Source organism: Pantoea sp. V106_11, assembly GCF_029967885.1.
Lineage (GTDB): Bacteria > Pseudomonadota > Gammaproteobacteria > Enterobacterales > Enterobacteriaceae > Pantoea > Pantoea ananatis.
Genome location: NZ_JASCAK010000028.1, coordinates 286770 through 337922, shown reverse-complemented (window position 1 = coordinate 337922; position 51153 = coordinate 286770). Strand labels below are relative to the sequence as shown.

Annotated in this window: 49 protein-coding genes, 9 tRNA genes and 1 other RNA gene (1 of these 59 cut by a window edge); 19 read left to right on the top strand and 40 right to left on the bottom strand. The window is 53.9% G+C overall.

The window, feature by feature from the left end; all coding sequences use genetic code 11:
• Positions 1-27: 27 nt before the first annotated feature.
• From QLG08_RS12300 to sdhC, 22 genes are all read right to left on the bottom strand, one after another.
• Positions 28-159, bottom strand: a non-coding RNA gene (locus tag QLG08_RS12300) — RtT sRNA.
• A gap of 44 nt (positions 160-203) precedes the next feature.
• Positions 204-279: transfer RNA gene (locus QLG08_RS12295), tRNA-Lys, on the bottom strand.
• Between the two features lie 54 nt (positions 280-333).
• A tRNA-Lys gene (locus QLG08_RS12290) sits at positions 334-409 on the bottom strand.
• A 166-nt stretch (positions 410-575) separates the two neighbouring features.
• Positions 576-1382, bottom strand: coding sequence for a cell division protein CpoB (gene cpoB, locus QLG08_RS12285; RefSeq protein ID WP_013025077.1), 807 nt, complete (start codon positions 1380-1382; stop codon positions 576-578).
• A 9-nt stretch (positions 1383-1391) separates the two neighbouring features.
• Complete coding sequence (pal, locus tag QLG08_RS12280) at positions 1392-1916, bottom strand: peptidoglycan-associated lipoprotein Pal (protein ID WP_014593199.1); 525 nt, start codon at positions 1914-1916, stop codon at positions 1392-1394.
• A 52-nt stretch (positions 1917-1968) separates the two neighbouring features.
• Positions 1969-3264: a Tol-Pal system beta propeller repeat protein TolB gene (gene tolB, locus QLG08_RS12275; protein WP_014593198.1), complete on the bottom strand. Its 1296-nt coding sequence runs from the start codon at positions 3262-3264 to the stop codon at positions 1969-1971.
• Positions 3265-3379: 115 nt separating this feature from the next.
• Complete coding sequence (gene tolA, locus QLG08_RS12270; RefSeq protein ID WP_013025074.1) at positions 3380-4675, bottom strand: cell envelope integrity protein TolA; 1296 nt, start codon at positions 4673-4675, stop codon at positions 3380-3382.
• 26 nt (positions 4676-4701) lie between these two features.
• Positions 4702-5130: a colicin uptake protein TolR gene (tolR, locus tag QLG08_RS12265; protein ID WP_014606291.1), complete on the bottom strand. Its 429-nt coding sequence runs from the start codon at positions 5128-5130 to the stop codon at positions 4702-4704.
• A gap of 13 nt (positions 5131-5143) precedes the next feature.
• Complete coding sequence (tolQ, locus tag QLG08_RS12260; protein WP_013025072.1) at positions 5144-5830, bottom strand: Tol-Pal system protein TolQ; 687 nt, start codon at positions 5828-5830, stop codon at positions 5144-5146.
• On the bottom strand, positions 5827-6231 hold the full coding sequence (gene ybgC / locus QLG08_RS12255; protein WP_013025071.1) for a tol-pal system-associated acyl-CoA thioesterase: 405 nt from the start codon (positions 6229-6231) through the stop codon (positions 5827-5829). The genes tolQ and ybgC overlap by 4 nt, the downstream gene beginning before the upstream one ends.
• A gap of 181 nt (positions 6232-6412) precedes the next feature.
• Positions 6413-6706 carry a cyd operon protein YbgE gene (ybgE, locus tag QLG08_RS12250; RefSeq protein WP_105078735.1) on the bottom strand — a complete coding sequence of 98 codons (294 nt, stop codon included), beginning with the start codon at positions 6704-6706 and terminating at the stop codon, positions 6413-6415.
• Entirely contained in the window at positions 6706-6819 is a 114-nt protein-coding gene (gene cydX / locus QLG08_RS12245; RefSeq protein ID WP_013025070.1) for a cytochrome bd-I oxidase subunit CydX, read from the bottom strand. The genes ybgE and cydX overlap by 1 nt, the downstream gene beginning before the upstream one ends.
• Before the next feature lie 14 nt (positions 6820-6833).
• Positions 6834-7973: a cytochrome d ubiquinol oxidase subunit II gene (gene cydB, locus QLG08_RS12240; RefSeq protein ID WP_013025069.1), complete on the bottom strand. Its 1140-nt coding sequence runs from the start codon at positions 7971-7973 to the stop codon at positions 6834-6836.
• An 11-nt stretch (positions 7974-7984) separates the two neighbouring features.
• The gene (cydA, locus tag QLG08_RS12235; protein WP_019104975.1) at positions 7985-9556 is read right to left on the bottom strand and encodes a cytochrome ubiquinol oxidase subunit I; all 1572 of its coding nucleotides are present in this window, start codon (positions 9554-9556) and stop codon (positions 7985-7987) included.
• Between the two features lie 632 nt (positions 9557-10188).
• Positions 10189-11064: a succinate--CoA ligase subunit alpha gene (gene sucD, locus QLG08_RS12230; RefSeq protein WP_013025067.1), complete on the bottom strand. Its 876-nt coding sequence runs from the start codon at positions 11062-11064 to the stop codon at positions 10189-10191.
• Positions 11064-12230 carry an ADP-forming succinate--CoA ligase subunit beta gene (gene sucC, locus QLG08_RS12225; RefSeq protein ID WP_013025065.1) on the bottom strand — a complete coding sequence of 389 codons (1167 nt, stop codon included), beginning with the start codon at positions 12228-12230 and terminating at the stop codon, positions 11064-11066. The genes sucD and sucC overlap by 1 nt, the downstream gene beginning before the upstream one ends.
• Positions 12231-12298: 68 nt before the next feature.
• Complete coding sequence (odhB, locus tag QLG08_RS12220) at positions 12299-13522, bottom strand: 2-oxoglutarate dehydrogenase complex dihydrolipoyllysine-residue succinyltransferase (RefSeq protein WP_282472951.1); 1224 nt, start codon at positions 13520-13522, stop codon at positions 12299-12301.
• A gap of 15 nt (positions 13523-13537) precedes the next feature.
• A complete protein-coding gene (sucA, locus tag QLG08_RS12215; protein WP_013025063.1) occupies positions 13538-16345 on the bottom strand; it encodes a 2-oxoglutarate dehydrogenase E1 component in 2808 nt (935 codons plus the stop codon).
• A gap of 200 nt (positions 16346-16545) precedes the next feature.
• Positions 16546-17262, bottom strand: a complete 717-nt coding sequence (locus QLG08_RS12210; RefSeq protein ID WP_013025062.1) for a succinate dehydrogenase iron-sulfur subunit — start codon at positions 17260-17262, stop codon at positions 16546-16548.
• A 14-nt stretch (positions 17263-17276) separates the two neighbouring features.
• Complete coding sequence (gene sdhA / locus QLG08_RS12205; RefSeq protein ID WP_013025061.1) at positions 17277-19043, bottom strand: succinate dehydrogenase flavoprotein subunit; 1767 nt, start codon at positions 19041-19043, stop codon at positions 17277-17279.
• Entirely contained in the window at positions 19044-19391 is a 348-nt protein-coding gene (sdhD, locus tag QLG08_RS12200; RefSeq protein ID WP_013025060.1) for a succinate dehydrogenase membrane anchor subunit, read from the bottom strand.
• Entirely contained in the window at positions 19385-19807 is a 423-nt protein-coding gene (gene sdhC / locus QLG08_RS12195) for a succinate dehydrogenase cytochrome b556 subunit (RefSeq protein WP_013025059.1), read from the bottom strand. Before sdhC ends, sdhD begins: the two co-directional genes overlap by 7 nt.
• Before the next feature lie 590 nt (positions 19808-20397).
• Between sdhC and QLG08_RS12190 the strand changes: the two genes are divergently transcribed.
• A complete protein-coding gene (locus QLG08_RS12190) occupies positions 20398-21681 on the top strand; it encodes a citrate synthase (RefSeq protein WP_014606294.1) in 1284 nt (427 codons plus the stop codon).
• A 157-nt stretch (positions 21682-21838) separates the two neighbouring features.
• Here the strand turns inward: QLG08_RS12190 and QLG08_RS12185 are convergent, their stop codons facing one another.
• From QLG08_RS12185 to QLG08_RS12130, 12 genes are all read right to left on the bottom strand, one after another.
• Positions 21839-22411 carry a GNAT family N-acetyltransferase gene (locus tag QLG08_RS12185; protein ID WP_014593193.1) on the bottom strand — a complete coding sequence of 191 codons (573 nt, stop codon included), beginning with the start codon at positions 22409-22411 and terminating at the stop codon, positions 21839-21841.
• Positions 22412-22476: 65 nt separating this feature from the next.
• Entirely contained in the window at positions 22477-23265 is a 789-nt protein-coding gene (gene nei, locus QLG08_RS12180; RefSeq protein ID WP_282472950.1) for an endonuclease VIII, read from the bottom strand.
• 11 nt (positions 23266-23276) lie between these two features.
• Positions 23277-23924, bottom strand: a complete 648-nt coding sequence (gene pcp, locus QLG08_RS12175) for a pyroglutamyl-peptidase I (protein ID WP_014593191.1) — start codon at positions 23922-23924, stop codon at positions 23277-23279.
• A gap of 6 nt (positions 23925-23930) precedes the next feature.
• The gene (locus QLG08_RS12170; RefSeq protein ID WP_014593190.1) at positions 23931-24947 is read right to left on the bottom strand and encodes a DUF979 domain-containing protein; all 1017 of its coding nucleotides are present in this window, start codon (positions 24945-24947) and stop codon (positions 23931-23933) included.
• Positions 24947-25675 carry a DUF969 domain-containing protein gene (locus QLG08_RS12165; RefSeq protein ID WP_013025053.1) on the bottom strand — a complete coding sequence of 243 codons (729 nt, stop codon included), beginning with the start codon at positions 25673-25675 and terminating at the stop codon, positions 24947-24949. The genes QLG08_RS12170 and QLG08_RS12165 overlap by 1 nt, the downstream gene beginning before the upstream one ends.
• Positions 25676-25733: 58 nt before the next feature.
• The gene (pxpA, locus tag QLG08_RS12160) at positions 25734-26471 is read right to left on the bottom strand and encodes a 5-oxoprolinase subunit PxpA (RefSeq protein ID WP_013025052.1); all 738 of its coding nucleotides are present in this window, start codon (positions 26469-26471) and stop codon (positions 25734-25736) included.
• Positions 26461-27393 carry a 5-oxoprolinase subunit PxpC gene (pxpC, locus tag QLG08_RS12155; protein WP_013025051.1) on the bottom strand — a complete coding sequence of 311 codons (933 nt, stop codon included), beginning with the start codon at positions 27391-27393 and terminating at the stop codon, positions 26461-26463. The genes pxpA and pxpC overlap by 11 nt, the downstream gene beginning before the upstream one ends.
• Positions 27387-28043: a 5-oxoprolinase subunit PxpB gene (gene pxpB / locus QLG08_RS12150; protein ID WP_013025050.1), complete on the bottom strand. Its 657-nt coding sequence runs from the start codon at positions 28041-28043 to the stop codon at positions 27387-27389. Before pxpB ends, pxpC begins: the two co-directional genes overlap by 7 nt.
• 157 nt (positions 28044-28200) lie before the next feature.
• Complete coding sequence (locus QLG08_RS12145) at positions 28201-28944, bottom strand: type 2 GTP cyclohydrolase I (RefSeq protein WP_014606299.1); 744 nt, start codon at positions 28942-28944, stop codon at positions 28201-28203.
• 17 nt (positions 28945-28961) lie between these two features.
• Positions 28962-30389, bottom strand: coding sequence for a deoxyribodipyrimidine photo-lyase (phrB, locus tag QLG08_RS12140; RefSeq protein WP_028714942.1), 1428 nt, complete (start codon positions 30387-30389; stop codon positions 28962-28964).
• A gap of 12 nt (positions 30390-30401) precedes the next feature.
• A complete protein-coding gene (locus QLG08_RS12135; protein ID WP_013025047.1) occupies positions 30402-31361 on the bottom strand; it encodes a 2-thiouracil desulfurase family protein in 960 nt (319 codons plus the stop codon).
• A gap of 174 nt (positions 31362-31535) precedes the next feature.
• The gene (locus tag QLG08_RS12130; RefSeq protein ID WP_013025046.1) at positions 31536-31736 is read right to left on the bottom strand and encodes a DUF2517 family protein; all 201 of its coding nucleotides are present in this window, start codon (positions 31734-31736) and stop codon (positions 31536-31538) included.
• 254 nt (positions 31737-31990) lie between these two features.
• Between QLG08_RS12130 and kdpE the strand changes: the two genes are divergently transcribed.
• Positions 31991-32665 carry a two-component system response regulator KdpE gene (gene kdpE, locus QLG08_RS12125; protein WP_014606301.1) on the top strand — a complete coding sequence of 225 codons (675 nt, stop codon included), beginning with the start codon at positions 31991-31993 and terminating at the stop codon, positions 32663-32665.
• Between the two features lie 41 nt (positions 32666-32706).
• On the opposite strand, the gene pgm is transcribed toward kdpE, so the two are convergent.
• Together pgm and seqA are read right to left on the bottom strand one after the other, a co-directional pair.
• Positions 32707-34347, bottom strand: coding sequence for a phosphoglucomutase (alpha-D-glucose-1,6-bisphosphate-dependent) (pgm, locus tag QLG08_RS12120; RefSeq protein WP_013025044.1), 1641 nt, complete (start codon positions 34345-34347; stop codon positions 32707-32709).
• 25 nt (positions 34348-34372) lie between these two features.
• The gene (gene seqA / locus QLG08_RS12115; protein WP_105077358.1) at positions 34373-34924 is read right to left on the bottom strand and encodes a replication initiation negative regulator SeqA; all 552 of its coding nucleotides are present in this window, start codon (positions 34922-34924) and stop codon (positions 34373-34375) included.
• A gap of 252 nt (positions 34925-35176) precedes the next feature.
• Between seqA and ybfF the strand changes: the two genes are divergently transcribed.
• The 4 genes from ybfF to fur all read left to right on the top strand — a co-directional run bounded on the left by ybfF (position 35177) and on the right by fur (position 37824).
• Positions 35177-35941, top strand: a complete 765-nt coding sequence (ybfF, locus tag QLG08_RS12110) for an esterase (RefSeq protein WP_047715432.1) — start codon at positions 35177-35179, stop codon at positions 35939-35941.
• A gap of 166 nt (positions 35942-36107) precedes the next feature.
• Positions 36108-36392: a LexA regulated protein gene (gene ybfE, locus QLG08_RS12105; RefSeq protein ID WP_013025041.1), complete on the top strand. Its 285-nt coding sequence runs from the start codon at positions 36108-36110 to the stop codon at positions 36390-36392.
• 122 nt (positions 36393-36514) lie between these two features.
• Positions 36515-37045, top strand: a complete 531-nt coding sequence (gene fldA, locus QLG08_RS12100) for a flavodoxin FldA (RefSeq protein WP_006118431.1) — start codon at positions 36515-36517, stop codon at positions 37043-37045.
• A gap of 335 nt (positions 37046-37380) precedes the next feature.
• The gene (fur, locus tag QLG08_RS12095; protein WP_013025040.1) at positions 37381-37824 is read left to right on the top strand and encodes a ferric iron uptake transcriptional regulator; all 444 of its coding nucleotides are present in this window, start codon (positions 37381-37383) and stop codon (positions 37822-37824) included.
• 60 nt (positions 37825-37884) lie between these two features.
• Here fur and QLG08_RS12090 read toward each other — a convergent pair whose 3' ends face one another.
• From QLG08_RS12090 to nagE, 3 genes are all read right to left on the bottom strand, one after another.
• A complete protein-coding gene (locus QLG08_RS12090) occupies positions 37885-38280 on the bottom strand; it encodes a hypothetical protein (RefSeq protein WP_014606304.1) in 396 nt (131 codons plus the stop codon).
• Positions 38281-38511: 231 nt separating this feature from the next.
• On the bottom strand, positions 38512-40179 hold the full coding sequence (gene glnS / locus QLG08_RS12085; RefSeq protein WP_282472949.1) for a glutamine--tRNA ligase: 1668 nt from the start codon (positions 40177-40179) through the stop codon (positions 38512-38514).
• Positions 40180-40330: 151 nt separating this feature from the next.
• On the bottom strand, positions 40331-42367 hold the full coding sequence (nagE, locus tag QLG08_RS12080) for an N-acetylglucosamine-specific PTS transporter subunit IIBC (protein WP_014593180.1): 2037 nt from the start codon (positions 42365-42367) through the stop codon (positions 40331-40333).
• Positions 42368-42692: 325 nt separating this feature from the next.
• Between nagE and nagB the strand changes: the two genes are divergently transcribed.
• From nagB to QLG08_RS12020, 12 genes are all read left to right on the top strand, one after another.
• Positions 42693-43493 (top strand): glucosamine-6-phosphate deaminase, encoded by an 801-nt coding sequence (gene nagB / locus QLG08_RS12075; protein WP_014593179.1) that lies wholly within the window; start codon positions 42693-42695, stop codon positions 43491-43493.
• Positions 43494-43553: 60 nt separating this feature from the next.
• Positions 43554-44702, top strand: coding sequence for an N-acetylglucosamine-6-phosphate deacetylase (nagA, locus tag QLG08_RS12070; RefSeq protein WP_282472948.1), 1149 nt, complete (start codon positions 43554-43556; stop codon positions 44700-44702).
• 7 nt (positions 44703-44709) lie between these two features.
• Positions 44710-45930 (top strand): N-acetylglucosamine repressor, encoded by a 1221-nt coding sequence (locus QLG08_RS12065; RefSeq protein WP_029569793.1) that lies wholly within the window; start codon positions 44710-44712, stop codon positions 45928-45930.
• Positions 45931-45970: 40 nt separating this feature from the next.
• A complete protein-coding gene (locus QLG08_RS12060; protein ID WP_013025033.1) occupies positions 45971-46723 on the top strand; it encodes an HAD-IIA family hydrolase in 753 nt (250 codons plus the stop codon).
• 304 nt (positions 46724-47027) lie between these two features.
• Positions 47028-48695: an asparagine synthase B gene (asnB, locus tag QLG08_RS12055; protein WP_013025032.1), complete on the top strand. Its 1668-nt coding sequence runs from the start codon at positions 47028-47030 to the stop codon at positions 48693-48695.
• Positions 48696-48913: 218 nt separating this feature from the next.
• Positions 48914-48990: transfer RNA gene (locus QLG08_RS12050), tRNA-Met, on the top strand.
• Positions 48991-49000: 10 nt separating this feature from the next.
• Positions 49001-49085: transfer RNA gene (locus QLG08_RS12045), tRNA-Leu, on the top strand.
• Positions 49086-49107: 22 nt separating this feature from the next.
• Positions 49108-49182: transfer RNA gene (locus QLG08_RS12040), tRNA-Gln, on the top strand.
• Between the two features lie 34 nt (positions 49183-49216).
• A tRNA-Gln gene (locus QLG08_RS12035) sits at positions 49217-49291 on the top strand.
• Between the two features lie 22 nt (positions 49292-49313).
• A tRNA-Met gene (locus tag QLG08_RS12030) sits at positions 49314-49390 on the top strand.
• A 6-nt stretch (positions 49391-49396) separates the two neighbouring features.
• Positions 49397-49471, top strand: a tRNA-Gln gene (locus tag QLG08_RS12025).
• Between the two features lie 27 nt (positions 49472-49498).
• Positions 49499-49573 (top strand) — tRNA-Gln (locus QLG08_RS12020).
• 95 nt (positions 49574-49668) lie between these two features.
• On the opposite strand, the gene ubiF is transcribed toward QLG08_RS12020, so the two are convergent.
• Positions 49669-50841, bottom strand: coding sequence for a 3-demethoxyubiquinol 3-hydroxylase (gene ubiF / locus QLG08_RS12015; protein WP_022623693.1), 1173 nt, complete (start codon positions 50839-50841; stop codon positions 49669-49671).
• A gap of 168 nt (positions 50842-51009) precedes the next feature.
• On the opposite strand from ubiF, the gene miaB reads away from it, so the two are divergent.
• On the top strand, positions 51010-51153 hold the 5' portion of the coding sequence (gene miaB, locus QLG08_RS12010) for a tRNA (N6-isopentenyl adenosine(37)-C2)-methylthiotransferase MiaB (RefSeq protein WP_022623694.1). Its footprint extends 1281 nt past the window's final position; only the first 144 of its 1425 coding nucleotides appear in the window; it begins with the start codon at positions 51010-51012; its stop codon lies beyond the right edge, outside the window.

The following is a 51153-nucleotide window of genomic DNA, read 5'->3' as shown; positions in this document are numbered from 1 at the left end:
AGGCGCCTTTAGGGCGCCTTTCAACATTGGTGGGTCGTGCAGGATTGCCTCGGCCCGGCGGGCCTCGCCCTCCGGGTGATGCTGACGCATCAGCCTGAATCGCTCTGCGATTCAGTCGAACCTGCTGCAGGTTCTCATCCCGCACGCTTAACTACGCGACGCGACAAACGAAAAGAGCGCCCACTGGGCGCTCTTTTCTGAATTGGTGGGTCGTGCAGGATTCGAACCTGCGACCAATTGATTAAAAGTCAACTGCTCTACCAACTGAGCTAACGACCCGCTCGGGGCTGACAACCGCTCAAACACATTCACCAATAATGCCTGAGGTTAAGATGGTGGGTCGTGCAGGATTCGAACCTGCGACCAATTGATTAAAAGTCAACTGCTCTACCAACTGAGCTAACGACCCATCTTCAGGCTTGCCAGACACATCTGCAATGTGTCCCGGCAACGGCGGCATATATTACTGATTTACCGAGGTAGCGCAACCCTTATTTTCTGTTAAAGGGTTCAATTGCCTACCTTTCATGCGGCAAGACCAGAAATCACTCGATATCCGGTCAAACCTGCACAAATTACATACCAGACAACCGTTTTTGCGCCTGCTTAGCAGATTCGGTATCAGGATAAAGTTTGATCACCTGTTGATAAACGGCTTTGGCTTTCGCCGTGTCGTTTTTCTCCTGCATGATCACGCCAACCTTTAACAACGCTTCAGCAGCCTTGGGGGATTTTGGATACTGCTTTACCACCGTGGCGTAATAATACGCGGCGTCGTCTTTCTTGCCTTTGTTATAAAACAGCTGCCCCAGCCAGTAATTGGCATTCGGCTGATACGTCGAATCCGGATAGCGTTTCACCCACGCCTGTAGCGCAGCGATCGCCTGGTCATACTGTTTTTTCTCCAGAATGAGCGCGACAGCAGCATTGTAATCGCTGTTGGCATCACCACTCTGTACCGGCGCACTGCCGCCGGCTGCTGCGGCACCGGAATCCGTGCCAGAGGCTGCTGCCGCGCCCGCACCGGCGCTATCACCGGCACCTGCCGCTGGCTGGCTGGCGTTGCTGTTATTGCTGCTCAGACTGTCGATCTGCTGATAGATCTGCTTCTGGCGCTCAACAACCTGGTTCAGCTGATAGGTATTTTGCTGGATTTCCCCACGCAACGAGTCGATATCCCGCTGGTTATCACTCATCTGCTGCTGCAGTTGCTGCATCAGCTGTGCCTGGGCGTTTGAGATTCTTTCTAGACTGGTGACGCGGTCTTCGACCGAGCCGGAGCCAACGCTACTGATTGACGCTTGGGCATTAGCGGCCCAGGGGGCCGCTACGCCAATCAGTAACGACAGACTCAACAGGTGATGTCTGAAGTTACTAACCATATGATTCTCTTAGTATACCAGTACGGCACGACGGTTTTTAGCGTAAGCCGCTTCGTCGTGGCCCAGAACGGCCGGCTTCTCTTTACCGTAAGAAACGATAGACATCTGGTCAGCTGACACGCCTTTACCTTGCAGATACATCTTAACGGCGTTAGCACGACGCTCGCCCAGGGCGATGTTGTATTCTGGCGTACCGCGCTCATCCGCATGACCTTCGATGGTCACTTTGTATGATGGATTGCTACGCAGGAAGTTAGCGTGCTGATCCAGCATCTGAGCGTAGTCAGACTGAACGTCATATTTGTCCAGACCGAAGTAAACGATGTTGTTCTGTTGCAGCTGTTGCATCTGCAGACGCGCCTGCTCATCAGAAGACATGTTACCGTTGCCGTTCATGCCAGAGTTAGCACCGTAAGCGCCATCAGCACCTGCGCCAGACTGGTCATTGTTGTTATTTTTGTGTGAGCTACACGCCGCAACTGCCATGATTGGCAGAGCCAGCATTAAACCCTTCAGTACTTTGTTCAGTTGCATTTGAAAATTCCCATTATTGTTTATTTTTTTGTAATGTCAGAAAGCTCAAACATTACAGGTACGGCGACCAGGCAGGAAATTTGACCTGTCCATCAGTTGCCGGAAGACGCGCTTTGAAACGACCGTCAGTCGAGACCAACTGCAACACGGAACCCATGCCCTGAGTAGAGCTGTAGATCACCATAGTGCCGTTTGGTGCCAGGCTCGGCGTTTCATCCAGGAACGTGTCCGTTAACGTTTGAACGGCTCCCGTTACCAGATCCTGTTTGGCGACGTGTTGAGCACCGCCACTGGTGCTAATCATCACCATTGATTTACCATCGCTGGCCACATCAGCATCCTGGTTCTGAGCCCCTTCCCAGGTAATACGCTGTGGTGAACCACCATTGATACCAATCTTATAAATTTGTGGTGCGCCAGCCTGGTCAGAGGTGTAAGCCAGCGTCTGGCTGTCCGGGAACCAGGTCGGTTCAGTACTGTTATAACGGCCGTCGGTGATCTGACGAATCTGACCAGAAGCCAGGTCCATTACGTACAGATTCAGGCTACCGGTTTTCGATAAGGCGAACGCCAGTTTGGTGCCGTCAGGCGAGAACGCCGGTGCACCGTTATGACGTGGGAATGAAGCCACCTGACGCACCGCGCCGTTCGAGAGCGTCTGAATAACCAGCGCCGACTTGCCGCTTTCAAAGGTTACGTAGGCCACTTTGCTGCCGTCTGGCGACCAGGCCGGCGACATCAGTGGCTGTGGTGAACGATGCACGACGAACTGATTATAGCCGTCGTAGTCCGCCACGCGCAGTTCGTAAGGGAACTGACCGCCGTTGGTCTGCACCACATAGGCGATACGAGTACGGAATGCCCCTTTGATGCCCGTCAGTTTCTGGAACGCTTCATCACTCACGGTATGCGCCGCGTAACGCAGCCACTGTTTCGTGATTTTGTAAGAGTTCTGCGCCAGCACGGTACCCGGAGCACCTGCCGTATCGACCAGCTGGTAAGATACCTGATAGCTGCCGTCGGCGTTAGGCTGAATCTGTCCTACGACGACAGCATCAATGCCCAATGCACTCCATGCAGCAGGCTGAACTTCCTGCGCGCTGGTCGGCTGCTGTGGCAGGCGAGAACGATCGAGCGGATTAAACTTACCGCTGTTACGCAGGTCAGCCGCGACGATGCCACCGATATCTTCCGGTGCCGCGCCAGGGCCTGCCCACTTGAACGGAACCACACCAATGGGACGCGCGCTGTTGACGCCCTGGGTGATTTCAATGCGAACCTCTGCGTGCAGCACTGCTGCCCACAACAGGATAAAAAAGCCTAACGTTACGCGAAGAGCTTGCTTCATTTTATCTCCCTTATCTGAACCTGAGTCCGCGATAATTGGCACTGTTCCTGAAAACCACGAGTACAACTAGAGTACGGCAAGCTAACCATAGATCAACCTGCCGCCGGTTACTGCATTATTGCGGTCTGAAACGCATCGGCGCGTTTTTAAACACTTCGTACACCGCTTGTGAAGGCGGCTTCGGAATACGTGCCTGCTTCGCTGCCGCGATGGCAGCCTGACAGAGCGCCGGATCGCCCCCTTCTGATTTCACATCAATCAGCATACCGTCAGGAGCAAGTTTAATACGTAAGTCACAGCTTTTGCCGCTATACAGGTCCGCATCGTAAAAACGGCTCTGGATAGCACTGGTAATCTGGCCAAGGTACGCGTTCACATCTGCGCCAGAGGCACCCGCTTTCTTCTGGTTGCCCTGCCCTGCAGCACCGCCAGAGGCGCCGCTTTTCGGTGCATTCTTACCGGACGCTAAGCCGCCCAGCAGATCGTCGACGTCGCTGTCGTTCGCTGCCTCAGCCGCCGCTTTCGCTTTTGCTTCCGCTTTTGCCTTCGCGTCTGCTTTGGCTTTTGCGGCAGCATCGGCCTTGGCTTTTGCTGCGGCTTCGGCTTTTTCTTTTGCGGCTTTCTCTTTGGCTTCAGCCGCCGCTTTCTCTTTAGCTTCCTGCGCGGCCGCGGCTTTAGCTTCGGCGGCGGCTTTCGCTTCTGCCGCTTTGGCTTCTTTAGCGGCTTCCGCTTTAGCCTGCTTCGCAGCTTCAGCCTTGGCCTGTTTCGCGGCCTCGGCAGCCTCGGCTTTCGCCTGTTGTTCAGCCTGTTTCTTTGCTTCGGCCGCGGCGGCTTTCGCCTGTTGCTCAGCCTGCTTCTTCGCCTCGGCCGCAGCCTGCTTAGCGTCTTCCTGAGCCTTTATTTTCGCGTCAGCGGCGGCTTTGGCCTGGGCATCGGCTTCCGCTTTAGCATCCGCTTTGGCTTTCGCGGCGGCCGCCTCGGCCGCTTTCTGCTGAGATTCAGCCTGTTTCGCCGCCGCTTCGGCTGCTTTCTGCTGTTCAGCCTGGGCTTTCGCCTGCTGCTTCGCGTCTTCCTGGGCCTGCAGGCGTTCTTTTTCCAGCTCTTTCAGCCGCTGTTGTTCAGCCGCCTGCTTCTGCTGGAGCTCTTCGGCCTGCTGTTGTGACTGTTTCTGGCGCTGCTGCTCGGCACGCTGACTGTCGCTTTGCTGATTCTGCTGACGATTATATTGCTCAACCACCGCACCGGGATCGACCATAACTGCCTCGATATCGCTCCCGCCGCCGCCGCCACTGGCTTCAATGTGCTCATTAAATGAGCTCCATATCAGCAGCGCAATCAGCACGATATGCAGAATCACCGAAATGATTATCGCGCGCTTTAATTTTTCGTTTTGCTCGGTTGCCTTCGACACACTCGGTTCCCAAAAACGGTTCGACTTTAAATCGGCTGCGTCATCAAACCGACAGATTTAACTCCAGCCTGATGCAGCAGGTTCAGCGCCTTAATGATTTCATCATAAGGGACCTCTTTGGCACCGCCGATCAGAAAGACAGTTTTCGGATTGGCTTCCAGACGACGTTGCGCTTCGCTAATCACCTGTTCAGGGGGTAGCTGCGATAAACGATCGTGATCCACCACCATGCTGTATTGGCCCACACCGGACACTTCTACAATTACAGGCGGATTATCATCACTGGAAACCGTCTTCGAATCCGTCGCATCCGGCAAATCCACTTCCACGCTTTGGGTAATGATCGGGGCCGTCGCCATAAAAATCAGCAACAGCACCAGCAAGACGTCCAGCAGTGGAACAATGTTGATTTCCGACTTTAGCTCGCGGCGACCGCGACCACGCACTCGGGCCATCATTTACCTCTGTTTACTTAGCGCTGTCGCTGGAAAAAGCCTGACGATGCAGGATAGCCGTGAACTCTTCCATGAAGTTGTCATAGCCCTGTTCCAGTTTATTGACGCGCTGGTTCAGTCGGTTATAAGCCATTACCGCAGGAATTGCCGCGAATAAACCGATAGCGGTCGCGATCAACGCTTCTGCGATACCCGGCGCAACCATCTGTAGCGTGGCCTGCTTTACGGCGCCCAAGGCAATAAAGGCATGCATAATCCCCCACACCGTACCAAACAGACCAATATACGGGCTGATGGACCCTACGGTGCCAAGGAAGGGAATGTGATTTTCCAACGCTTCCAGCTCACGATTCATGGAAATGCGCATCGCCCTGCTCGCCCCTTCCACTGCCGCCTCAGGCGCATGGTTGTTGACCCGATGCAGACGTGCGAACTCTTTAAAGCCGGCGTAAAAGATTTGCTCCGAGCCTGCCAGCTCTTCGCGACGCGCCTGACTTTCCTGATACAGGCGAGAAAGCTCAACGCCGGACCAGAATTTGTCTTCAAAGGCATCAGCTTCCCTTCCCGCCGCATTCAGAATACGCGTGCGCTGGATAATGATTGCCCATGAAGCAATCGAAAAGCCGATCAAAATCAACATGATAAGTTTGACCAGAAGGCTCGCCTTCAGGAACAAATCAAGAACGTTCATGTCAGTCACTGCTTGAACTCCGCGACAATAGACTTGGGAAGCGCAATCGGCTTCATTAGGTGTGGGTTGATGCAGGCAATCAGGACTTCTGCCTCATTGAGCACTTTGCCTTCTGCATTCACGATACGCTGGGTAAATGTCATCGTCGCCCGGGTCATTGAAGTCACTTCACTCTGAATTTCCAGAAGATCGTCAAGACGCGCCGCCGAAAGATAGTCCACCGTCATGCGCCGCACCACAAAAGCAATCTGCTGTTCTAACAGCGTCTGCTGATTGAAATGATGCTGACGCAACATTTCGGTACGTGCTCGTTCATAAAAAGCGATATAGCTGGCGTGATAAACCACACCACCGGCATCGGTATCTTCATAGTAGACCCGAACCGGCCAGCGAAACAGCGTTGTACTCACTCTACATCCCGGCCTCGTTTTAAACGTTGCTACTATACGCAAGACAATTGGGGTTGGGAATGGGCTGCCAGGGCCAGGAGAAAATAATTATCAGTTGGTTACAACCGGAAGGCTTTAGTGGAGGTTTCTTGACCAGACGCTGAAGTAAACTCACGCTTCAGCGTAAAATGCTGATGGGCTGTCAGAGATAAAACCGGCTTACGCCCCACAAGAGTATCACTAATGCGGGTAAAGGGGTAAACAGAGCACGCCAGCGTAATCGTCGCGGACGAAACCCAACACCGTAAATCACGCCGGTGCATACCGCCCAGATGAGCAACACGGCCTGCCACAGCAGAATGCCGCCAGCACCGCTGGCATAACGTGCGGGATTCCACAGCAGACATCCCGCCAGCCAGAGTGCCAGCACCAGTGAAAGGGCCCGGAACGGGCCCTTATCCATCAGACGACAGATCGTCTGTAGCCATCCGCTCATCAGGATTGTCGATCCGATGCGGCGCTGTCTTCGATATGCTCTATGGCCAGCGCCGTGATGATACCAAAGGCGCAGGCCAGCAAGGTGCCAAGAATCCAGGCAAAATACCACATGTGTTGACTCCTTATCAGTACAGTGAGTTGCTGTTGCTCTCAACATGCTCTTTGGTAATACGGCCAAACATCTTCCAGTAACACCAGCTGGTGTAAAGCAGGATGATGGGCACAAAAATAATCGCGGCAAAGGTCATGGTTTTCAGCGTCAGCAGACTGGAGGTTGCATCCCACATGGTCAGACTGGTGCCCGGTACCGTGCTGGAAGGCATAATAAACGGAAACATGGCAATACCGGCCGTCATAATGACGCAGGCAAGCGTCAGTGAAGAGAACACAAACGCCCATGCGCTTTTGTGCATACGTGAGCACAGCACCGTCAGCAGAGGCAGCACAACGCCCAGCAGTGGGAACAACCACAGCACGGGATGCTGCTGGAAATTCACCATCCAGGCACCGGCTTCGCGCACCACGGTTTTACCCAGCGGATTCGAGGCCGCATAGTGATCAAGCGTACTGGTCACCACATAACCGTCAATGCCGTACTTCACCCACACGCCCGCCAGTGCGAAGCACACCATCATCACCAGCGTGGAAATCTGGGTCGTGGCGCGTGCGCGCAGGTACAGTTCGCCGTTCGTGCGCATCTGCAGGTAGGTTGCGCCCTGCGCCAGTATCATGGCGACGCTCACCACCCCTGCCAGCAGGCCAAAGGGATTAAGTAACTGGAAGAAGTTACCGGTGTAATACAGGCGCATATACTCATCAGCATGAAACGGCACACCCTGGAGCAGGTTGCCAAAGGCCACGCCAATCACCAAAGGAGGGACGAAGCTGCCGATAAAAATGCCCCAGTCCCAGGCGCCGCGCCAGCGCTTGTCTTCAATCTTAGAGCGGTAATCAAAGCCCACCGGACGAAAGAACAGCGACGCCAGCACCAGAATCATTGCCACATAAAATCCTGAAAACGCTGCCGCATAAACCATCGGCCAGGCGGCAAACAGCGCACCACCCGCAGTAATTAACCAGACCTGGTTACCGTCCCAGTGCGGCGCAATGGTGTTAATCATTACCCGACGCTCGGTATCGGTGCGTCCCAGCAGGCGCGTCAGCATGCCCACGCCCATATCAAAGCCATCAGTGACGGCAAAGCCCACCAGCAAAATGCCGATCAGCAGCCACCAGACAAAGCGCAGAACTTCGTAATCAAACATGGCGGTTCTCCTTATCCACGTACCGGCTGAACGGTTTTCGCCATCTGCTCATGGTGATAACGACCCGTTTTCAGGCTACTTGGACCCAACCGGGCAAATTTAAACATCAGGTACATCTCGGCGACCAGGAACAGGGTATACAGACCGCAGATCAGCCCCATGGAGAACAGGATATCCCCAACGGTGAGCGACGAGTTCGCCACGGCCGTTGGCAGCACTTCGCCTATCGCCCAGGGTTGACGGCCGTACTCCGCCACAAACCAGCCTGCTTCAACCGCAATCCACGGCAGCGGAATGCCATACAGCGCGGCCTTGAGTAACCAGCGATGTTTGCCGATACGATTACGAATGACGCTCCAGAACGACAGCGTGATAACGCCGAGTAACAGCACGCCGCAGAGCACCATGATGCGGAAGGCAAAATACAGCGGCGCCACGCGTGGAATGGAATCCTGTGTTGCCTGCTTGATTTGCGCCTCGCTGGCATCTGAGACGTTTGGCGTATAGCGCTTCAACAACAGACCATAACCCAGATCTTTTTTGCTGTGATTAAAGGCATCACGCACGGCCGGATCGGTATTCCCGCTGCGCAGTTCATTTAACAGTGCGTAGGCTTTCATCCCGTTACGAATGCGAACTTCATGTTGGGTCATAAGCTCTTTCAGGCCCGTTACCGGCGTATCCGTAGAACGGGTGGCGATGAGTCCCAGCAGATAAGGAATTTGAATGGCGTAGTGGTTCTCTTGTGATGCCTGATCGGGTAGACCGAACAGCGTAAAGGCAGCCGGAGCAGGCTGGGTTTCCCATTCGGCTTCAATGGCCGCCAGCTTGGTTTTCTGCACATCGCCCATTTCGTAACCGGACTCGTCGCCCAACACGATGACTGACAATACGGCTGCCATACCGAAACTTGCCGCGATAGCAAAAGAGCGTTTGGCAAACGCCGTGTCGCGGCCTTTCAGTAAATACCAGGCGCTGATGCCTAAAATAAACATGGCACCGGTGGTGTACCCTGCCGCGACGGTGTGAACAAATTTCACCTGGGCGACTGGATTTAAGACCAGCTCAGAGAAGCTCAGCATCTCCATGCGCATGGTTTCAAAGTTAAACTCAGAGGCAATTGGGTTTTGCATCCAGCCGTTTGCCACCAGAATCCACAGCGCCGACATATTGGATCCCAGCGCCACCAGCCAGGTCACGGCCAGGTGCTGAACTTTGCCCAGCCGATCCCAGCCGAAAAAGAACAGGCCAACAAAGGTGGACTCAAGAAAGAAAGCCATTAATCCTTCAATAGCTAACGGCGCGCCAAAAATATCGCCGACATAATGAGAATAGTAAGACCAGTTGGTGCCGAACTGAAACTCCATGGTCAGTCCGGTCGCCACGCCCAGCGCAAAGTTAATACCAAATAACTTGCCCCAGAATTTTGTCATATCCTTATAAACTTGTTTGCCGCTCAGCACATAGACCGTTTCCATTATCGCCAGCAAAAACGCCATACCGAGCGTTAAAGGTACGAAAAGAAAATGGTACATGGCTGTTAAGGCAAACTGTAAACGCGACAGCTCGACAATATCTAGCATAATGACTCCTTGCTCCTCACCTTAACTCTGTATCCGTACAGACTGAATAAGAGTCAGGAACGACTGATTATTGATTCCAGTTTTGTCATCGACAGGACAGTTCTGTGTGCGGCCTGGGATGAGGGCGTAACCGTTAGCGGTAACCTGTGAAACACCAATGCAGCCGCGTGGTTCAGACGTTTAACAGGGCATAATTTAAAAATTGATGCTTTCCCGTATTTGAACAAACGTTTGATTATTTTTTTAAAAGGCTGGATTGATGCAGCGCAATTTAAGCGCTTAACCGCGCCCTTTGCTAGCAGTAAAGTTTGTTATATATGGCAGGAAATTGATTTGGAATAAGGAAATAATGTGGGGAATATGTTTAAACGGAAGCTTTGTTAAAAATGTGTCACCGGGCAATTTAATTTTATATAAATATTTAACTTTATAGCGTGTTTAATAACGCCCATTCTTTTTGCGCCCCAAAAGCCAGGTCAGATAAAGCATAGCAAACACCACGGAAATACTTAAGATTATTTTATGTTATTTAAGGCACGACGCCAATCAGTTATGCGGCAAAAAGGCGTGCTCAGGTTTAAGCAATAAAAAAAGCCACCCGAAGGTGGCTTAATGCATTCCGCTCAGACCGCTTATTTGGCTGGCAGAACCGCTTTCACGGCATCGCCGATGTCAGCCAGGCTGCGTACGGTTTTCACACCTGCGGCTTCCAGCGCAGCAAACTTCTCGTCTGCCGTTCCTTTACCACCGGCAATGATGGCGCCAGCGTGGCCCATACGTTTGCCCTTCGGTGCCGTTACGCCCGCAATGTAGCCGACAACCGGCTTGGTCACGTGCTCTTTGATGAACGCAGCAGCTTCTTCTTCCGCACTACCACCGATTTCACCGATCATGACGATCGCTTCAGTCTGTGGATCGTCCTGGAACATTTTCAGGATGTCGATGAAGTTTGAACCCGGGATCGGGTCGCCGCCGATGCCGACACAGGTAGACTGACCGTAACCGATATCGGTGGTTTGCTTAACGGCTTCATAGGTCAGGGTACCGGAACGCGAGACGATACCGACACGGCCAGGCTGGTGAATGTGGCCCGGCATGATGCCGATCTTACATTCGCCAGGGGTGATCACACCCGGGCAGTTTGGCCCGATCATGCGCACGCCTGCTTCATCCAGCTTCATCTTCACGGTCAGCATATCCAGCGTTGGGATGCCTTCGGTGATGGTGATGATCAGCTTGATACCGGCATCGATAGCTTCCAGGATACCGTCTTTGCAGAACGGAGCTGGCACATAGATAACGGTTGCGGTCGCGCCTGTGGCTTCAACGGCTTCACGCACGGTGTTGAACACCGGCAGGCCCAGATGGGTCGTGCCGCCTTTGCCCGGGGTTACGCCGCCAACCAGCTGCGTGCCGTATGCCAGCGCCTGCTCAGAGTGGAAAGTTCCCTGTCCGCCGGTGAATCCCTGGCAAATGACTTTGGTGTTTTTGTCGATCAAAATGGACATTATTTACCCTCCGCAGCAGCAACAACACGCTGTGCCGCGTCTGTCAGACTGGTTGCTGCAATGATGTTCAGACCACTGTCCGCCAGTTTCTTAGCGCCCAGTTCAGCGTTGTTACCTTCCAGACGTACCACGACCGGTACGTTAACACCGACTTCTGCTACTGCACCGATGATGCCGTCTGCGATCAGGTCGCAACGCACGATGCCGCCGAAGATGTTAACGAATACCGCTTTCACCGCGTCGTCAGACAGGATGATTTTAAAGGCTTCGGTTACGCGCTCTTTGGTCGCGCCGCCGCCGACATCCAGGAAGTTCGCTGGCTGGCCACCGTGGTGCTTAACGATGTCCATCGTACCCATCGCGAGGCCTGCGCCGTTAACCATACAACCGATGTTGCCTTCCAGCGCAACATAGTTCAGTTCCCACTGTGTCGCGTGCGCTTCACGAGGATCTTCCTGGCTTGGATCGCGCATTTCACGCAGCTCTGGCTGACGGAACAGGGCATTGCCATCGGCACCCAGTTTGCCATCCAGACAGATCAGGTCGCCCTGCTTGGTGATCACCAGCGGGTTGATCTCAACCATCGCCAGATCGCGCTCCAGGAACATGGTGGCCAGACCCATGAAAATTTTGGTGAACTGGCTGACTTGCTTACCGGTCAGGCCCAGTTTAAAGGCTAACTCACGGCCCTGATAAGGCTGTGGACCGGCCAGTGGATCAAGCGCCATTTTGTGGATCAGGTGTGGCGTTTCTTCTGCCACTTTCTCGATTTCCACGCCGCCTTCGGTCGATGCCATAAAGATGACGCGACGGGTTGCACGGTCAACCACGGCACCCAGGTACAGCTCCTGATCGATATCGGTTGCCGCTTCAACCAGAATCTGGTTTACCGGCTGACCATTGGCGTCAGTTTGGTAGGTCACCAGACGTTTGCCCAGCCAGTTTTCAGCGAAAGCACGGATGTCTTCTTTGCTGTTAACCACTTTCACACCGCCCGCTTTACCGCGGCCACCGGCATGAACCTGACATTTAACTACCCACGGGCCTGCACCGATTTTCGATGCCGCTTCTTCTGCTTCACGTGGTGTAGTACAGGCGTAGCCGGTCGGTGCTGGCATGCCATACCGTGCAAACAGCTGTTTAGCCTGGTATTCGTGTAAGTTCATGATGTTCTATCCATTCAGATCTGAAAAGAGTATTGAGATTGGGCACGCAACGCGTGCCCAGTGATGAATCAGACATCCAGCAGCAGACGCGCCGGATCTTCCAGCATCTCTTTCACTGCGACCATATAGCCGACAGATTCACGACCATCGATTAAACGGTGATCGTAGGAGAGAGCCAGGTACATCATTGGCAGGATCACAACCTGACCATTGACCGCCATAGGACGATCTTTAATGGCGTGCATACCCAGAATCGCGCTCTGTGGCGGGTTGATGATTGGCGTAGACATCAGCGAACCGAACACACCACCGTTGGTGATGGTAAAGTTACCGCCCGTCAGATCGTCAACCGTCAGCTTGCCGTCACGGCCTTTCACTGCCAGTTCTTTAATTTTCTTCTCGATGTCAGCCATGCTCAGCGCATCAACGTCACGCAGGACAGGCGTCACCAGTCCGCGTGGCGTAGATACGGCAATACTCACATCGAAATAGTTGTGGTACACCACGTCTTCGCCATCGATAGAGGCGTTGACTTCTGGATAACGCTTCAGCGCTTCGACCACGGCCTTGATGTAGAAAGACATAAAGCCCAGACGCACACCATGACGCTTCTCGAACGCATCGCCGTACTGCTTACGCAGATCCATAATCGGCTTCATGTTGATTTCGTTGAAGGTAGTCAACATGGCGGTGCTGTTCTTGGCTTCCAGCAGACGCTCCGCGACGCGCTTACGTAAACGCGTCATCGGAACACGTTTTTCGCTGCGGTTGGCAACAGGCTGCTGAGCCGTTGCTGCACCCGCCGCTGGCGCGGCGGCTTTCTCAGCCTGCGGTTTGTTCGCCAGATGTTTTTCAACGTCTTCACGCGTTAAACGTCCGCCCACGCCGGTGCCTTTGATCTGCGCAGCGTCAAGATTATGCTCCGCAATCAGGCGACGGATCGCCGGGCTGAGCGCATCGCTGCTCTCTTCTTCAAGCGACGCTGTCTGACGCTGGGCTGGCGTGGTGTCATTGCTTTCCGCTTTGGCACTGCTTTCTTTACCCGCACTGTTGCCTTCTTTCAGGCGACCCAGGATCTGGCGGGACGTAACGGTTGCCCCTTCGTCTTCCAGCACGGCTTCCAGCACGCCATCGGCAGATGCCGGCACTTCCAGCACGACTTTGTCAGTTTCAATTTCGACGATGACTTCATCGCGGCTGACTGCATCGCCTGGTTTCTTGTGCCAGGTTGCTACTGTGGCATCTGCAACCGATTCAGGCAGGTCGGGAACGAGAATATCTACGCTACTCATTATCTTTCCTTTTAATTAATTGACGTTCAGTGCGTCATTAACCAGGTCTTGCTGCTGTTGTTGGTGTACGGACATATAACCCACGGCCGGAGAAGCCGATGCCGGGCGACCTGCATAACGCAGGGTGGCACCAAACGGCACGACATCACGGAAATGATGCTGGCTACAGTACCAGGCGCCCTGGTTCAGAGGCTCTTCCTGGCACCAGACAAAGTCCTGTACGTGAGAATAGGCTTTCAATGCTTCCTGTACCGCCTGATGCGGGAACGGGTAAAGCTGTTCGATGCGCACGATGGCAACATCGGTTTTCTCGTCTTTACGACGCTGTTCCAGCAGATCGTAGTAAACCTTACCGGAGCACAGCACGACGCGTTTCACGCCCTGCGGATCCAGATCGTCGATCTCACCAATGGCTGGCTGGAAACTGCCGTTTGCCAGTTCATCCAGCGACGAGATCGCCAGCGGATGGCGTAACAGCGACTTCGGCGACATCACCACCAGCGGACGGCGCATCCCGCGCAGCGCCTGACGGCGCAGCATGTGATACACCTGAGCCGGCGTCGACGGGACGCAAACCTGCATGTTCTGCTCGGCGCAAAGTTGCAGATAGCGTTCCAGACGGGCAGAGGAGTGTTCCGGGCCCTGACCTTCGTAGCCATGCGGCAGCAACATCACCAGGCCACACATACGGCCCCACTTCTGTTCGCCAGAGCTGATGAACTGGTCAATCACCACCTGAGCACCGTTGGCAAAGTCACCAAACTGCGCTTCCCAGATGGTCAGCACGCGCGGCTCAGCCGTGGCGTAACCGTATTCAAACGCCAGCACGGCTTCTTCAGACAGCACAGAATCCCAGACTTTGAACTCGCCCTGGCTGTTATGAATATGGTGCAGCGGCGTATAGGTTGAACCGTTAGCCTGGTTGTGCACGACCGCATGGCGATGGAAGAAGGTTCCACGACCGGAGTCTTCACCCGAGAGGCGAACCGGAATACCTTCATCCACCAGCGTGGCGTACGCCAGATTCTCGGCACCGCCCCAGTCGAACGCTTTCTCGCCTTCGGCCATCAGCTTGCGATCGTTATAGATCTTGGCCACGCGCGATTGCACTTCAATCTGCTCAGGGACCTGGCTGATACGCAATGCCAGTTCCTTCAGGCGTTTCATGTCAACCTGTGCCGGATAAGGCTCATCCCATTCGTGGTTCAGATAAGGCGACCACGTGAAGGAGTGCAGGCTCATCGGACGCCATTCCGGCACCACGCATTCGCCCGCATCGAGCGCATCGCGGTACAGGTTCACCATCTCGGTGGCATCTTCCTGCGACGCGACACCTTCGCCTTCCAGACGATCGGCGTAAATTTTACGCGGCGTCGGATGCTTTTTGATTTTCTGGTACATCAACGGCTGGGTAGCACTTGGCTCATCCGCCTCGTTGTGACCATGACGGCGATAGCACACCAGATCGATAAACACATCGCGTTTGAAGGTATTGCGATAGTCCAGCGCCAGGCGGGTAACAAAGGCTACCGCTTCCGGATCGTCAGCATTGACGTGGAAAATCGGTGCCAGCACCATCTTGCCGATGTCAGTACAGTACGGGGTTGAACGCGCATCTTTCGGGTTGGAGGTGGTAAAACCAACCTGGTTGTTAATGACGATACGTACCGTGCCGCCCACTTCGTAGCCGCGCGCCTGAGACATGTTCAGGGTTTCCTGAACCACGCCCTGACCAATCACCGCCGCATCACCGTGAATGGTGATAGGCAGCACTTTATTGCTGACCGGTTCGGCCAGACGATCGAGACGTGCACGTACCGATCCCATGACCACCGGGCTGACAATTTCCAGGTGAGACGGGTTAAACGCCAGCGCCAGATGCACCAGACCACCTTCGGTTTCGATATCCGAAGAGAAGCCCATGTGATACTTCACATCACCTGTGCCCAGATGCTCTTTGTGTTTACCGGAGAATTCGTCGAACAGATCCTGTGGCTTTTTACCCAGTACGTTAATCAGTACGTTAAGACGGCCACGGTGCGCCATCCCCAGTACCACTTCACGTGTGCCGCTTTTGCCCGCATGACGAATCATCTCGCGCAGCATCGGCACCAGCGCATCACCGCCTTCCAGCGAGAAGCGTTTTGCACCCGGGAATTTCGCGCCCAGATATTTTTCCAGCCCTTCTGCCGCGGTCAGCTCTTTCAGGAAACCTTTTTTCTCTTCGCCACTGAATGACGTCTGGCTCGCACCGGATTCGATACGCTGCTGGATCCAGCGTTTCTCTTCGGTGTTATTGATGTGCATATACTCTGCACCAATCGAGCCACAGTAGGTCTGCTTCAGCGCGTCGAACAGATCGGCCAGCTTCATGGTTTCTTTGCCAATGGCAAAAGAACCTACGTTAAAGCTTTCCTGAAAATCGGCGTCGGTCAGATCGTGAAAGGCAGGATCGAGATCGGCAACGCGGTCCTGTTTCCACAGGCCAAGCGGATCGAGATTTGCTTCCTGATGTCCGCGGAAACGAAACGCGTTGATCAGCTGCAGCACTTTCACTTGTTTGGAGTTGGTTGCCGGATCGGTAACTGAGGAGGTGTAACGAGATGCGTCTTTCGCCAGGCGACGGAAATATTCGCGAGTTGCGGAGTGGAACTGCTCAGGTTTCACTCCCGTGCCTGGTAACTGTTGGAACATCGAGCGCCACACTGCATCCACAGAGTCAGGATCGGTCAGGAAATCCTCATAGAGTTGCTCTATGTAAGACTGATTCGCGCCGGCCAGCCAGGAGGAGTCCAGCCAGGGCTTCATCGCGCTGTTCTGCATTGTGATCCCTTAAGCAATGTTATGCTTTTTTGAGGTTTCATTTGTTGCCGCTTTCGCGGTTTGCCGTAGTGAGTTCAGCGATACGAGCACTGTGCGCAGCGCGCGCCCGGCCCGTAAGGGAACCTTTGTAAACGTGGTCGGGACCGCGTTTACAGAGGCTTCCGTAAAATACCGGGAACCTGAGGTTCCCGGTGGTACAACTACGCGCTGCGTTGCAGCAGCATCGACTTAATGTGGCCGATAGCGCGCGTCGGGTTTAGCCCTTTAGGACAAACACTTACACAGTTCATGATGCTGTGACAGCGGAAAACGCTGAATGCATCGCTCAGATTATCCAGACGCGCATCCGTTTCCGTATCACGGCTGTCAATCAGGAAGCGGTAAGCGGCCAGCAGGCCTGCAGGACCAATAAACTTGTCCGGGTTCCACCAGAACGACGGGCAAGAGGTTGAGCAACAGGCGCAGAGAATACACTCATACAATCCGTCCAGATGCTCACGCTCGCCCGGCGACTGCAGATGCTCACGCGCTGGCGGGTTTTCACCGTTATTCAATAAGAAAGGCTTAATTTTCTCATACTGGGCATAAAACTGGCCCATGTCCACCACCAGGTCGCGCACGACCGGCAGGCCCGGTAGAGGACGGATAACGATTTTCTGCTTGCCGTTGCCTAACGCCGAGACCGGCGTGATGCAGGCCAGGCCGTTTTTCCCGTTCATGTTCAGGCCGTCTGAGCCGCACACGCCTTCACGGCATGAGCGACGAAACGCCAGGGTAGGATCCTTCTCTTTCAGACGGATCAGCGCATCCAGCAGCATCATGTCACGGCCGTCTTCCGCTTCCAGGGTATAGTCCTGCATGCGCGGTTTGTCATCGACGTCCGGGTTGTAACGATAGATCGAAAATTCAAGTCTCATGATGATCTCCGCAATTAGTAGGTACGCGCTTTCGGCGGGAAGGCCGCACGCAGTTTCGGTTGCATGTTCACCTCACGGCGCGTCATGCTTTCCGTTTGCGGAACATAGAGGCTATGGCACAGCCAGTTGGCATCATCACGTTCCGGATAGTCGAAGCGGCTGTGTGCGCCACGGCTCTCAGTGCGGTAGTTGGCCGCCACTGCGGTGGCATAAGCGGTTTCCATCAGGTTATCCAGCTCAAGGCACTCAATACGCTGTGTATTGAAGTCAGGTGAGCGGTCATCCAGGCGCGCGGACTTCAGACGCTCACGGATCTCTTTCAGTTCAGCAAGCCCTTCACGCATCGCATCGCCTTCACGGAATACCGAGAAGTTGTTCTGCATGCAGCGTTGCAACGCCTTGCGGATTTCAACCGGATCTTCACCCGTGGTGTTATTTTCCCAGCGGTTGAAACGCGCCATCGCGGCATCAATGTTTTCCTGGCTGGCTTCACGCAGCTCACCCTGCTCTTCCAGACATTCAAGCAGATGCACGCCAGCCGCGCGACCGAAGACCACCAGGTCCAGCAGCGAGTTGCCACCCAGACGGTTCGCCCCGTGTACCGATACGCAGGCGATTTCACCCACCGCGAACAGGCCAGGAATCACTTCGTCTTCGCCCTGCTCATTCACACGCAGCGCCTGACCGGTGACTTTGGTTGGCACGCCGCCCATCATGTAGTGACAGGTTGGGATAACCGGAATCGGCTCTTTAATCGGGTCAACGTGAGCAAAGGTACGGGACAGCTCAAGGATGCCCGGCAGGCGCGATTCCAGCACTTCCGCACCCAGGTGATCGAGTTTCAGCTTGATGTGCGGGCCCCATGGACCGTCGCAACCACGCCCTTCACGGATCTCCACCATCATCGAACGGGCCACAACGTCACGACCGGCGAGGTCTTTGGCGTTAGGCGCATAGCGCTCCATGAAACGCTCACCGTGTTTGTTCAGCAGATAACCGCCTTCACCACGACAGCCTTCAGTGACCAGTACGCCAGCACCGGCGATACCGGTTGGGTGGAACTGCCACATTTCCATATCCTGCACGGGCACGCCCGCGCGCAGCGCCATGCCAACACCGTCGCCGGTATTGATGTGGGCGTTCGTCGTGGACTGATAAATACGTCCTGCACCGCCCGTCGCCAGAATGGTGGCCTTGGCTTTGAAGTAAACCGTTTCGCCGGTTTCCATGCAGATTGCCGTACAGCCTACGATGGCACCGTCGTCATTTTTGACCAGATCCAGTGCATACCATTCGGAGAAGATAGTGGTTTTATTTTTCAGGTTCTGCTGGTACAGCGTATGCAGCAGTGCGTGGCCGGTACGGTCGGCCGCTGCGGCAGTACGCGCCGCCTGCTCACCGCCGAAGTTTTTCGACTGACCACCAAACGGACGCTGATAAACGCGGCCGTCATCAAGACGGGAGAAGGGCAAGCCCATGTGCTCCAGTTCCAGAATCGCTTCCGGACCGACGTGACACATGTATTCAATCGCGTCCTGGTCACCGATGTAGTCGGAACCTTTGACGGTGTCATACATATGCCATTCCCAGTTATCGTCATGGGTGTTACCCAGCGCAACGGTGATTCCGCCCTGCGCGGAGACCGTATGGGAACGGGTCGGGAAGACTTTGGACAACAGGGCACAGGTCTGGCCCGACTGGGAGATTTGCAACGCCGCGCGCATACCCGCGCCGCCTGCGCCGATCACCACGGCATCAAATTCTCTTACTGGTAAACTCATTTACACACCCCACACCACAACAAATCCATAAATTGCATATGACAACAGCGCCACTACGATGACCAACTGCAACAGCAGACGCGTTGCCAGCGGTTTAACGTAGTCCGTTAAGACCTGCCACATACCGATCCAGCCGTGGATCAGAATGGAAAACAGCGTCAGGAGCGTGAACACTTTTGTAAATGCAGAAGCGAAGAAGCCACGCCAGATGTCATACGTCAGCGTGTCTGTCATCACCACGAAACCGAGGAGATAGATGATGTAAAGCGTGATGAGGATTGCCGTCGCGCGCAGCAGCAGCCAGTCCTGAATGCCATTGCGACCCAACGCGGATGCATTGCTTACCATACGAGGACTCCTGCTAAAATTGAAAGCACGACAGTAATACCAAACGTCACCTGCGCAGAACGCTTACCTGCTTCGAGCGTTTCGGCCAGATAACCAAAATCCATTAACATATGACGTATCCCGCCCACTGCATGATAGGCCAGCGCAGTCAAAATGCCCCACATGATGAACTTCGCAAAGAAGCCATTCATGACAGATGCAGCGTGCTGGAAACCTTCAGGAGAAGAGAGGGAAAGACCGAGAAGCCATAACAGGATGCCGAGAGCAACCAGGGTGATGACGCCGGAGACGCGGTGAAGAATGGACGATATTGCAGTAACGGGAAACCGGATCGTCGAGAGATCCAAGTTGACAGGTCTTTGTTTTTTCACGGTTTTGCCCACACAGCTCTTTTTTATTTTGCTTCCTCCGGACATAAGACCTGAACCCTAAACGTGTTCAGACTTTATCCGTCACCAAAATAGCAACATCCAGTGTTAAATGACGTGTTACAAACGCTGGGTGGCTCCTGGTGTCAGGGTATTCCGGAGACCTGGCCGGAAGTATAGGACGATCACATTCTGATTACAATTCCCCTACAAACTCTTTGGAGAATTTTGGGTGGAACAGTGATCATTCTCACGTTTTTCACAATTCATACAAATTTAATTATCTGATTTGACAATAGTTCAACAATTCAGTTACAAACTATCCCGATAAAATCCTATGATGCACAAAAGTTATGGGGATACACTTTCTCCTAAGCTCAAGTTATGTAACATTGCCACTAACAGCTTTTAAAACCATCAGGTTATTGGTTACAAAGAAGTTATGTCCTGACCGGATCTTTAACAACCGCGATATGCACATGTCACGGCTTTACATTTCCTGTGGAACGCGCCTCTCACTCTGTACCCTTCACTGCTTATAATGCAGAGTGACATCGTGAAGTACTGCCTAAATGCAACATGCGCGCGTTTCAGGTGTCGAAAGATCCTTACCTGCCCAAGGCGCTATGGAGACGAAAATGACAGATAAAAAAGTGACGCTAACCCTACCCGACGAAAAGCCTATTGAACTGAAAGTGCTGCAAGGCACGCTGGGCCAGGATGTCGTCGATGTCCGCGAACTGGGTTCTAACGGCCTGTTTACCTTCGATCCTGGTTTCACGTCTACCGCGTCCTGCGAGTCAAAAATCACCTTTATCGATGGCGATGAAGGTATCCTGCTTCACCGTGGTTTTCCCATCGATCAGTTGGCCACCCACTCTAACTACCTGGAAGTGTGCTATATCCTGCTAAATGGTGAAGCCCCGACGCAGAAACAGTTTGAAGAGTTCAAAGTCACCGTTACCCGCCACACCATGATTCATGAGCAGATCACGCGTCTGTTCCACGGCTTCCGTCGCGACTCACATCCAATGGCTGTGATGTGCGGCGTGACTGGCGCCCTGGCCGCGTTTTATCACGACTCGCTGGATGTGAACATTGAGCGCCATCGTGAAATCGCCGCTTTCCGCCTGCTGTCTAAAATGCCTACCATGGCAGCGATGTGTTACAAGTATTCAATCGGCCAGCCGTTCGTTTATCCACGTAACGACCTTTCCTACGCCGGTAACTTCCTGCACATGATGTTTGCAACGCCTTGTGAAGAATACAAGGTCAACCCTGTGCTTGAACGCGCCATGGATCGCATTCTGATTCTGCATGCCGATCACGAGCAGAACGCCTCAACCTCAACCGTCCGTACGGCAGGTTCATCAGGCGCTAACCCGTTTGCCTGTATCGCGGCCGGTATCGCCTCCCTGTGGGGACCGGCGCACGGTGGCGCAAACGAAGCCTGTCTGCGCATGCTGGAAGAGATCAGCACCGTTGAACACATTCCTGAGTTCGTGCGCCGTGCTAAAGACAAAAACGACTCCTTCCGCCTGATGGGCTTTGGTCATCGCGTTTACAAAAACTATGACCCACGCGCGACCGTCATGCGTGAAACCTGTCATGAAGTGCTGAACGAGCTGGGCATGAAAGATGACCTGCTGGAAGTGGCGCTGGAGCTGGAACACATTGCGCTGAACGACCCGTACTTCATCGAGCGTAAACTCTATCCAAACGTGGACTTCTACTCCGGTATTATCCTGAAAGCCATGGGCATTCCGTCTTCCATGTTTACCGTGATTTTTGCCATGGCACGTACCGTTGGCTGGATCGCCCACTGGAAAGAGATGCACGACGAAGGCATGAAAATTGCCCGTCCGCGTCAGCTGTATACCGGTTATACCGAGCGCGACTTTACGTCACAGCTGGATAAATAAGCCTGTCGCCTGGGCGAATATCGCACCGGGCCATCGACGACAAAACGGCTATGCTGACAAGGCATAGCCGTTTTTTTTGCCCGAAGGATGCAGGTTCCGTTGAGGCCGGACAGGTTTAACCTTATCGCTAAAGATGCTGTCGGATCACGGCAAAATGTTACTTTTTCGCGGCTGTTTCGCCAGCCTGAGCCGCTCTGAATTTGCGCCACTCATCCCGCGTCACCTCCCAGAGTTCAGAGTCATGTTCGCCTGAAACATAGCGTTGCTTTCCCGTTCTGATACAACGCATACCGCTTTTAACCGAGATAGCGACCGACCGCACGTTTGCTGCGGCTTTGGGCGTTCTTAATACCGGTTTATTCAGCACATTGAACCAGTAATCGGTAACGGCATTGCTGGCCTCCGACATGTAACCCTGCCCCTGCCAGTGGGGTACTAACCAGAAGCCGCGATGGTTGTCCGGCGTGTCCATCAGGCTGATGACCCCGATCAGCATCGTCTCCGCTTCCCTGCGCCGTATCGTCCAGTACCAGCCTTTTCCCGCCTCAACAGCGGGTAATGCCACGTTCGCAACAAAGTCTCTGGCGGCGCCGTCCGGATAGGGCCAGGGCACCGAATCGATCAGGTAACGGACAATTTCCCATTGGGGAAACGCCACCTGAATCGCATCCGCGTCCTGCAGGGTGAGCGGTTTTAAAACCAGCCGTTCGGTCAGGATTTCAGGCGTCATGATGATCTCCCTGCAGCAGAAAACGGAATGATTAACGGAGCCTGCCCGTCAGGCCCGCCTGTCTTTTATACCTGACAGCCCGGACACCAGTAAAATGGCCGGGAGGATAAAACGCCCTTCTCAATCACCGTGCCGCAGCGCCGACACGTCTTGCCCTGACGATGAAAGACTTCAAAACGAAAGGCAGCTTCGCTGTGATACTTTTTCATTGTGCCACGCATGCGGTAGGCATGACGCGGTACGGACAGCAGCGCGTCGCTGAAGGCGTCAAGCTGTGACTCGCTCAGTGACTGCGCGTTATGGTGTGGAAGCAGTTGTGCCAGCCAGAGGATCTCCACGCGCAGATAGTTGCCTAATCCGGCCAGAAACGCCTGGTCGAGTAATAAACCGCTGAACTGGCGACGGCGGAAGCGCGCTGAGAGCAGGCGCTGCTTTACCTCCTCCGGCGTCAGCGCGTGGCTTAACACATCAGGCCCAATGCGATTCAGGAACGGATGACTGGTCAGGGTTTCCGCATTCAGCAATTCAATATCCGAAGCGCTGTAAAGCAGGATGGCCTGGTCTGCCGTTGCCAGGCGCACACGTAACTGCCGTTTAGTCTCGGGCTGCACGTCTGGCGACACGATGCGCCAGACGCCGTAAAGTTGATTATGCGAATAGAGCGTCAGACCATTGCTGAAATGTGTCAGCAACGCTTTGCCGCGCGTTTCAATCGACTCTACCTTTTCCCCCACTAATGTGGGCTCGTAAGTTTTTAATGCAGGGAAAGCAAACCAGACGTCGGCCAAAGGCTGCCCGACAATGGCCATTTCAAGCTGATCCGCCACACGGCGAATCTCCGGTCCTTCTGGCATCACTCGTCCTCTTAATGGGTTGCGCCACCCGCTTCCTTGAGATCGTTGGCGGTTTCCAGCGTGGTCTGCACCGCAATTTTCAGCGCCTCGATCACGGTTGCGGCGGGCATGCTGGGTGCGCCAGGATGGTGGACCGCCTGCTCTGGCAGGTAAGGGATATGAATAAATCCGCCACGCGCCGCGCTGTCATGTTGATGCAGCCAGTGCAGCAGACCATACATCACCCGGTTACAGGTAAAGGTGCCGGCGGTTTGCGACACCGAAGCCGGAATACCGGCTTTGCGCACGGCCGCCACAATGGCTTTGATCGGCAGGCGTGAAAAGTAGGCGGCCGGGCCATCCTGCGCAATCGGCTCATCCACGGGTTGATGGCCCGCGTTATCGGGAATGCGGGCGTCATCGACGTTAATGCCGATGCGCTCGACGGTGATATCGCTGCGCCCGCCCGCCTGCCCCACAGCAATAATGGCATCCGGCTTAATCTCTTCCAGCGCCTGATACAACACGTCCAGCACCTCGCTAAAGACCACCGGCAGTTGGCGCGTCACGATACGTGCCCCGCCAATCTGCTGGCCTTCAAGCGCGCTAACCGCCTGCCACGAGGGATTAATGGATTCGCCACCAAAGGGCTCAAACGCCGTCATCAATACCGTTTTCATGCTGCCTCACAGAAACATCAGGAAATAGAGTAAAAACACGTTAACAATTAACAGTAGCACACCGGTTGGGACCTGAGCTTTGATGACCGCGTTACGATCCGGCAACTCCAGCAGCGCGGCGGGCACGATATTAAAGTTCGCGGCCATTGGTGTCATTAAGGTTCCGCAGTAGCCGGAAAACATGCCGATTGCCGCCATGACAGCCGGATTACCACCATGTTGTAGCACCAGAATGGGAATGCCCACACCGGCGGTAATAATCGGGAAAGCGGCAAAGGCGTTGCCCATGACCATAGTTAACAGCGCCATGCCAACAGCGTAAACGGTCACGGCAATAAAGCGGTTATCGACCGCCAGATAATGTTCGGTCAGATGCGAGATGGCGCCGCCCACGCCCGCAGCGGTGAACAACAGCCCCAGCGTGGCCAGAATTTGCGGTAGCAGGAAAGCCCAGCCCACACAATCCAGCAGACGCCGGGTTTCCTGCATCGACTGAACCGGCTTCTCATGCGTCAGTTTCATGGCGATTAGCCAGCCCAGCAGGCAGCCCACCGTCATGGAAAACAGCGTGACCAGGGTGGAATGATTGCCGGGTCCAAATACCCCGTTCTGCAAACCGGGAATATTATTAAAGGCCAGAACGCCAACCACCGTTACGACAGGAATCGCTAACGCAGGCAGAAAGAGTTTATTTTTAAGGCGTTGTGCGCTGGCCTCTTTTTCCTCTTCGCTACGTTGATGGTAGCGACCAAGCTTTACGCCACCACAGCCGGCAATTAAGCCCATCAGCACAACTGCCACGCCCACGGTAATATGCAGGGTGCGCGTGCCGCTCTGTGTTGATCCCATCAGCTGTGACATCAGCTGCGTTGTCCAGTCCCCCACCAAAAAAATCAGACCGTATAAGCCCCAAAACAGGCCGGTGGTAAAGCGACGTGGGTTCCCGCTGTCACGCCAGGATAAAAAAGCCACGACCAGCAGAATCACGCCAGCCAGCCACATCAAATATTGTTGCTGGAACATTAGCGATCTCCTCTGGCGTTGATGGCCTGGCTGTTGATGGCACTCAGTTCACGCGCGAGCTGACGGTCCAGCCTTATCAGGCGCGCGGAGTGAATCAGAAAAGCCGCAATGGCCGTTGGAATGCCCCACAGCGCGATATGCAGCGGCTCGGTCTGAATACCGGCGGACTCCTGCATAAAGTTGTGCATAAAGATGATGGCGCCAAAGGCGACAAAGATATCTTCGCCAAAGAACAGGCCGACGTTATCCGTCGCAGCGGACATGGCTCGCAGGCGATGGCGAATCTCAGGCGACAGTTCACCGTAACGGCTTTCGCTGGCCCCTTCGGCCATCGGTGCCAGCAGCGGTCGCACCATTTGCGGGTGACCACCCAGGCTGGTCAGCCCCAGCGCCGCAGTGATCTCGCGTACAAACAGGTAGATGATGAGCAGTCGCCCTGCCGTCGCCGTTTTAATCTGTGCGATCCACGTCTGGGCGCGCTGTTTCAGACCATGGCGCTCCAGCAGGCCAATGACCGCCAGCGGCAACAGCAAAATAAGCGGCAGATTGCGGGTATTCAGGAAGCCCTCGCCCAGTTTTTGCAGAATATCGCCCAGCGGCATCATGGCGGCAATCCCGGTGACGAAGCCCGCAACGATCACCACCAGTACCGGATTAAAGCGTAAAACGAAGCCTGCGACGATGGCAGCAATGCCCAGTAGTGGCCAGAGATTCACTACGCTGTCCATATTTTCCCCTTGTGATAGACCAAAAAAAGCCTGAGCTTATCAGCCCGGCGGTGCTGTTTTATTGACTGGTTACAGCAATATTGTTATTTGCGAAGCTGGCCCGTAATCGTTGAGCGAACTGCAGCGCGTGTGCGCCGTCACCATGCACGCAGACGGTCTGCGCGTTAACCGCTACCCACTCACCACTTACGCTTTTTACCCGCCCCTGCTGCACCATCATCAACGTCTGATCGATTGCCTGAGCTTCCTCTTCAATTAATGCGCCGGGTTGACCGCGGGGCACCAGAGCACCGCTGCTGAGATAACCGCGATCGGCAAAAACTTCCTCGCGGGTTTTCAGGCCATGGTGCGCCGCCGCACGAATCGATTCGCTGTTCGCCAGCCCCACGACGATCAGTCCGGCATCGACGGCCTTAACGGCACGCGCAATGGTGTCCGCCAGGCCCGCGTCGGCGGCAGCCTGGTTATACAACATCCCATGCGGCTTTACATGGACCAACGATTGCCCTTCGCTCTCCGCCAGGCTTTTCAATGCGCCGACCTGATAGATGATTTGTGCGTAAAGGGTTTCTGGCGGCAGTTGCATGGCGCTGCGACCAAAATTCTCCCGGTCAGGGAAGCTGGGATGCGCACCAATCGCCACACCGTACGCTTTGGCCCAGCGAACGGACTGCAGCATCATTTCTGCATCGCCCGCGTGAAACCCGCAGGCGATATTGGCGGAGCTTACCAGTTGCAATAGCGCACGATCGCTACTGCCGCCCTCGCCCAAATCGGCGTTTAAATCAATTTTCATTAGCCAGTCCCCATGCCATTTGATCCAGGGCGAGCTGTTGCTGCCGCTTTGCCGCCTGCGCTTCCTGAGCCGTGCAGAGAATAAAATGGATCGGTTCACCCAGACGAATCTGCGCCAGATGGTAGAGATCGCTCTCTATCACACAGGCGATGCGCGGATAGCCCCCGGTGGTTTGTGCATCCGCCAGCAATACAATGGGTTGTCCGTTTCCCGGCACCTGAATAACGCCGGGTACCAGTCCGTGAGATAACAGCTCGCGTGAGGCCTCACGCTGCAAGGTTGGCCCCTGCAAACGGTAGCCCATGCGGTTGCTTTGCGGATTGAGTGTCCATGCCGCTCGCCACAGCTTTTGCTGTGCCTCTTCACTAAACTCATGATATTCCGGCCCCGGCAGTGCCCTAATGCGATTGCCCCACAGCAACTGCTTTACCCCTTTCTTATGCGTAAAGGGCTGCCCCGGTTTGCCCAGAGGAATACGATCGCCATCCTGCAACGTGCGCCCCTGGAAGCCGCCAAACCCGGCTTTGATATCTGTGCTGCATGAGCCCAGTACCTCTGGGACATCGAATCCTCCCTGTATCGCCAGATAACTGCGCATACCGTGAACCGGTTTCTTTAACACCAGCACCTGGCCTTTTTTAACCGGCAACCGCCAGCCGGTCCAGACGGGTTTCCCATCCAGCTCGGCCTGACAGCCGGCTCCCGTCAGGGCGAACCAGCCATCGCGTCTGAACTCGGCTTTAAACTGGCCCAGGACAATTTCCAGAACGGCGCTGCCCGGCGGATTACCGACCAGTAAATTTGCCGTGATCATGGCAGGCTGATCCAGAACGCCACTGACGCCGATACCGTACTGACGCCAGCGGTTGCGGCCCAGATCCTGAATGCTGGTGGCCAGCCCCGCCCGAAGAATTGTTAACATATACCTTCCTTTTGCGGCACAAACCGGACTTTGTCGCCGGGTTGCAGCAACGTCGGTGGCTGCTGTTGCGGAGTGAAAAGCGCCACCGGGGTTTGACCAATCAACTGCCAGCCGCCCGGAGAAGCCAGCGGATACACGCCCGTCTGGCTCCCGCCTATCCCCACCGAACCTGCCGGTACGGCTACGCGAGGTTCCGCGCGGCGCGGCATGTGCAGGCGGGGATCAAGCCCGGCCAGATAGGGGAATCCCGGCTGAAAACCAATAAAAAAGACGTCGTACTCGCTACTGCTGTGTAACTCGACCACCTGCTTTGCTGACAGTCCAGCATGATCCGCCACCTGAAGCAGATCGGGGCCTGCTTCACCGCCGTAGATAACCGGCACTTTTACCAGACGAGACCCGGTGGCCTGCGCTTCGCTTTCCAGCCACCACTGCTGAAGCTGCGCTGTGGCCTGCTGCGCGTCAGAGGGCGCCTCCTCCAGCAACAACGTGAGGTTGTTCATGCCGGGAATCACGTCCCGTATCGCGCCATGTGACTGTAAGCGCTCGCTCAACTGCCATATTCGCTGCTGACTGGTGAGGGAAACCGGCGGAGCCAGCTCCAGCACCACCGCGCGTTCGCCCAGCATGTAACATCGTGTTTCTTGCAACGCGCACCTCCCGGTTAAAAAAATGGTTGCGCTCAGGCAGTATGCTGGCGTCCAAAAGCAGGCACTGGTATTGCGGCCTTAAGAAGGTAGTTATGCGAAAGTGACAGAGATGTGTCAATAGATTTGGGTTCTGCCGCGTGATACAGAACCCGGAGGATCAGGCAGGATTGGGGATATCAATAAAGGTCACATCAAGGCCATGCTCTGCTGCCAGCCACTCGCCCAGCGCCTGAATGCCGCAGCGTTCGGTGGCATGATGACCCGCAGCAAAAAAGTGCAGACCCTGCTCACGTGCGCTGTGAATCGTCTGCTCTGACACTTCGCCAGTAATAAAAGCGTCTACCCCAAAGCCAGCCGCAGCGTCGATAAATCCTTGCCCACCGCCGCTGCACCAGGCTACACGACGAATTGCAGCAGGTGCATTATCACCGCAGTGCAGCGGTTGGCGCCCTAATACCTCGGTAATACGCTGTGCCAGCTGCTCACCGGTAATGGGCTGAGCGAACTCGCCCCACGGCACCAGCGGCATGATCTCGCCTACCACATCGATCCCCAACAGCCTGGCCAGTTGCGCATTATTCCCTAACTGCGGGTGCGCATCGAGCGGCAGGTGCCAGCCATAGAGGTTAATATCGTTAGCCAACAGGGTGCGCAGCCGCTGGCGCTTCATCCCTTTAATGACCGCAGGCTCGCTTTTCCAGAAATAACCGTGATGGACCAGCACGGCATCGGCCTGGCGGGCCACCGCTTCATCCAGTAATGCCTGGCAGGCGGTCACGCCCGTAATCACCGTTTTTACCCTGGCGCGGCCTTCAACCTGAAGGCCGTTTGGCGCATAGTCGCTGAAGGCAGCGGTATTGAGCTGCTGGTTGACGATTTTTTCTAACTCGTAGTGATTCATTTCTGCTCCTTGCCGCCTCAGGCCGCGTTCTTCGCGCGCTCAAAGGCGTCGAGTGTCTTTTTACGTGCGTCCTTATGTTCCACGATTGGTGCCGGATAATCGAGTTTCTTGTTATTTTTCTGCGCCCATTGGTGAGGCTGATGGATATCGCTGTCAGGCACCTCTTTCAACTCTGGCAGATAGCGGCGAATAAACTCCCCCTCTTTATCGAAGCGCTCGCCCTGCGTGGTCGGGTTGAAGATGCGGAAATAAGGTGCGGCATCGGTGCCGGTTGACGCCGCCCATTGCCAGCCGCCATTGTTGGCAGCCAGGTCGCCATCGATCAACTGCTGCATGAAGTACCGCTCGCCTTCTCGCCAGTCGATAAGCAGGTCTTTCACCAGAAAGCTGGCGGTAATCATGCGAAGTCGGTTGTGCATCCAGCCGATGGTCTGCATCTGACGCATGGCGGCATCCACAATGGGATAACCGGTTTTCCCCGCCTTCCAGGCGTCGAAGTGCGCGCTGTTACGTTGCCACGCCACGTTGCGTGTCCAGTGAACAAAAGGCTGATGTTTGCACAGGCGCGGATGCGCCACGATGAGGTGACGGTAAAATTCACGCCATATCAGTTCGTTGATCCATACGGCAGCCGGACCGCTATCCAGCGCTTTGGGTTGTTCATGCAGGATTCGATGCAGGCATTGCCGCGGTGAGAGCACGCCGGTAGAGAGATAGACCGATAAACGACTGGTGCTGTCCAGCGCGGGCAAATCGCGCTGCTTTGCGTAATCGAGCACCGCCTGTTTGGCAAACTCACGTAACCGCTTAACGGCCGCCTGTTCACCGGGCGGAAACAGCGACGTGTCGATATCCGCTTTTGGATAATCAAAAGGCGGAAGGCTTTTTGGCTCTTTAAGCGGCGCACCTTCACGGGCTTTGGGAGCCGGCACACACTCGGGTAAACCCTGTTGTAGCCGCCGTAAGAAGGCCTTGCTGAACGGCGTAAACACTTTATACATCTCGCCATCGCCGGTTTGAATACTGCCCGGTGGCAGCAGCAGGCTGTCATCAAAGCCCTGGCAGACTACGTTCGCCTCATGCAGGCGTTTTTCTGCGCTGGCATCCCGTTCACGCTCATTGACTTCGTACTGGTAATTGTAGAAAAGCTTATCGACCTGCTGCTTTTGGCAGAAGCCGACCAGAAAATCGATGCTGGCCGCGAAATCATCACACTGATGAAAGTGAAGCGGAATGCCCCGCTCCGCGAGGGAGGACTGCAGCATATCCAGACTCTGATGAATAAATGCGACCTGGCGGGCCGCCATCTCATGTTGCTGCCACTGCCCGGGCGTTGCGATAAACAGCGCAATCACCCTGGCATCGGGTTGGGTGCAGGCCGCGTGCAGCGCCAGATTATCGTTAATACGCAGGTCGTTTCGCAGCCAGACTAAATGCGTGGTCATAGTACTCCTGAATCATTGTCCGTATCGCAGGCGCAGGGCTTCGGGGTAAGGATCGAAGTAACGCTGCTGCGTCAGCCAGGGGTGCGGATATTCCGCCATATAGTGCTTAAGAATCGTAATGGGTGCTAACAGCGGTTGCGTTCCCTGCCGGTAGCAGTCAATCAGCGACGTCAGCTCTTTACGCTGAGGAGAGCTTAACTGACTACGGAAATAACCCTGAACGTGCATCAAAACGTTAGTGTGATTCGTGCGGGACGCGGGCTGTGACATCAAATCCATCAGTCGGCTGCGGTATTCAAAGGCAAAAGCCTCCAACGATTCCCACTGGTTCATTGAGGCAACAAACGGCCCCAGCTCACGGTATTTCTTCTGGGAATGCGCCAACAGCAGCAGCTTGTAGCGGCTGTGAAAAGCCATCAGGTTGTGACGAGTCAGGCCCTGTTTCCACATCTGATTAAACTCATGCAGGGCACAAATCCGGCCAATAAAATTTTCGCGCAGGGTGGGATCGTTAAGGCGACCATCTTCTTCAAGCGGTAGCCAGGGCATTTCACGCTGCAAAAAGGCGGTAAAAATGCCGGTGCCTGCTTTGCGGTTATTGTTGGTGGCGGGTTCATAAATCCTGACCCGTTCCATGCCGCAGCTGGGTGATTTTGCACACAGGATGTAGCCACAGAGATGATGAAGGGATTTAACGCGGTTTTCGGACCAGTCGCGCATTTTATCGGTGATGTCCTCTCCGCCCTCTTTACTGAAACACAGGTGCAGAGCATCATCATCGCCCATTTTAACGAGGCGTAAGGCCGGGCGAGGCGTAGGAAGGCCAATCGCCATTTCGGGGCAGACAGGTTCAAAACGTACAAAAGGGGTGAGTTGATCAGTAGCGAAAGCCAGGCGCTTATGGCCGCCATCAAATCTGACGCTCTCACCAAGCAGACAAGCGCTGATTCCAACCGGAATTTTCTCACTCATACTTGTACAACCTCCGAAAACTTGTAGAGGTTTAAGTGTAGCGCAAAATAGTGGGGAAATCAGCCTGCGGGGCTTTGCAGATGACGATAATGCTCAAAAAAAGCCCGTTCCCCGTAATAAGATTCAGGGAACGGGCCAGAAATTCAGGGGCTGAGGCGGTTTAATGCAGTCTGATTACCAAAAGACACCGGCAGCGGCTTCAGACTGTGCCAACCAGACCGGCTTGGTGCTGGTTTTGCACCACATACGATGCAGATAGCTGTAAAAGCGGGCACGATCCTTGCGAAACAGCATGACCGGCAGAGCCAGCAGGCCCAACAGGATAACCAGCGTACGGCGCAAAATGATTTTATGACGAGAATAAGTCCGGTACATGGATTCCTCCTGACGAAAAGTCGGTTAAATGTGATCTGCATCCAATATTACGCCTGATTGTGTAATTTTACTACTCATCTGACCACTAAATTTGACTGTTTTTTGTACTGTTAATGACAATCTGAAAATTAGTTACATTTTGGTTAAATAATGGTTTTGACGATGATCTTTAGCGCGATTCGATGGCAACACGGACGAAAGGCTGAAAAGTTGATACAGTGTATTTTCCCTTTTCAGGCAATGGCAGGATTGGCGTGACCACGGTTTTAATCATTGAAGATGAGAAAGAAATTCGCCGCTTCGTGCGCATCGCGTTGGAAAGCGAAGGCCTGAAGGTTTTCGATGCCGAAACGCTACAACGTGGGTTGATTGAGGCGGCGACGCGAAAACCCGATCTGGTCATTCTCGATCTCGGCCTGCCCGATGGCGATGGCAAAACCTTTATTGGCGAGTTGCGTCAGTGGAGCACGCTGCCCGTGATTGTGCTGTCGGCCCGAATCGACGAACAGGATAAAATTGACGCACTGGATGCAGGGGCAGACGATTACCTGACGAAACCCTTCGGTATTGGTGAACTGCTGGCACGCGTTCGCGTCGCCTTGCGCCGTCATGCCGGACAACATACCGATCCCAAGGTCAGCTTCGCCGACGTTACCGTGGATATTGCGGCCCGCAGAGTGTTGCGCGCTGGCGAGGAAGTGCACCTTACGCCGATAGAGTTTCGTTTGCTGACGACGCTGCTGAACAACGCGGGCAAAGTGCTGACCCAGCGGCAGCTGTTGAGCCAGGTGTGGGGACCAAACGCCGTTGAACACAGCCACTATCTGCGGATCTATATGGGGCACCTGCGGCAAAAGCTGGAGGCGAATCCTACCCAGCCGGTACATCTGCTCACGGAAACCGGCATCGGCTACCGGTTTATGCCATAAAAAAAGCGCCACTTAGGCGCTTTTTTCATTTAACAGGCAAATCAGGCGTTTTTCAGCACTTCGCTGACAATCTCTACCGCTTCTTTTTCTATCTGCGCGCGGTGTTCTGCGCCCAGGAAACTTTCACAATAGATTTTGTATGCATCTTCGGTGCCTGAAGGACGGGCAGCAAACCAGCCGTTTTCCGTCATCACTTTCAGGCCGCCGATAGACGCGCCATTGCCCGGCGCAGCGGTCAGACGCGCGGTGATCGGATCGCCCGCCAGCGTGTCAGCACTCACCATTTCAGGTGACAGCTTAGACAGCGCCGCTTTCTGTGCGGAACTGGCTGACGCCTGCAGGCGATTGTAGCTGGGTGCACCGAAACGCGCGGCCAGCTCATCATAGTGCTCCTGCGGGTTCTTGCCGGTGACCGCGGTAATCTCCGCTGCCAACAGACACATGATGATCCCGTCTTTATCGGTGGACCAGGGCGTACCGTCAAAGCGCAGGAATGAAGCGCCCGCACTCTCTTCCCCACCAAAGCCAAAGCTGCCGTCGAACAGGCCATCCACGAACCACTTAAAGCCAACCGGCACTTCCACCAGCTTGCGGCCGATGTCGTTAACGACGCGGTCAATCATGGCACTGGACACCAGGGTTTTCCCCACGGCAACGTCTTTGCCCCACTGTGGGCGATGCTGGAACAGATAGTTGATAGCAACGGCCAGATAGTGGTTCGGGTTCATCAGGCCGGCAGGCGTGACGATACCGTGGCGGTCATAATCGGGATCGTTGCCAAACGCCAGGTCAAATTTGTCCTTGTAGGCCAGCAGGCCCGCCATGGCAGATTCGGACGAGCAGTCCATGCGCACCACGCCGTCTTTATCCAGATGCATAAAGCGGAACGTCTGATCAACGGCGTCATTCACCAGGGTCAGATCGAGTTTGTAGTGCTCAGCAATGCGCTGCCAGTAAGCGATGCCGGAACCGCCAAGCGGATCGACGCCAATTTTCAGGCCCGCTTTTTGAATCGCCGGGAAATCGATGATCTGTGAAAGGCCTTCAACATAAGGCTGGATCAAATCTTTCTCAACCACGTGACCGCTGGCCCAGGCCTGGTCCAGTGGCAGACGCTTCACGCCTTTCAGGCCCTCTTTCAACAGCTGATTCGCGCGATCTTCAACCACTTTGGTGACGTTGGTATCGGCAGGGCCACCGTTCGGCGGATTGTATTTAATCCCGCCGTCTTCAGGTGGGTTGTGCGAAGGCGTAATAACGATGCCATCCGCCAGCTGATCGCCCGATTTATTGTGCTCAAGGATGGCGTTTGAAATCGCCGGCGTTGGCGTATAGCCATTGTCCTGTTGAACAATCACGTCAACGCCGTTTGCGGCCAGCACTTCCAGCACGGACAACAGCGCAGGTTCAGAAAGCGCATGCGTATCTTTACCTACGTAGCACGGACCGGTAATCCCGTTCTTTTTACGCTCTTCGGCAATCGCCTGAGCTATCGCCAGGATGTGCTTTTCGTTAAAGCTGTGGCGTCCTGCGCTACCGCGATGGCCTGATGTGCCAAATTTCACCGCATGTTCTGGGTTAGCCACATCGGGCTGCAGGACATAATATTGTGAAGTTAATTGTGCAACGTTAATCAAATCGCTCTGCTGGGCAGGCTGCCCGGCACGGGGGTGATTGGCCATTGGCGCTTCTCCCTGACGCTTCAGTTTAAATGGTGCCGCAAACTTTCTCTGCCAGCTCCGACGGGAACTGCATCGACAGCATAATGTGTTCAACCATGCTGCGTTTGCGACCGGTATTGGTATTGGTAATAACCCAGTACGGCGTGCCGGGAACGTGCTTCGGCTTGGTATGGGTACCGCTTTGCAGCAACGTATGTTCATCGCCCGCGAAATAGATGCGCGTGCGGCCCTGCAGCGACGTTGTCGCCTCGGCAAACGCTGCGGTATCCAGACGATAGAGCGTTGACAAGATTAGCATAAAGCGGTTAACCGCCCGCTTCTGCTCCGCATATTCATCCGACAGCATTAGCTCACGCACCGCGCGAACACGATCCTGAGGACGCGATTCATTACCTGCCGACTGTGCCGCTTTAGACGGGGCCGGTGCGGAGACGGGCTGCGTGTCATTGACCGCCGCGGGCTGACCGGCAGTAAACTTCAGCATACGGCGCAGAATATCGGATGCACTTTCGCCAATGTGTTGCGTGTGGCTGGCAATATAACGGTAGAGCTCTTCGTCAACTTCGATCGTTTTCATCTTATTCCGTACGGTTTTTTTACTCACGACAGAACCCGCGATTTTCTGAATACCCCGAGCTGCTGATCGGCATTTCAAAAAGGAGGCAGGTTCTAACATGAAGATTATAAAGTTAAATTCAGACAGGCTGATAGCATTCAAACGGTTTATGGGCAAAAGTCAGAATATGTCCTAATGCCGCCGGAAGCAGCGCGCCTGAAAAGGTGAAACCATGATAACCTAAGCTCAGGTCTCACACTTAAGAACTTTGCTATGATTTTGAATGCGCGCCTGCAAACTGAACAATCTTCTTCTGATTCCACACCTGTCCTGCTGATTCATGGTCTGTTTGGCAGTCTTGATAACCTTGGCATTCTGGCCCGAGGGCTTAAAGACGATCGACCGCTTATTCAGGTTGATGTGCGCAACCACGGGCTATCGCCGCGCGCAGACGAGATGAACTACAGGGTGATGGCTCAGGACATGCTGGATACGCTGGATGCTCAGGGGATTGAGCGGATCGCGGTCATTGGTCATTCCATGGGCGGTAAGATCGCCATGACAATGAGCGCGCTGGCACCAGAACGTATCGAACAGATGGTGATGATCGACATCGCGCCCGTTGACTATCAGACACGTCGGCATGACGAGATTTTCGCCGCTATCCGGGCCGTCACGGCCGCTGGCGTCACCTTGCGCACTGAAGCCGCAGAGATCATGCGCAACCACATTGATGAGGACGGCGTCATTCAGTTCATCCTGAAATCATTCAGTCAGGGCGAATGGCGCTTTAATGTCCCGGTGTTATGGGACAACTATACGCTGATCTCCGGCTGGCAGGAGGTGCCTGCCTGGCCACATCCCGCGCTGTTTATTCGCGGTGGCGACTCACCTTATCTGGATAATCAGTATCGTGACGCGTTACTCAGGCAGTTCCCGGCCGCGCATGCACATGTGATCGGTGGTGCTGGTCACTGGGTCCATGCTGAAAAACCTGATGCCGTTTTACGCAGTATTCGACGCTTTTTTGCGCTTTAAAACATCTTAACTGGCTGTAAAAGTTTAAGATTGGCGTCCGCGGTTAGCCTGGAGTATGATGGCGCGCTAAATTTTTGCCGTGGGCGCTGTTGCCCGCGGGAAGAGTCAATACTTTAATCTGCGCAGCGGAAACGTCTCGTTCGCGCCCACTCAGTTGTACTAAGTCATGGCAAAAGAACACACTGACCGTACGACGCTCGATCTGTTCGCTAACGAGCGTCGCCCGGGTCGCCCAAAAACCAGTCCGCTTACGCGTGATGAACAACTGCGTATCAACAAACGCAATCAACTGAAACGCGACAAAGGGCGCGGACTTCGTCGTGTCGAACTCAAAATGAACAGTGAAGCCGTTGAAGCGCTGAATATGCTGGCTGAGCAGCGCAATCTCAGCCGCAGCGAATTAATTGAACAAATGCTGCTGGCACAACTCAAACTGGACTCACGCGGGTAAACCGCACACAGAAACAAATGTCGCGGCTTTACACATTCCGCCCTTTTGCGCGGTCTGCTATCATTTGCAGAACAGGCTCCGGCATTCATTCTATCATCAGGATTTAAGAGGTTATTTTACCCATGGCAATCGTAGGCATCTTCTTTGGCAGCGATACCGGTAACACCGAAAACATTGCAAAAATGATCCAGAAACAACTGGGTAAAGACGTTGCAGAAGTTCACGACATCGCGAAAAGCACTAAAGAAGACTTAGAAGCCTTTGACATTCTGCTGCTGGGCATCCCCACCTGGTATTACGGTGAAGCCCAGTGCGACTGGGATGACTTCTTCCCGACGCTGGAAGAGATCGACTTTAACGGCAAGCTGGTTGCGCTGTTTGGCTGTGGCGATCAGGAAGATTACGCAGAGTACTTCTGTGATGCCATGGGAACCATTCGTGACATCATCGAACCTAACGGCGCCATCATCGTGGGCCACTGGCCGACCGAGGGTTACCACTTCGAAGCGTCAAAAGGCCTGGCTGATGACAACCACTTCCTGGGTCTGGCTATTGATGAAGATCGCCAGCCAGAGCTGACCAACGAACGCGTTGATAAATGGGTTAAGCAAATTTTTGATGAGCTGCAGCTCAAAGAAATCATTGAAGCCTGATCGCGCTGAGCTCAGTGTGGACGCAGGTTCACACTGGGCAAACGGCTTTTCCTATAAAAATAATAGCTACATTTTTGTAACTTTCCCCATTTAATCTGTAGAATACCCGCATCGATCATCTGCTTATTTCCCTGGAACTGAGATGACAAAACGCGAAATGCGACTCGTCCGCTTTCCATGCCATGCGCAGCGAACATCGCCGCTGGCGCATCGCAAGGACATCGGTTTTCATTTCAGCGCATCAGTTCTATAATGAGACGCAAATGAGAATGGCGGTCGATCGACATACAGGCTACGTGCCACAAGAGTGACTAAAGTAACAGGACAATATCCGCATGACTGACAACAATACCGCATTAAAGAAGGCTGGCCTGAAAGTCACATTGCCCAGACTCAAAATTCTGGAAGTGCTTCAGGAACCTGCATGCCATCACGTCAGCGCGGAAGATCTGTATAAACGCCTGATCGACATGGGCGAAGAGATTGGACTGGCCACGGTCTACCGTGTGCTTAACCAGTTCGACGATGCAGGCATCGTGACCCGCCACAACTTTGAAGGCGGTAAATCGGTGTTTGAGCTGACGCAGCAGCACCATCACGACCACCTGATCTGTCTGGATTGCGGTAAAGTGATTGAATTTAGTGACGAATCCATTGAGACGCGTCAACGTGAAATCGCGACCCGTCATGGTATTAAGCTCACCAACCACAGCCTGTACCTGTACGGCCACTGTGCACTGGGCGACTGCCGTGAAGACGAAACGCTGCACGACAAATAAGCGCTTTCGGGTACAAAGTAAAAAAGCCGATGTTCACATCGGCTTTTTTATTGCTGTCGCTCAGGTCACGAGCGTTTCCTGCAGGTAGCGCCAGCGTGGAACAGAGGTGGTGCAGTCCAGAATCGCCAGCGAAATACGGCTTTTATTTTCACCATTCATCATCTGCAGTTCGCGATACTGAATCGTCACTTCGTTCGCATGCTCAGAAAGAATTACATGCTCACTGGTCGCAATGCGCATCCCTTCCCTTGCCCCCTGCAGTCGTCGAAAAAGATCTTCAACCTGATCCAGATTCAGCTGTTTTCCCTGCGGCGTGACCATCTTAAAATCGGGATGAAAGTGCGAGAGCAGCAGATGAAAACTGTCGCTACCATCCCGAACATGATTAAAAATATGTTCAATAAGCTGATGTAACACGACAACGCTATGTTTGGCTTCCTGTGCAAAAAGTGTCATTTTTTCCTTTTAAACCCACAAACTGATACTTCAGAGGGTTAGCGTACCTGAAAAAAAAGAATTAACACTGGGAAATTTATTAAAAAAATTAAACTGAGAGCGGTTCCACAAAAATAAAATTAATACTCTGACTCTGCTCAGGAGAAACGTCGGTACTAAAAAAAATCGCTGCAATAAAAAAGGGCGATAAGTCGCCCTTTCGATTACCCTGCGGTCAACATCACAGAGAAATTATTCGCCGATTTTCGCCCAGGTATCGCGTAAACCTACCGTGCGGTTAAACACTAACTGTGAAGGGGTTGAATAAACGCTGTCGGCACAGAAGTAGCCTTCGCGCTCAAACTGGTAAGGCGCGCTGACCACCGCATCACGCAGGCCGGGTTCAACGAAGCCCTGTTTGACTTCCAGCGAGTCGGGATTAATCGTGGTCAGGAAATCGTCTGCCGCGCCAGGATTGGGTACGCTAAACAGGCGATCGTAAAGACGGAACTCAGCGGGCAGCGCATGTTCAGCGGACACCCAGTGAATCACGCCTTTAACTTTACGGCCGTCAGCAGGATCTTTGCTCAGCGTATCCACATCACAGGTGCAGTAGATGCAGTTGATATTGCCTTCTTCATCTTTCGCGATGCGCTCGGCTCGGATCACGTACGCATTACGCAGGCGCACCTCTTTACCCAGCACCAGGCGTTTATACTGCTTGTTAGCTTCTTCACGGAAATCGGCCCGATCGATCCAGATTTCGCGGCTGAACGGCACGTCGCGCGTCCCCATCTCCGGTTTGTTAGGATGGTTCGGCATGCTAAGCACTTCGTTATGGCCTGCCGGCAGGTTTTCCAGCACCAGCTTAACCGGATCCAACACCGCCATCGCGCGTGGCGCATTTTCGTTGAGATCGTCGCGGATACAAGACTCCAGCGAGGCCATTTCAACAATGTTGTCCTGCTTGGTGATACCAATACGCCGGCAAAACTCACGGATTGAGGCCGCGGTATAACCACGGCGACGCAGGCCGGACACGGTTAACATACGGGGATCGTCCCAGCCTTCCACATGCTTCTCACTGACCAGCTGCGTGAGTTTGCGTTTTGACATCACCGCATATTCAAGATTCAGGCGCGAAAATTCGTACTGACGTGGATGAACCGGAATCGTGATGTTGTCCAGCACCCAGTCATACAGACGGCGGTTATCCTGGAACTCCAGTGTACAGAGTGAATGCGTAATGCCTTCCAGCGCATCGGAAATGCAGTGGGTAAAATCGTACATCGGGTAGATGCACCATTTGTTGCCGGTTTGATGATGCTCAGCAAACTTAATGCGGTACAGCACCGGGTCGCGCATAACGATAAAGCTGGAAGCCATATCAATTTTTGCACGCAGACAGGCTTTACCTTCTGCAAATTCACCGTTGCGCATTTTTTCAAACAGGGCAAGGTTCTCTTCCACGCTGCGATCGCGGTATGGGCTGTTTTTACCCGGCGCGGTTAACGTTCCCCGGTATTCACGAATTTCTTCAGGGGTCAGTTCATCAACATAGGCAAGTCCCTTTCCGATCAGTTCAACCGCATACTGGTAAAGCTGATCAAAATAGTCAGATGAATAACGAACGTCGCCACTCCACGAAAAACCCAACCACTGCACATCACGCTTGATGGACTCAACAAATTCCATATCCTCTTTAACCGGATTGGTATCGTCAAAACGCAGATTGCACTCGCCCTGATAGTCTTGTGCAATACCAAAATTCAGGCAGATTGATTTAGCATGACCGATGTGCAGATAACCATTTGGCTCTGGCGGGAAACGGGTATGCACACTGCTGTGCTTCCCGCTCGCCAAATCCTCGTCAATAATCTGACGAATAAAGTTAGTTGGGCGGGCTTCAGCCTCACTCATCTCAAAATCCTCAACGCGTAGAAAGGGTGGTTTATACCACGTAATATCCGGGTATGATCCACAAAGCGTTGCAGAGAAACAACCGTTTGTTGGGCGTTTAAAATAAAAAAGGCAGGAATCGCTTCCTGCCTTTTGTTGTTGATACAGCGAATTAGCCTTTAATTTCATACAGCGGGGTTTCACCCGCGATCACCTGGCCCTGCGTCAACAGCGTTAATCCTGCGAAGTCTTCAATATTGCTGACCACCACCGGACTTATCATCGAGCGGGCATGGGCGTTGAGATAGTCAAGATCCATCTCCAGCACCGGCTGACCTGCCGTGACCTGAGCGCCCTCTTCCACTAAACGGGTAAAGCCCTGACCGCCCAGCGCCACGGTATCCAGCCCCATGTGCACCACGATCTCCACCCCGTTTTCACTTTCCAGGCAGAACGCATGGTTAGTGTTAAAGATTTTCACCACTGTGCCCGCAATGGGGGCCACAACGCGCTTGTCGCTGGGTTTGATTGCCACACCGTCGCCGACCGCTTTACTGGCAAAAGCCTCATCCGGTACGGCATCCAGCGGCACAATTTCACCGCTTACGGGCGCCACTAAGGTCGCGATAACGCGTTTTTCACTGTTTAACACAGCCTGAGGTTTCACGTCGCTGGCCGCAGCGGGTGCGCTGGCGGTGCTGGCGGTAGCGGCTGCAACCGGGCCTTTCACCAACACTTTTTTCATGGCCATGGCGATACTTTCAGCCTGTGTGCCGACGATTATCTGAACGCTCTGCTTGTTCAGGCGGATCACACCTGAGGCACCCAGGCGTTTCGCCACGCCTTCATTAACCTGCCCGGCATCCTTCACATTCAGACGCAAACGCGTAATGCAGGCATCGATCGCGGTTAAGTTGTCTGAACCGCCCACCGCGCCAATGTAACGACGCGCCAGAGATTCGGTCGCGCTCTCACCGTTGTCGGTAGTATCCACATTCACGTCATAACCATCGGTTTCATCGCCAGCAACCGCCAGTTCACGGCCCGGCGTCATCAGGTTGAATTTTTTGATGGTGAAACGGAACACAACATAGTAGATAACGAAGAACACCAGCCCTTGCGGAATCAGCATGTACCAGTGCGTCGCCAGGGGATTGCGGGATGAGAGCACCATGTCCACCAGCCCCGCGCTGAAACCAAAGCCGGCAATCCAATGCATGCTGGCAGCAATAAACACAGACAGACCGGTCAACACAGCATGGATGACATAGAGTACCGGTGCCACGAACATAAAGGAAAATTCCAGTGGTTCGGTAATGCCGGTAAAGAAGGCGGCAAAAGCCGCCGCCAACATGATCCCGCCGACCTTCGCCCGATTTTCAGGACGAGCACAATGGTAAATCGCCAGCGCTGCGCCGGGTAAACCGAACATCATGATAGGGAAGAAGCCCGCCTGATAACGGCCCGTGATGCCCGGAATAGCGGTGCCATTCGCCAGCGACTGCGCACCGCCGAGGAATTTAGGAATGTCGTTGATGCCCGCGACGTCGAACCAGAACACGGAGTTCAGCGCATGATGTAAGCCTACCGGAATAAGCAATCGGTTGAAGAAGGCATAGACGCCAGCCCCTACCGATCCCAGCTTCTGGATATGCTCACCAAAGCTAACCAGACCATTAAAGATGACTGGCCAGATATACATCAGGATGAACGCGACCAGAATCATCAGGAACGAGACCAGAATCGGGACCAGACGACGGCCGCTGAAGAAAGAGAACGCTTTGGGCAGTTCAACATGGCTAAAGCGGTTGTAGACTTCGGCTGACAGAACCCCAACCAGAATACCGACAAACTGATTGCTGATTTTCCCAAAGGCCGCAGGGACGTCAGCCACCGGTATTTTCTGAATCATCGCCACGGCGGCAGGCGAACACAACGTCGTCACGACCAGGAAACCAACAAAGCCGGTGAGTGCGGCCGCGCCGTCTTTATCTTTTGACATACCGTACGCCACGCCAATCGCGAACAGCACTGACATGTTTTCAATGATCGCGCCACCGGATTTAATCAGCAGGGCGGCAAAGGCATTGCCCGCGCCCCAGCTGTCCGGATCGATCCAGTAGCCGATCCCCATAAGTATTGCTGCAGCAGGCAAAGTGGCGACCGGCACCATCAGCGCCCGTCCCACTCGTTGTAAATAACTTAACATTGACCCTTCCCCCTATGAACTGACTCTGTAGCTATGCTGCCGCTTAATGTTGTTATGTCAGCAGCAAGCCTCTTACGGCATTACACTCAATGCTGAGGAGTGTAATAACAATTTAATTCGCTTCACAAATTAATAGCTACTATCTGTGACAATTATCACCATAAATCGATTTTTAAGGTCACTCTCACTGGCTATAAAGGCAAACTTATTTTATGATGCGAAATATCAAGATGTGCGCTTTCTTACACCCTTTGCGCCTGCCACTTCAGGCCTGACCCGCGTATTAGCTGCACGTCTGACCGTTAACTCACATTCGAGGTGCAATATGAGACTGATTCCTTTATCCACCCCAACTCAGGTCGGCAAATGGGCGGCACGCCATATCGTCAATCGCATCAATGCGTTTAATCCCCGTGCTGACAAGCCTTTTATCCTGGGACTGCCCACGGGCGGAACGCCGCTGGAAGCCTATAAACACCTGATTGACATGCACAAAGCGGGCCAGGTCAGCTTTAAACATGTCGTGACCTTTAACATGGACGAATACGTTGGCTTGCCGAAAGAGCATCCGGAAAGCTATCACAGCTTTATGTACCGCAATTTCTTCGACCACGTTGATATCCAACCAGAAAATATCAACTTACTGAATGGTAATGCGCCAGATATTGACGCAGAATGTCGCCGTTATGAAGATAAAATTCGGACACTGGGTAAAATTCACCTGTTTATGGGCGGCGTTGGTAACGATGGGCATATCGCGTTTAATGAACCCGCCTCCTCTCTGTCTTCACGCACCCGGATTAAAACCCTGACGCACGACACGCGCGTAGCGAACTCGCGTTTTTTCAACGGTGATGTGGATCAGGTACCCAAATACGCGCTGACAGTCGGTGTTGGTACGCTGCTTGATGCCGAAGAAGTCATGATCCTGGTCACCGGGCACGTAAAAGCCCAGGCGTTGCAGGCTGCTGTTGAAGGGAACGTGAACCATATGTGGACGATTAGCTGTCTGCAGCTTCATCCTAAATCCGTGGTGGTCTGTGATGAGCCTGCCACCATGGAGCTAAAAGTAAAAACGGTGAAATACTTCCGTGAAATGGAAGCGGAAAATATGCAGGGCGTTTAACACAATCATTTCGTCACCTGCGGTTAGACGCGTTAACGGCAGGCAAGCCGGGAGAACAAGATGTACGCATTAGTGAACGGCCGTATCTACAGCGGCGATGACATTTTCGATCATCATGCTGTCGTCATCGCTGACGGCAAAATTGAGCGGGTTTGCTCTCTGGCAGCCTTGCCGCCAGAAATAGAACAGCAGGATGTTGGGGGCGCGATTATCGCACCCGGCTTTATTGACCTGCAGCTTAACGGCTGTGGAGGCGTGCAGTTTAATGACGATATCCATGCCATCAGCGTGGAAACGCTGGAAACCATGCACCGCGCCAATGTTAAATCCGGCTGCACCAGCTTTCTGCCAACGCTGATTACCAGCAGTGACGAACTCATGGTGCGCGCCGTCGAAACAATGCGCGCCTTTTTGCAGAAGTATCCCCACTTTCTGCTGGGATTACATCTGGAAGGTCCGTGGCTGAACGTCGCCAAAAAAGGCACCCATAACCCTGCCCTTATTCGCCAGCCCGATCCGAAGATGGTCGATTTCCTGTGTGCGAATGCGGATGTGATTAGCAAGGTCACACTGGCGCCAGAAAGCGTCGGAAGCGCCGTGATTCGCCAACTCAGCGACGCCGGTATTGTGGTGTCTGCGGGTCATTCCAATGCCACTTTCGAAGAAGCCAAAGCGGGTTTTGCCGCCGGCATCACCTTTGCGACGCACCTTTATAATGCCATGACGGCCTTTGCAGGGCGTGAGCCGGGCCTAATCGGTGCGCTGTTTGATGCGCCTGATGTATACTGCGGCATCATTGCGGATGGTTTACATGTTCATTACGCTAACGTTCGTAATGCCAAACGCATTAAGGGTGACAAGCTGGTCCTGGTAACCGATGCCACTGCGCCCGCAGGTGCCACAATCGATAAGTTTATTTTTGCTGGTAAAACAATATATTATCGTGATGGACTCTGTGTTGATGAACATGGCACGCTGAGCGGTTCAGCACTGACGATGATCGAAGCCGTGCAAAACAGCGTTGAACATGCAGGCATTCCACTGGATGAAGCGCTGCGCATGGCATCACTTTATCCGGCACGGGCAATGGGCGTAGAAAAACAGTCAGGCACTATCCAGGCAGGAAAACTCGCCAATCTGACCGTATTTACACGCGACTTTAAAATTATTAAGACGTTAGTCAATGGAGATAACGTCCTGAGCGAGTAAGCACTGAATGACTACTGGCGGCCAGACACAAATTGGAAATGTCGATCTTGTCAAACAACTGAACAGCGCAGCCGTCTACCGGTTAATCGACCAACAGGGACCGATTTCGCGCATTCAGATTGCGGATCTGAGCCAACTCGCGCCCGCCAGTGTCACCAAAATTACCCGCCAGCTTATAGAGCGCGGCCTGATCAAAGAGGTGGACCAGCAGGCGTCCACTGGCGGACGCCGCGCGATCTCCATCGTCACTGAAACCCGCCACTTTCACACTATCGGCGTGCGCCTCGGCCGCAACGATGCGACCTTAACGCTGTTCGATTTAAGCGGCAAATCACTGGCTCAGCAGGATTATCCCCTGCCGCAAACCACGCAGGACACGCTGGAGCAGGCGCTGTTCGATGCCGTTGCGCATTTTATTGAGCAGAGCGAAGCGAAAATTCGTGAGCTGATAGCCATTTCGGTGATTCTGCCTGGCCTGGTCGATCCGCATAATGGCGTTATCCGTTATATGCCGCACATTACGGTGGACCAGTGGCCTCTGGTGGCCAACCTGAAAAAACGCTTTAAGGTGACCAGCTTTGTGGGTCATGACATTCGCAGTCTGGCGCTGGCAGAGCACTATTTTGGCGCAACCCGTGATTGTGCTGATTCCATATTAGTGCGACTGCATCGGGGAACGGGCGCAGGGATTATTGCCAACGGACAAATATTCCTGGGCAGTAATGGCAACGTGGGTGAAATCGGCCATATTCAGGTCGATCCGCTCGGGGAACGCTGCCATTGCGGTAACTTTGGCTGCCTTGAAACCATCGCGGCGAATGGCGCCATTGAACAGCGCGTCAGAGAGCTGTTGAATAAAGGCTACCCCAGCATATTAACTCAGGATGCCTGCCAGATGCCGCACATCTGTCAGGCGGCGAACCAGGGCGATGCGCTGGCAAGTGAAGTTGTCGAATACGTGGGTCGCTATCTGGGTAAAGCCATTGCTATCGCCATTAACCTGTTTAATCCGCAAAAAATTGTGTTGGCCGGCGAAATTACGGAAGCTGAACGCGTGTTGCTCCCGGCCATAGAAAGTTGCATTAATACCCAGGCGCTGGCGGCCTTCCGTAAACATCTGCCGGTGGTGCGTTCACAACTCGATCACCGCTCCGCGATTGGGGCCTTTGCCCTGGCAAAACGGGCGATGTTAAACGGCATTCTGCTGCAACATCTTTTGGAAGACTAAGCGCGGCCTTACTCAGCGCGGCGCGTATCGGAACCCCTTTATGACGATTAAAAATGTAATTTGTGATATCGATGGCGTGCTGATGCACGACAATACCGCAGTGCCCGGCGCGAAAGAATTTTTGCAGCGCATCCTGGCGAAAGACATGCCATTGGTGGTGCTGACCAATTATCCTTCACAAACGGCGCGTGATTTGGCAAACCGTTTTTCCTCAGCGGGAATCGACATACCGGATTCGGTGTTTTACACCTCAGCCATGGCCACCGCGGACTTTTTACGCCGCCAGGAAGGCAAAAAAGCCTATGTCATTGGCGAAGGTGCGCTGGTACACGAGCTGTATAAAGCCGGTTTTACCATCACTGACGTTAACCCGGATTTCGTTATCGTCGGGGAAACCCGCTCATTCAACTGGGACATGATGCACAAGGCCGCTTTCTTTGTGGCAAACGGCGCGCGGTTCATTGCAACCAATCCCGATACGCATGCCCGGGGCTTTGTGCCCGCCTGTGGCGCACTGTGTGCCGGTATTGAAAAGATTTCAGGTCGCAGGCCATTTTACGTTGGCAAGCCCAGCCCCTACATCATGCGCGCCGCGCTGAACAAGATGCAGGCCCATTCAGAGGAAACGGTTATCGTGGGCGATAATCTTCGTACCGATATCCTCGCTGGTTTTCAGGCCGGTCTGGAAACGATTCTGGTGCTTTCTGGCGTATCCACGCTTACCGACATTGATGCGATGCCTTTCCGTCCTGACTGGATTTTCCCGTCTGTTGCCGATATCGACCTCTTTTGATTCATTTCTCTTATGACGCACTGCCAGATTCTGTGGTGCGTCTCACCTTTATGGCTCTCTGCGCCCGTTATCCTCGCTCAAAAAGCGTGCTGAAATTTCATTTCATTGCCGATTCAACAATAAAAAACCAATTTTGTTAGATAAAATTCAATATACCTCGCCACACAACAACATTTTCATCAGCAAAATACGATTCCTCTTGCATTGGGGACCGTAAATAACGCATTTTCTTATACATCACGCAGCCACAGGCTGCCGGACAAACGTAAAATTACATCGCCGCAGGTGAGTTCAGGAGTCAGATATGTGTTCTATTTTTGGTGTGCTGGATCTGAAAAGCGATCCCGTTGAGTTACGTAAAAAAGCATTGGAAAGCTCACGTTTGATGCGTCACCGTGGGCCGGACTGGTCAGGCGTTTACGCCGATGACCACGCCATTCTTGCTCATGAGCGCCTCTCAATTGTTGACGTGAACAACGGTGCACAGCCGCTGTATAACGCTGACCACACCCACGTACTGGCAGTCAATGGTGAGATCTACAACCATCAGGCCCTGCGCGCAAAATTAAGCGATCGCTACGCGTTTCAGACCGGTTCTGACTGCGAAGTGATTCTGGCGCTGTACCAGGAGAAAGGTGTCGATTTTCTTGACGAACTGGAAGGCATGTTTGCCTTCATCCTGTATGACAGCGTCAAAGGCACCTATCTGATTGGCCGTGACCATATCGGTATCATCCCGCTGTATATGGGCAACGATGAGCACGGTAACCTGTTTGTCGCCTCAGAAATGAAAGCGCTGGTGCCAGTGTGCCGTTCAATCAAAGAATTCCCGCCGGGAAGCTACCTTTCCAGCACCGACGGTGAAATTCGTCGTTACTGGCAACGTGACTGGATGGAATACCAGAACGTTGAGAACAACGTGACCGACGCAGCAGAACTGAAACATGCGCTGGAAGAGTCAGTAAAAAGCCACCTGATGTCCGATGTTCCGTATGGCGTGCTGCTGTCTGGTGGTCTGGACTCGTCAATTATTTCAGCGGTAACCAAACGTTTCGCGGCCAAACGCGTGGAAGATCAGGATAAAAGTGACGCCTGGTGGCCACAGCTGCACTCGTTCGCGGTCGGTCTGGAAGGATCGCCGGATCTGAAAGCGGCCAAACTGGTGGCAGAGCATCTGGGTACGGTGCACCACGAAATTCACTTCACGGTGCAGGAAGGCCTGGATGCGATTCGTGACGTGATCTACCACATTGAAACCTATGATGTGACCACGATTCGCGCCTCCACGCCGATGTACCTGATGTCGCGTAAGATTAAAGCCATGGGCATCAAAATGGTGCTGTCGGGCGAAGGGGCTGACGAAGTCTTTGGTGGTTATCTGTATTTCCATAAGGCGCCAAACGCGAAAGAGTTCCATGAGGAGAACGTTCGCAAACTGCTGGCCCTGCACATGTTTGACTGCGCACGCGCCAACAAAGCGATGTCTGCCTGGGGCGTTGAAGCACGCGTGCCGTTCCTGGATAAGAAATTCCTGGATGTCGCCATGCGTATCAACCCACAAGACAAGATGTGCGGCAGCAACGGTAAAATGGAAAAACACATTCTGCGTGAATGCTTCTCCTCTTACCTGCCCGAAAGCGTGGCCTGGCGCCAGAAAGAGCAGTTCTCTGACGGCGTGGGTTACAGCTGGATTGACACACTGAAAGAAGTCGCGGCCAAACAAATCAGCGATCAGCAACTGGCGACGGCGCACTTCCGTTTCCCGTATAACACGCCGGGGTCGAAAGAAGCGTACCTGTACCGTGAAATCTTTGAAGAACTCTTCCCACTGCCGAGCGCTGCCGAGTGCGTACCAGGCGGGCCGTCTGTTGCCTGTTCATCGGCAAAAGCCATCGAGTGGGACGAAGCCTTTAAAAACATGGATGACCCGTCAGGACGTGCCGTAGGCGTTCACCAGTCTGCCTACAAATAAGTGCTATACTGAGTGACAATATGGGCCGTATACGGCCCATCTTTTTTGTTATTGCCGTTGTATTCACTGAAAAATTGCCGAATAAAGCATCACCCTGGTTATAAGCCAGACAAACAGGCGTTTGAAGGCAAAAAACGGCAAAAAACTTGTTGACGCTGTGTAGTCAACTCCGCATAATGCGCCCCGCAACGCCGATGAAGGTTGCGCGAAAAAAAGATGGCTACGTAGCTCAGCTGGTTAGAGCACAGCACTCATAATGCTGGGGTCACAGGTTCGATTCCCGTCGTAGCCACCATCTTTTTTCTGCGGGAGTGGCGAAATTGGTAGACGCACCAGATTTAGGTTCTGGCGCCGCAAGGTGTGCGAGTTCAAGTCTCGCCTCCCGCACCATTTCATGATTCGGCAGCATGGATGGGGTATCGCCAAGCGGTAAGGCACCGGTTTTTGATACCGGCATTCCCTGGTTCGAATCCAGGTACCCCAGCCAATTTCGATGTATCTCGCGGCTGCGAGTGGACGAATGGGATATCGCCAAGCGGTAAGGCACCGGTTTTTGATACCGGCATTCCCTGGTTCGAATCCAGGTATCCCAGCCATCATCGAAAGGCAGTACAATTTGGCTACGTAGCTCAGCTGGTTAGAGCACAGCACTCATAATGCTGGGGTCACAGGTTCGATTCCCGTCGTAGCCACCATTTTCTTGGGGTGTCGCCAAGCGGTAAGGCACTGGTTTCTGATACCAGCATTCCGGGGTTCGAATCCCTGCACCCCAGCCATTTTTAGACAATTTGATTTGACACCATTGGGGTGTCGCCAAGCGGTAAGGCACTGGTTTCTGATACCAGCATTCCGGGGTTCGAATCCCTGCACCCCAGCCAAATTAAGCAACAAAGCCCGCTTCTGCGGGCTTTGTTGTTTTTGTCTTTCGGTCAAACAGGCCACGCATCACCTCAAGGCAACGCGCAGCCGATGCTTACAATCCCAGTGCGTATCGCAAAACCTGACGCTTCAGCACGCCTGAATGCTCAGCGGCAATGAGCCCCAGATTGCGCACCAGCTTTAGCGGCCCAACCTGGTTACTGAAGGTAAAATAGAACAGGTCCATGCCACTCTGCATCAGCAAATTATCGTTGCGCCGCTGGCGTTGATAGCGCAGCAGTATGCGTTCGGATGACCAGTCCTCTGCTTTATTTCGCGCCTCAATCAATACGTCCATTAATGCATCGATATCCCGATAGCCCAGATTGACGCCCTGCCCCGCCAGAGGATTAATGGTGTGCGCGGCATCCCCCACCAGCGCCAGCCCTGGCATAACATAGCGCGAGGCGTGACGACGCACCAGCGGGAAGCCCCCGGCTGCATGGGCGTGAAAGCGTCCCAGCCGTGCCGGGAAATGCCGGGCAATTTCTTTTTCCAACTGCGCCATCGGCATAGTCTGTAGCTGACGAATGCGTGCAGCGGAGTCGTACCACACCAGAGAAGCATGGTTGCCAAACAGCGGCAGAAACGCACGCGGCCCCTGCGGCGTAAAATGCTGCCAGGTGGCATCGCCAGCGGGATGTTCACAGGTGACGCTGACCAGCAGACAGGACTGCGCGTAGCGCCAGCCACGAATGCCGATACCGGCCATTTGCCGCACCTGCGAGTTGGCACCATCGGCCCCCACGACTAATGCCGTGCTGATCGCAGTCCCATTGCTCAATGACAGCGTCCAGCCGCCATTGCAGGGCTGGAGGTCGTCCATCGTCGCCGGGCACAGCAGGGTGATGCCGCGCTGTTCCATCTCTTCCCACAGGGCGCGTTGCAACACATTATTTTCAACCATGTAACCGAGTTCAGGCAGCCCCAGCGATTCGGCGTCGAAATTGACCTGCGCCGTTTGCCACTCCCAGGTTTCAAGTTTGCGATAAGGCGCACAGCGCATCGCCTCAACACGTTGCCAGACGTTGAGCTGTTTCAGGAGTGCCACGGAAGAGGATCCGACCGCGGAAATACGCACATCGGGCAGGCTGTGTGGATCAAAAGGAGGTGGTGTTGCCCGCTCTACAACCGCCACACGAAACTGGTGCTGCGTCAGACCACATGCCAGCGCGGCGCCGACCATGCCACCGCCCACTATCACCACATCAAACCGGTTATCCTGCATAACTTTTTTCCCTCTTATCTGCCGTCACTTTTCAGCGCGGTTGTCTTACGGCAAAGTGTACCGGAAAAATCAGACACGATCAGAAAAGCCCTCAGGCTGGTCACATCCGCAGCAAAGCATTACAATACGCCCCCAGCACTTCACTGCACTGATTTAATGGCTAGCTCGATGACAAAAAAACTGCATATCAAAACCTGGGGATGTCAGATGAATGAGTACGATTCATCTAAGATGTCTGACCTACTGAACAGCACGCACGGCTATACCCTGACAGAGGAAGCCGAAGAGGCGGATATTCTGCTGCTCAACACC

Coding starts and splice junctions, on each gene's coding strand:
- cpoB (WP_013025077.1), bottom strand. CDS start 1,382: ATGGTTAGTAACTTCAGACATCACCTGTTGAGTCTGTCGTTACTGATT.
- pal (WP_014593199.1), bottom strand. CDS start 1,916: ATGCAACTGAACAAAGTACTGAAGGGTTTAATGCTGGCTCTGCCAATC.
- tolB (WP_014593198.1), bottom strand. CDS start 3,264: ATGAAGCAAGCTCTTCGCGTAACGTTAGGCTTTTTTATCCTGTTGTGG.
- tolR (WP_014606291.1), bottom strand. CDS start 5,130: ATGGCCCGAGTGCGTGGTCGCGGTCGCCGCGAGCTAAAGTCGGAAATC.
- ybgE (WP_105078735.1), bottom strand. CDS start 6,706: ATGAGCGGATGGCTACAGACGATCTGTCGTCTGATGGATAAGGGCCCG.
- cydX (WP_013025070.1), bottom strand. CDS start 6,819: ATGTGGTATTTTGCCTGGATTCTTGGCACCTTGCTGGCCTGCGCCTTT.
- cydB (WP_013025069.1), bottom strand. CDS start 7,973: ATGTTTGATTACGAAGTTCTGCGCTTTGTCTGGTGGCTGCTGATCGGC.
- cydA (WP_019104975.1), bottom strand. CDS start 9,556: ATGCTAGATATTGTCGAGCTGTCGCGTTTACAGTTTGCCTTAACAGCC.
- sucD (WP_013025067.1), bottom strand. CDS start 11,064: ATGTCCATTTTGATCGACAAAAACACCAAAGTCATTTGCCAGGGATTC.
- sucC (WP_013025065.1), bottom strand. CDS start 12,230: ATGAACTTACACGAATACCAGGCTAAACAGCTGTTTGCACGGTATGGC.
- odhB (WP_282472951.1), bottom strand. CDS start 13,522: ATGAGTAGCGTAGATATTCTCGTTCCCGACCTGCCTGAATCGGTTGCA.
- sucA (WP_013025063.1), bottom strand. CDS start 16,345: ATGCAGAACAGCGCGATGAAGCCCTGGCTGGACTCCTCCTGGCTGGCC.
- QLG08_RS12210 (WP_013025062.1), bottom strand. CDS start 17,262: ATGAGACTTGAATTTTCGATCTATCGTTACAACCCGGACGTCGATGAC.
- sdhA (WP_013025061.1), bottom strand. CDS start 19,043: ATGAGTTTACCAGTAAGAGAATTTGATGCCGTGGTGATCGGCGCAGGC.
- sdhD (WP_013025060.1), bottom strand. CDS start 19,391: ATGGTAAGCAATGCATCCGCGTTGGGTCGCAATGGCATTCAGGACTGG.
- sdhC (WP_013025059.1), bottom strand. CDS start 19,807: ATGTCCGGAGGAAGCAAAATAAAAAAGAGCTGTGTGGGCAAAACCGTG.
- QLG08_RS12190 (WP_014606294.1), top strand. CDS start 20,398: ATGACAGATAAAAAAGTGACGCTAACCCTACCCGACGAAAAGCCTATT.
- QLG08_RS12185 (WP_014593193.1), bottom strand. CDS start 22,411: ATGACGCCTGAAATCCTGACCGAACGGCTGGTTTTAAAACCGCTCACC.
- nei (WP_282472950.1), bottom strand. CDS start 23,265: ATGCCAGAAGGACCGGAGATTCGCCGTGTGGCGGATCAGCTTGAAATG.
- pcp (WP_014593191.1), bottom strand. CDS start 23,924: ATGAAAACGGTATTGATGACGGCGTTTGAGCCCTTTGGTGGCGAATCC.
- QLG08_RS12170 (WP_014593190.1), bottom strand. CDS start 24,947: ATGTTCCAGCAACAATATTTGATGTGGCTGGCTGGCGTGATTCTGCTG.
- QLG08_RS12165 (WP_013025053.1), bottom strand. CDS start 25,675: ATGGACAGCGTAGTGAATCTCTGGCCACTACTGGGCATTGCTGCCATC.
- pxpA (WP_013025052.1), bottom strand. CDS start 26,471: ATGAAAATTGATTTAAACGCCGATTTGGGCGAGGGCGGCAGTAGCGAT.
- pxpC (WP_013025051.1), bottom strand. CDS start 27,393: ATGTTAACAATTCTTCGGGCGGGGCTGGCCACCAGCATTCAGGATCTG.
- QLG08_RS12145 (WP_014606299.1), bottom strand. CDS start 28,944: ATGAATCACTACGAGTTAGAAAAAATCGTCAACCAGCAGCTCAATACC.
- phrB (WP_028714942.1), bottom strand. CDS start 30,389: ATGACCACGCATTTAGTCTGGCTGCGAAACGACCTGCGTATTAACGAT.
- QLG08_RS12135 (WP_013025047.1), bottom strand. CDS start 31,361: ATGAGTGAGAAAATTCCGGTTGGAATCAGCGCTTGTCTGCTTGGTGAG.
- QLG08_RS12130 (WP_013025046.1), bottom strand. CDS start 31,736: ATGTACCGGACTTATTCTCGTCATAAAATCATTTTGCGCCGTACGCTG.
- pgm (WP_013025044.1), bottom strand. CDS start 34,347: ATGGCCAATCACCCCCGTGCCGGGCAGCCTGCCCAGCAGAGCGATTTG.
- seqA (WP_105077358.1), bottom strand. CDS start 34,924: ATGAAAACGATCGAAGTTGACGAAGAGCTCTACCGTTATATTGCCAGC.
- ybfF (WP_047715432.1), top strand. CDS start 35,177: ATGATTTTGAATGCGCGCCTGCAAACTGAACAATCTTCTTCTGATTCC.
- ybfE (WP_013025041.1), top strand. CDS start 36,108: ATGGCAAAAGAACACACTGACCGTACGACGCTCGATCTGTTCGCTAAC.
- fldA (WP_006118431.1), top strand. CDS start 36,515: ATGGCAATCGTAGGCATCTTCTTTGGCAGCGATACCGGTAACACCGAA.
- fur (WP_013025040.1), top strand. CDS start 37,381: ATGACTGACAACAATACCGCATTAAAGAAGGCTGGCCTGAAAGTCACA.
- QLG08_RS12090 (WP_014606304.1), bottom strand. CDS start 38,280: ATGACACTTTTTGCACAGGAAGCCAAACATAGCGTTGTCGTGTTACAT.
- glnS (WP_282472949.1), bottom strand. CDS start 40,179: ATGAGTGAGGCTGAAGCCCGCCCAACTAACTTTATTCGTCAGATTATT.
- nagE (WP_014593180.1), bottom strand. CDS start 42,367: ATGTTAAGTTATTTACAACGAGTGGGACGGGCGCTGATGGTGCCGGTC.
- nagB (WP_014593179.1), top strand. CDS start 42,693: ATGAGACTGATTCCTTTATCCACCCCAACTCAGGTCGGCAAATGGGCG.
- nagA (WP_282472948.1), top strand. CDS start 43,554: ATGTACGCATTAGTGAACGGCCGTATCTACAGCGGCGATGACATTTTC.
- QLG08_RS12065 (WP_029569793.1), top strand. CDS start 44,710: ATGACTACTGGCGGCCAGACACAAATTGGAAATGTCGATCTTGTCAAA.
- QLG08_RS12060 (WP_013025033.1), top strand. CDS start 45,971: ATGACGATTAAAAATGTAATTTGTGATATCGATGGCGTGCTGATGCAC.
- asnB (WP_013025032.1), top strand. CDS start 47,028: ATGTGTTCTATTTTTGGTGTGCTGGATCTGAAAAGCGATCCCGTTGAG.
- ubiF (WP_022623693.1), bottom strand. CDS start 50,841: ATGCAGGATAACCGGTTTGATGTGGTGATAGTGGGCGGTGGCATGGTC.